The organism is Lachnobacterium bovis DSM 14045 (assembly GCF_900107245.1).
GTDB classification, from domain to species: Bacteria; Bacillota; Clostridia; order Lachnospirales; family Lachnospiraceae; genus Roseburia; species Roseburia bovis.
Window position 1 is genome coordinate 1 of record NZ_FNPG01000023.1, and the last position, 55,593, is coordinate 55,593.

60 protein-coding genes and 3 pseudogenes are annotated in these 55,593 nt (G+C 32.2%); 60 read left to right on the forward strand and 3 right to left on the reverse strand.

What is annotated here, in order from left to right; genetic code table 11:
• Nucleotides 1-198, reverse strand: a pseudogene (locus BLV79_RS09170) (helix-turn-helix domain-containing protein); the annotation flags it as partial.
• Between the two features lie 99 nt (nt 199-297).
• Here BLV79_RS09170 and BLV79_RS09175 point away from each other — a divergent pair.
• The 14 genes and pseudogenes from BLV79_RS09175 to BLV79_RS09240 all read left to right on the forward strand — a co-directional run bounded on the left by BLV79_RS09175 (nt 298) and on the right by BLV79_RS09240 (nt 14,508).
• Nucleotides 298-1,203 (forward strand): ParB/RepB/Spo0J family partition protein, encoded by a 906-nt coding sequence (locus BLV79_RS09175; protein WP_074718334.1) that lies wholly within the window; start codon nt 298-300, stop codon nt 1,201-1,203.
• 138 nt (nt 1,204-1,341) lie between these two features.
• Nucleotides 1,342-1,662 (forward strand): helix-turn-helix transcriptional regulator, encoded by a 321-nt coding sequence (locus BLV79_RS09180; protein ID WP_074718336.1) that lies wholly within the window; start codon nt 1,342-1,344, stop codon nt 1,660-1,662.
• Nucleotides 1,663-1,672: 10 nt separating this feature from the next.
• A complete protein-coding gene (locus BLV79_RS09185; RefSeq protein WP_074718338.1) occupies nt 1,673-1,987 on the forward strand; it encodes a hypothetical protein in 315 nt (104 codons plus the stop codon).
• Nucleotides 1,988-2,235: 248 nt separating this feature from the next.
• On the forward strand, nt 2,236-2,862 hold the full coding sequence (sfsA, locus tag BLV79_RS09190; RefSeq protein ID WP_074718340.1) for a DNA/RNA nuclease SfsA: 627 nt from the start codon (nt 2,236-2,238) through the stop codon (nt 2,860-2,862).
• A 218-nt stretch (nt 2,863-3,080) separates the two neighbouring features.
• Nucleotides 3,081-4,094 (forward strand): 3-oxoacyl-ACP synthase III family protein, encoded by a 1,014-nt coding sequence (locus BLV79_RS09195; RefSeq protein WP_074718342.1) that lies wholly within the window; start codon nt 3,081-3,083, stop codon nt 4,092-4,094.
• Nucleotides 4,095-4,103: 9 nt separating this feature from the next.
• Nucleotides 4,104-5,918, forward strand: a complete 1,815-nt coding sequence (locus tag BLV79_RS09200; RefSeq protein WP_074718344.1) for an AMP-binding protein — start codon at nt 4,104-4,106, stop codon at nt 5,916-5,918.
• 13 nt (nt 5,919-5,931) lie between these two features.
• On the forward strand, nt 5,932-6,168 hold the full coding sequence (locus BLV79_RS09205) for an acyl carrier protein (RefSeq protein ID WP_074718346.1): 237 nt from the start codon (nt 5,932-5,934) through the stop codon (nt 6,166-6,168).
• Nucleotides 6,155-7,117: a hypothetical protein gene (locus BLV79_RS09210; protein ID WP_074718348.1), complete on the forward strand. Its 963-nt coding sequence runs from the start codon at nt 6,155-6,157 to the stop codon at nt 7,115-7,117. Before BLV79_RS09205 ends, BLV79_RS09210 begins: the two co-directional genes overlap by 14 nt.
• Nucleotides 7,118-7,131: 14 nt before the next feature.
• Nucleotides 7,132-7,827, forward strand: coding sequence for an ABC transporter ATP-binding protein (locus BLV79_RS09215; RefSeq protein WP_074718350.1), 696 nt, complete (start codon nt 7,132-7,134; stop codon nt 7,825-7,827).
• Nucleotides 7,827-10,100: an FtsX-like permease family protein gene (locus tag BLV79_RS09220; protein WP_074718352.1), complete on the forward strand. Its 2,274-nt coding sequence runs from the start codon at nt 7,827-7,829 to the stop codon at nt 10,098-10,100. The genes BLV79_RS09215 and BLV79_RS09220 overlap by 1 nt, the downstream gene beginning before the upstream one ends.
• A 13-nt stretch (nt 10,101-10,113) precedes the next feature.
• Nucleotides 10,114-11,292, forward strand: a complete 1,179-nt coding sequence (locus BLV79_RS09225) for an aminoacyl--tRNA ligase-related protein (protein ID WP_083354528.1) — start codon at nt 10,114-10,116, stop codon at nt 11,290-11,292.
• Nucleotides 11,293-12,141, forward strand: coding sequence for a formyltransferase family protein (locus BLV79_RS09230; RefSeq protein ID WP_074718354.1), 849 nt, complete (start codon nt 11,293-11,295; stop codon nt 12,139-12,141).
• Between the two features lie 380 nt (nt 12,142-12,521).
• Nucleotides 12,522-13,097, forward strand: a pseudogene (locus BLV79_RS13300) (manganese efflux pump MntP); the annotation flags it as partial.
• Between the two features lie 1,042 nt (nt 13,098-14,139).
• Entirely contained in the window at nt 14,140-14,508 is a 369-nt protein-coding gene (locus BLV79_RS09240; RefSeq protein WP_074718358.1) for a PadR family transcriptional regulator, read from the forward strand.
• Here BLV79_RS09240 and BLV79_RS09245 read toward each other — a convergent pair.
• Nucleotides 14,494-14,700, reverse strand: coding sequence for an IS3 family transposase (locus BLV79_RS09245; protein WP_083354529.1), 207 nt, complete (start codon nt 14,698-14,700; stop codon nt 14,494-14,496). The genes BLV79_RS09240 and BLV79_RS09245 overlap by 15 nt on opposite strands.
• A gap of 534 nt (nt 14,701-15,234) precedes the next feature.
• Between BLV79_RS09245 and BLV79_RS09250 the strand changes: the two genes are divergently transcribed.
• From BLV79_RS09250 to BLV79_RS12595, 46 genes and pseudogenes are all read left to right on the forward strand, one after another.
• A complete protein-coding gene (locus BLV79_RS09250; protein WP_074718360.1) occupies nt 15,235-16,245 on the forward strand; it encodes an Abi family protein in 1,011 nt (336 codons plus the stop codon).
• A gap of 287 nt (nt 16,246-16,532) precedes the next feature.
• On the forward strand, nt 16,533-16,724 hold the full coding sequence (locus BLV79_RS12590) for a hypothetical protein (RefSeq protein ID WP_143470243.1): 192 nt from the start codon (nt 16,533-16,535) through the stop codon (nt 16,722-16,724).
• A 119-nt stretch (nt 16,725-16,843) separates the two neighbouring features.
• Nucleotides 16,844-17,659, forward strand: coding sequence for a GNAT family N-acetyltransferase (locus tag BLV79_RS09255; RefSeq protein ID WP_083354530.1), 816 nt, complete (start codon nt 16,844-16,846; stop codon nt 17,657-17,659).
• A gap of 206 nt (nt 17,660-17,865) precedes the next feature.
• Nucleotides 17,866-18,069, forward strand: a complete 204-nt coding sequence (locus BLV79_RS09260; protein WP_242871457.1) for a hypothetical protein — start codon at nt 17,866-17,868, stop codon at nt 18,067-18,069.
• Nucleotides 18,033-18,347: pseudogene (locus tag BLV79_RS09265) on the forward strand (GNAT family N-acetyltransferase); the annotation flags it as partial. The gene BLV79_RS09260 and the pseudogene BLV79_RS09265, both read left to right, overlap by 37 nt.
• Before the next feature lie 9 nt (nt 18,348-18,356).
• On the forward strand, nt 18,357-18,761 hold the full coding sequence (locus tag BLV79_RS09270; protein ID WP_027430934.1) for a GNAT family N-acetyltransferase: 405 nt from the start codon (nt 18,357-18,359) through the stop codon (nt 18,759-18,761).
• Nucleotides 18,762-18,864: 103 nt separating this feature from the next.
• The gene (locus BLV79_RS09275; protein ID WP_074718364.1) at nt 18,865-19,389 is read left to right on the forward strand and encodes a cysteine hydrolase family protein; all 525 of its coding nucleotides are present in this window, start codon (nt 18,865-18,867) and stop codon (nt 19,387-19,389) included.
• Between the two features lie 4 nt (nt 19,390-19,393).
• Nucleotides 19,394-19,942, forward strand: coding sequence for a GrpB family protein (locus BLV79_RS09280; protein ID WP_074718366.1), 549 nt, complete (start codon nt 19,394-19,396; stop codon nt 19,940-19,942).
• 128 nt (nt 19,943-20,070) lie between these two features.
• Nucleotides 20,071-20,799: a MerR family transcriptional regulator gene (locus tag BLV79_RS09285; RefSeq protein WP_074718368.1), complete on the forward strand. Its 729-nt coding sequence runs from the start codon at nt 20,071-20,073 to the stop codon at nt 20,797-20,799.
• Nucleotides 20,800-20,989: 190 nt separating this feature from the next.
• Nucleotides 20,990-21,541, forward strand: coding sequence for a GNAT family N-acetyltransferase (locus BLV79_RS09290; RefSeq protein WP_083354532.1), 552 nt, complete (start codon nt 20,990-20,992; stop codon nt 21,539-21,541).
• 22 nt (nt 21,542-21,563) lie between these two features.
• A complete protein-coding gene (locus tag BLV79_RS09295) occupies nt 21,564-22,052 on the forward strand; it encodes a DUF6630 family protein (RefSeq protein ID WP_074718370.1) in 489 nt (162 codons plus the stop codon).
• A gap of 42 nt (nt 22,053-22,094) precedes the next feature.
• A complete protein-coding gene (locus BLV79_RS09300) occupies nt 22,095-23,303 on the forward strand; it encodes a PucR family transcriptional regulator (RefSeq protein ID WP_074718372.1) in 1,209 nt (402 codons plus the stop codon).
• A 194-nt stretch (nt 23,304-23,497) separates the two neighbouring features.
• Nucleotides 23,498-24,949 (forward strand): aspartate aminotransferase family protein, encoded by a 1,452-nt coding sequence (locus BLV79_RS09305; RefSeq protein WP_330389979.1) that lies wholly within the window; start codon nt 23,498-23,500, stop codon nt 24,947-24,949.
• 14 nt (nt 24,950-24,963) lie between these two features.
• Nucleotides 24,964-27,057, forward strand: a complete 2,094-nt coding sequence (locus BLV79_RS09310; RefSeq protein ID WP_074718374.1) for an amino acid permease — start codon at nt 24,964-24,966, stop codon at nt 27,055-27,057.
• A gap of 2 nt (nt 27,058-27,059) precedes the next feature.
• Nucleotides 27,060-28,208, forward strand: coding sequence for an iron-containing alcohol dehydrogenase (locus BLV79_RS09315; RefSeq protein WP_074718376.1), 1,149 nt, complete (start codon nt 27,060-27,062; stop codon nt 28,206-28,208).
• 64 nt (nt 28,209-28,272) lie between these two features.
• A complete protein-coding gene (locus tag BLV79_RS09320; RefSeq protein ID WP_074718378.1) occupies nt 28,273-28,776 on the forward strand; it encodes a GNAT family N-acetyltransferase in 504 nt (167 codons plus the stop codon).
• Between the two features lie 16 nt (nt 28,777-28,792).
• Nucleotides 28,793-29,701, forward strand: coding sequence for a DMT family transporter (locus BLV79_RS09325; RefSeq protein WP_074718380.1), 909 nt, complete (start codon nt 28,793-28,795; stop codon nt 29,699-29,701).
• Between the two features lie 100 nt (nt 29,702-29,801).
• Nucleotides 29,802-30,113, forward strand: coding sequence for a YbjQ family protein (locus tag BLV79_RS09330; protein ID WP_074718382.1), 312 nt, complete (start codon nt 29,802-29,804; stop codon nt 30,111-30,113).
• Nucleotides 30,114-30,287: 174 nt separating this feature from the next.
• On the forward strand, nt 30,288-31,421 hold the full coding sequence (locus BLV79_RS09335) for an alpha/beta hydrolase (RefSeq protein ID WP_074718384.1): 1,134 nt from the start codon (nt 30,288-30,290) through the stop codon (nt 31,419-31,421).
• Nucleotides 31,422-31,725: 304 nt separating this feature from the next.
• Nucleotides 31,726-33,273 (forward strand): glutamate/gamma-aminobutyrate family transporter YjeM, encoded by a 1,548-nt coding sequence (gene yjeM, locus BLV79_RS09340; RefSeq protein WP_074718432.1) that lies wholly within the window; start codon nt 31,726-31,728, stop codon nt 33,271-33,273.
• 405 nt (nt 33,274-33,678) lie between these two features.
• Complete coding sequence (gene feoB, locus BLV79_RS09345; RefSeq protein ID WP_074718386.1) at nt 33,679-36,042, forward strand: ferrous iron transport protein B; 2,364 nt, start codon at nt 33,679-33,681, stop codon at nt 36,040-36,042.
• Between the two features lie 87 nt (nt 36,043-36,129).
• On the forward strand, nt 36,130-37,686 hold the full coding sequence (gene abc-f / locus BLV79_RS09350) for a ribosomal protection-like ABC-F family protein (protein WP_074718388.1): 1,557 nt from the start codon (nt 36,130-36,132) through the stop codon (nt 37,684-37,686).
• A 165-nt stretch (nt 37,687-37,851) separates the two neighbouring features.
• Nucleotides 37,852-38,676 (forward strand): ABC transporter ATP-binding protein, encoded by an 825-nt coding sequence (locus BLV79_RS09355; protein WP_334292639.1) that lies wholly within the window; start codon nt 37,852-37,854, stop codon nt 38,674-38,676.
• Entirely contained in the window at nt 38,669-39,472 is an 804-nt protein-coding gene (locus BLV79_RS09360) for an ABC transporter permease subunit (protein ID WP_074718390.1), read from the forward strand. Before BLV79_RS09355 ends, BLV79_RS09360 begins: the two co-directional genes overlap by 8 nt.
• Nucleotides 39,473-39,533: 61 nt before the next feature.
• A complete protein-coding gene (locus tag BLV79_RS09365; RefSeq protein WP_083354534.1) occupies nt 39,534-39,911 on the forward strand; it encodes a hypothetical protein in 378 nt (125 codons plus the stop codon).
• Between the two features lie 134 nt (nt 39,912-40,045).
• Entirely contained in the window at nt 40,046-40,279 is a 234-nt protein-coding gene (locus BLV79_RS09370) for a hypothetical protein (RefSeq protein ID WP_074718393.1), read from the forward strand.
• A 26-nt stretch (nt 40,280-40,305) separates the two neighbouring features.
• Nucleotides 40,306-40,593 carry a hypothetical protein gene (locus BLV79_RS09375; protein ID WP_022750034.1) on the forward strand — a complete coding sequence of 96 codons (288 nt, stop codon included), beginning with the start codon at nt 40,306-40,308 and terminating at the stop codon, nt 40,591-40,593.
• Nucleotides 40,594-40,768: 175 nt separating this feature from the next.
• Nucleotides 40,769-41,368, forward strand: a complete 600-nt coding sequence (locus BLV79_RS09380) for a cytidylate kinase-like family protein (protein WP_074718395.1) — start codon at nt 40,769-40,771, stop codon at nt 41,366-41,368.
• 59 nt (nt 41,369-41,427) lie between these two features.
• Nucleotides 41,428-42,792, forward strand: coding sequence for an ArsB/NhaD family transporter (locus tag BLV79_RS09385; protein ID WP_074718397.1), 1,365 nt, complete (start codon nt 41,428-41,430; stop codon nt 42,790-42,792).
• A 244-nt stretch (nt 42,793-43,036) separates the two neighbouring features.
• On the forward strand, nt 43,037-43,786 hold the full coding sequence (locus BLV79_RS09390; protein WP_143065819.1) for a hypothetical protein: 750 nt from the start codon (nt 43,037-43,039) through the stop codon (nt 43,784-43,786).
• On the forward strand, nt 43,773-44,633 hold the full coding sequence (locus BLV79_RS09395; protein ID WP_074718401.1) for a helix-turn-helix domain-containing protein: 861 nt from the start codon (nt 43,773-43,775) through the stop codon (nt 44,631-44,633). Before BLV79_RS09390 ends, BLV79_RS09395 begins: the two co-directional genes overlap by 14 nt.
• 218 nt (nt 44,634-44,851) lie before the next feature.
• On the forward strand, nt 44,852-45,250 hold the full coding sequence (locus BLV79_RS09400) for a hypothetical protein (RefSeq protein ID WP_074718403.1): 399 nt from the start codon (nt 44,852-44,854) through the stop codon (nt 45,248-45,250).
• A 68-nt stretch (nt 45,251-45,318) separates the two neighbouring features.
• Nucleotides 45,319-46,143, forward strand: coding sequence for a hypothetical protein (locus BLV79_RS09405; protein ID WP_074718404.1), 825 nt, complete (start codon nt 45,319-45,321; stop codon nt 46,141-46,143).
• Nucleotides 46,130-46,834 (forward strand): hypothetical protein, encoded by a 705-nt coding sequence (locus BLV79_RS12950; protein ID WP_074718406.1) that lies wholly within the window; start codon nt 46,130-46,132, stop codon nt 46,832-46,834. The genes BLV79_RS09405 and BLV79_RS12950 overlap by 14 nt, the downstream gene beginning before the upstream one ends.
• A complete protein-coding gene (locus BLV79_RS09415) occupies nt 46,834-47,571 on the forward strand; it encodes a DUF2705 family protein (RefSeq protein WP_029067233.1) in 738 nt (245 codons plus the stop codon). Before BLV79_RS12950 ends, BLV79_RS09415 begins: the two co-directional genes overlap by 1 nt.
• A 12-nt stretch (nt 47,572-47,583) precedes the next feature.
• Complete coding sequence (locus BLV79_RS09420) at nt 47,584-48,240, forward strand: ABC transporter ATP-binding protein (RefSeq protein ID WP_074718408.1); 657 nt, start codon at nt 47,584-47,586, stop codon at nt 48,238-48,240.
• A gap of 2 nt (nt 48,241-48,242) precedes the next feature.
• Entirely contained in the window at nt 48,243-48,947 is a 705-nt protein-coding gene (locus BLV79_RS09425; RefSeq protein ID WP_074718410.1) for a hypothetical protein, read from the forward strand.
• Nucleotides 48,948-49,159: 212 nt separating this feature from the next.
• On the forward strand, nt 49,160-49,975 hold the full coding sequence (locus BLV79_RS09430) for an AIM24 family protein (protein ID WP_074718412.1): 816 nt from the start codon (nt 49,160-49,162) through the stop codon (nt 49,973-49,975).
• 27 nt (nt 49,976-50,002) lie between these two features.
• Entirely contained in the window at nt 50,003-50,845 is an 843-nt protein-coding gene (locus BLV79_RS09435) for a DUF3737 family protein (protein WP_074718414.1), read from the forward strand.
• A 98-nt stretch (nt 50,846-50,943) separates the two neighbouring features.
• Nucleotides 50,944-51,618, forward strand: coding sequence for a hypothetical protein (locus BLV79_RS09440; RefSeq protein WP_143470245.1), 675 nt, complete (start codon nt 50,944-50,946; stop codon nt 51,616-51,618).
• 20 nt (nt 51,619-51,638) lie between these two features.
• Nucleotides 51,639-52,451 carry a YwqG family protein gene (locus BLV79_RS09445; RefSeq protein WP_074718418.1) on the forward strand — a complete coding sequence of 271 codons (813 nt, stop codon included), beginning with the start codon at nt 51,639-51,641 and terminating at the stop codon, nt 52,449-52,451.
• Between the two features lie 134 nt (nt 52,452-52,585).
• The gene (locus BLV79_RS09450) at nt 52,586-53,068 is read left to right on the forward strand and encodes a flavodoxin family protein (protein WP_074718420.1); all 483 of its coding nucleotides are present in this window, start codon (nt 52,586-52,588) and stop codon (nt 53,066-53,068) included.
• Between the two features lie 67 nt (nt 53,069-53,135).
• On the forward strand, nt 53,136-53,360 hold the full coding sequence (locus BLV79_RS13355) for a DUF7010 family protein (protein WP_074718422.1): 225 nt from the start codon (nt 53,136-53,138) through the stop codon (nt 53,358-53,360).
• A gap of 532 nt (nt 53,361-53,892) precedes the next feature.
• Nucleotides 53,893-54,969, forward strand: coding sequence for a Fic family protein (locus BLV79_RS09460; RefSeq protein ID WP_074718424.1), 1,077 nt, complete (start codon nt 53,893-53,895; stop codon nt 54,967-54,969).
• A 40-nt stretch (nt 54,970-55,009) separates the two neighbouring features.
• The gene (locus BLV79_RS09465) at nt 55,010-55,198 is read left to right on the forward strand and encodes a MerR family transcriptional regulator (RefSeq protein ID WP_074718426.1); all 189 of its coding nucleotides are present in this window, start codon (nt 55,010-55,012) and stop codon (nt 55,196-55,198) included.
• Complete coding sequence (locus BLV79_RS12595) at nt 55,195-55,332, forward strand: hypothetical protein (RefSeq protein WP_200795893.1); 138 nt, start codon at nt 55,195-55,197, stop codon at nt 55,330-55,332. Before BLV79_RS09465 ends, BLV79_RS12595 begins: the two co-directional genes overlap by 4 nt.
• A 44-nt stretch (nt 55,333-55,376) precedes the next feature.
• Here BLV79_RS12595 and BLV79_RS09470 read toward each other — a convergent pair.
• A partial coding sequence (locus BLV79_RS09470; protein ID WP_143470246.1) for an IS3 family transposase occupies nt 55,377-55,593 on the reverse strand: 217 nt, incomplete at its 5' end.

Genomic DNA, 55,593 nt, shown 5'->3' on the forward strand with positions numbered 1-55,593 from the left:
GTTATTACATTTACGGGTTTTTGATTTTTCAAATCCATTAATATATTTATCTACGGTTCTACGATCTATACCTAATTCTCTGCTTATTTGGCTTTTATTTACTTTCAAAATGCCTTCCTCCATAAATGGTTTTAATTTATATAAATCATTAACTGATTCAATCTTTAAATCTGATATGATATCTGATTTTATAATCATTGTGAGTTCCTCCTGTTTAACTCATATATCATATCATTTGTACATTTTTATTTAATATTTTTTGTACATAAATAAGTATAACTTTATAGGTTTTAGACTATGACGAGAAAAGGAAGTAATATCAGCTTAAAGAGCTATGATGATATTTTTACAACTGAAGAAAAAAGACAAGAGACTGGTGAACACATAGTTATGGTGCCGGTAAAGCAGATTCATGAGTTTAAAAATCATCCTTTTAAGGTCCTAGATGATGAAGATATGAAAAAAACAATTGATAGTATTAGAGAATATGGCGTGTTGGTTCCTGTCATTATTCGTCCAGATGGTAATGGAGAATATGAGATGATATCTGGCCATAGAAGAAGGTATGCATCAATTATGGCTGGCAAACAAGAAGTTCCAGCAATCATACGTGAAATGGATGATGATACAGCGACTATTTTGATGGTGGACTCTAATCTTCAACGAGAATATATTTTGCCAAGTGAAAGAGCAAAAGCCTATAAGATGAAGATGGAAGCACTAAAGCATCAGGGAAAGCGAACAGATCTTACTTCGTGCCAAGTTGGCACGAGGTTACGTGCAGATGAAGAATTAGCAAAGCAAACCGGTGAAAGTGCAAGAACAGTGCAGAGATTTGTGAGACTCAACAGTCTTATTCCAGAACTTTTGGAGCTTGTTGATGAAAGAAAAATAGTATTTAATCCTGCCGTAGAAATTTCTTATATGAAACCGGAAGAACAAAAAGATTTTTATGAAGCTATGGAGATTGCGCAAACAACTCCATCATTATCCCAGGCACAGCGTTTGAAAAAATCAAGCCAAGAAGGAACATGTACTGCAGAATTTATAGAAAGAATAATGGAAGAAGAAAAGAAGAATCCACTTAATAGAGTTGTATTTGATAGCAGTATTTTGAAAAAGTATTTTCCGCAACAAACAACAGCTAGAGAAATGGAGATGCAGATCCTTCAGCTTTTAGAGCAATGGTCTAAGAAAGCATAAGCATTTTGTTTTATCATGATTCTAGACTCATGATTTTCATGAGTCTGAATTATTTTTAAAAGTATGTCAGAAATACTGACATAATAAAATGGATGTGTTATAATGAAGATGTCAGAAAAGCTGACACGGAGGTGCAACATGGATAAAACAATTGCCGATAGATTAAAAGAAGCAAGAAATAAAGTAGGCATGTATCAAGAAGATGCTGCACGTTGTATGCAAATGTCTCGACCAACCCTTAGTGCGATTGAGTCAGGCAAAAGAGCAGTGACAGCAGAAGAAATTCGAGATTTTTCTTCTTTATATCATGTATCAAGTAACTGGTTGTTATATGGTGATAATCATGAGGAAACTGCCAAAATACAAAGATTAGGAAAGTATTATCAGCTTTTCTCAAAGTTAAACGGTTCAGAGCAAAATGAAGTAATTAGTTATATGGAGCAGATGTTGAGTAAATAAGGGGGCGCCTATGGTTGCATTAAAATTATTTAGAATCATTATCCATTTCATGTTAAAGATTATTTTTTTACCAATACAGATAGTATTAACTGTCCTTATATCTATGCTTGATTTCGCAAGTGGCGTCATCAGCGTAGTGTTTGGACTAGTTGGTGGAATTTTTGTATTGCTGGCTTTTAGCTTTTTGTTTACGTCACCAATTGACTGGAAAATGTTTATGGAGGCGTTAATCTTTGGATCATTAATAGGAGCACTTCCACATTTAGTACGTTATTGTGGAGACACTATTCTAATGTATATAAAAGTGTTATTAGATATGATTTAAAATAGGGCACTAAAGATACATCTAAAGGGCACTAAGAGTACACTTGCAATGCATTTTCAAAAGAAAATCCGTATGATATTATTACAATGGATCTACTGAAGTGAAGCAAATAACTTCCTCAGAGTCCAGTTTTTCTGCAGAAAAAAATAGATTTAGTAAAGAGCGTCAGCCCGTGATTTAAAAGTCACGTAGCCGGGCGCTTTTTTATTATCCAAATCAGTAAGCGCGCGCTGATATGGCTATTACAAATGTTGAAGAATAGACCAAACAGATTTATAGCAGAAGTAGATCTTGATGGAAAAAGAGAAATTGTTCACGTTAAAAATACAGGAAGATGCAGAGAAATTCTAATTCCTGGTTGTAGTGTTTATCTAACGGCACCAGACTCTCCTAATAGAAAGACTAAGTATGATTTAGTTGCTGCAAGAAAGAAAAATGGAATGTTATTTAATATAGATAGCCAGGCACCTAATAAAGTTGTTAAAGAGTGGTTAGAAAGCAAAGATTATACATATGTTAAACCGGAATATACCTATGGTGCTTCAAGAATAGATTTTTTTATGAAAAAAGGTGACGAAGAATATTTAATGGAAGTTAAAGGGTGCACTCTTGAAATCGATGGAGTGGGATATTTTCCTGATGCTCCAACAGCTAGAGGTGTTAAGCACGTAAGAGAACTTATAAAAGCCAAAAAGGAAGGCTATAGAGCTATACTTGCTTTTGTTATTCAGATGGAAGGCGTGGATATATGTCTACCCAATAAAGCAACAGATCCAGACTTTAGCGAAGTAATTGAGGAAGCGAAAAAAGAGGGAGTAGAGATTCTTTATCTTAGATGTAGAGTAAAAGAAGATGAATTGTATATAGATGAATAATAACAAAACTAAAGAGAACTAGGATACATAATAAAAGATATGTAAAGATATGTGTAAAGAACCGGAATGTGAGGTAACGTCTTATATTCTGGTTCCTTTTTTCTTTGATAAAAATTATCATAAATACACAAAAATATTGACATAGCTTCCTTTAAATGTTAAAATAACTTTTGTTAGTTGTATTTAACCGGAACAAAATAACATCAGGAGGAAACAAAATGAAGGTTCTAAGAATTGTTGGAGCAGGATATGAGTTACCAACAAAAGAAGTAACCTCTGAGGAATTAGAGGCTATGATGGATTTTGACAAATTCAAAATTAGAAAGGGTATGTCAAAATTATTAAGTGGTGTAAATAAGCGAGGTTTTGCAAACGATAATGAAGATGCATCAGATTATGCTGTAAGAGCGTCAAGAAAGGCACTAGAAATGGCAAAGTTAAAGCCGGAAGATATTGATATGGTGCTATTTTGTGCAATTTCATCCGATTTTATGGAACCAGCAACAGCTATGAAAGTAAGAGAGGATTTGGGTTGTATTAATGCAAATTGTTATGATATAAAAAATGCCTGCAATGCTTTTTTAAGCGGATTAGAGATTGCTAATATGTATATTGAGACAGGTAGAGCTAAAAATATCTTAATATGCTCAGGAGAAATATTAAGTAGGTATTTAAAGATGCATTACGACGATCCTAAGGAGATAGCTAATGCTAATGCTACTTTTTCACTAGGCGATGCAGGTGGTGCAATAGTGGTTACAGCAGTAGAAGGTAGTAAAGAGGATTGTATGCAGAATGAATTTAGGACATCATCAGAATATTGGGATGATGGTGTTTTATGGGGAAGTGGAACACATTTTGCCCATGATCCTAGTAAGGCTTATTTTCAAAATGAGTCTAAAGAAATGATAAAGACAAATTTTAATAGAGCAATGAACTTTTATTCAGAAATGTTTAAAAAGTACGATATTAATTTCGACAAAATCGGACTTTTTATACCTCATCAAATAACTAAGTATTTGACATTAAAGACAGTAGAAATTCTAAATCTCCCATCGGATAAAACTGTTGATTTAGTTGAAAATCACGGAAATATTGGATGTGCATCGATTCCATTAGCTATAGCTAAATCCATTGAAGAGGGTAGGTTGGTTCTTGGTAGTAACAAGCCTATTGTTATCCTTGGTTTTGGTAATGGAATAAGTATGGCATTTTTTACATTAAAAATATAGGAGGAAAAAATGGAATTTGTTACAGAAAATGATGTCATAGATCTACTAAAAAGAAATTTCCCAGATTTAGAAAAGATACCAGTTTCAAAATCATTTACACAGAGTGGAATATTATCATCACTTGATTTGGTTAATTTGGTGTTTGAATTAGAAAATGAATTTAATGTTGAATTTGATTTGGAAAATATCGATTTAACTGAATTCGATTCACCATTGAAGATAGCAGAGACTATTAATAAGTTAAAGGGCTCGGATAATAACACTATAAGAAAATTAATAGACAGTATTTGTAGTGAAAAGAAAGATGAAATAGCATTAATTTTTGACGACTATAAGATAACATATGGTGAAATTTACAAAAATATAAAGACTCTATCTTTTGGTTTTATAAAAGATGGTGTAAATAAAGGTACCCATGTGGCTATTATCCTAGAAAACTGTATGGAATATATAATGTCATATTTTTCATTGTTTTATATTGGCGCCATACCTATTCCTATTAATACTAGATGGAATACTAATGAAGCAATTAGAGTAATAAAAGATAGTGATAGCTGTTATTTTATTTCAAAAGAACATCAGGGAAAACTAAAGTTTAAGGATATATATAATGCGCTTGTTGAGGATAATATAAAAATAAATAAAGTGTATTATTGCCAGGAAAACTTAGATGAAGAGATAAAGGAAATTAAGAAATTTTCTGATATTTATTCGGATAAAGAAGAGAAACTTAACAATATAACAGGCGAAGATATTGCGATGATATCGTATACATCTGGAACAACAGGAGTACCAAAGGGAGTCGTACTAAAAAATAATAGCGTAACAAATATCTCTTTATATACCGCAAAGGTTTGGACAGATTGTGAAGATAGTCCATTTTCCATAGCTCCTCTTTATTCAGCACAAGGTTTTCTTAGTATGTTAATTGACTTTTCAGTAGGTTCTAAGTTTAAGATGATTAGTAGCTTTAATACTAATGATATTTTGCAAGAAATATCAAAAGGAGAAAACACTATTTTTCATACACAGCCTACTATGTGGACAATGCTACTTAATAGTAGGGCGATAAATTTTGCAAGATTTACAGGATTAAGAAAAATAGTTGTATCAGGGTCGCTTTGCAGTCCTGAATTAGCAAAAAGAATTGAAAAAAGATTAGGGCTTAGATTACTAAATGCATATGGACTTATAGAGGGCACTAGTGTTGCAACTATGACAAGATATGATGATTCTGAAGAAATTAGATATAACACAGTAGGAAGACCGATACCAGGTGTATCAATTAAGATAGTTGATAAGAATCATAAACCAGTAGAGCATGGTCAGATTGGAGAATTAGCAATTAAAGGCTATGTTATGGATGGTTATTATAAGAATCCTGAAAAAACAAAGGAAGTTATCGATGATGAAGGTTGGTTATATACTGGAGATTTGGCAAGATACTATGATGATGAAAATATAAGCATTGTAGGTAGATGTAAAGATATGGTCATTAGAGGTGGATTTAATGTTTATCCTAGTGATATTGAGGAAGTTATCTTACAAATTCCTGAAGTGCAGACGACAGCTGTAGTTGGAAAAGAACATGAAGTTCTAGGAGAAGAATTAATAGCTTTTGTTGTACTTAGACCCGGAGAAAATATCCGTGAAAACGACATAAGAAAATATGTATTTAAAAACCTAGCAAACTATAAGCAACCAGACAAGTTTTATTTAATAAGCGACATGCCAACTATTTTAGCTGGGAAAATAGATAAAAAGGTTCTTAAAAAGTGGGCTGTATCAGGAATACCAGATAATAAAAAAATGCTTTTCGCATAAGGGAGAGAGCTTGATGAAAGAAAAATTAATTAATTTTATAGCAGATAGATATGGATGGGATGAAAATGAAATGTTGAGTGTGGAATCCTTTGAAGAGTTGGGATTAGATTCATTAAGTCTATATTCATTAGTTACAGATACAGAGGACGAATTTAATGTAAAGTTTGATACTAATGACTTAACTTTAATCGATTCTCCAAAAAAATTTATTGAGTATGTTATAGGGTGTATTGAGAATGCAGACAATTAACGAGTTTAAAAATGAAATTGATAAATTGTATTTGGATAACACCTTGGCTATGAGAGTAATAAGAGGAGAAGTTAAGCGTGATGCTGATAAGGTATCAATTCTTGCTTATCAATGTAATATGGCAAGAATGAAAACAACCGATATTAAACTTCCAACATTTATTGAAATTATTGCTGATGCAAACGGTATTATAAAAGATATTTCTTTATACGATAACTTTAAAGGATCACAAGGTATGGTTTGCTCAGGCAAATATTTAGATAAAACATTAAAATCCTATTTGCTAAATAAAAATATAAACAGTGATTTTTCAATATTAAAATACACAAAAAACTATCATTGTAGACATACATATGAAGTGGTTGCAGCAGGTATCTCGTTTTATCATTTTTTAGTTGATGGAAAGCTAGATTATGGATCGTTTCTTAATAAAACTGTTGCCTATGAATGCGAAGCAGGACTTGAAATAAAAGATGAATTAGTAATTAATGATGATGAATATTTATTAAAAGAAAATGTTCATTTTAATGCTAAAGACCTGAAAATGCTTAGCAACGGAAAAATTGGTGCTATTGATGCCTTTAAATTAGATGGCAATTTTTTTCATAATGGATTGATGGTAGATGATTTTGTAAAGGAGATAACCCCATGTGATACAGCATCAAAGGTAACTTTAAATATGATGAGATTGTTTAATTGTCCATGGAAGATGTTAGGTAGAATTGTTGGTAAAAATAGGAACTTTTATTTTACCAATTTAGTACCTTCGTCTTTTTATGGAGTTTTGATTCAAGCTATTTCACTGATACTATTTCCTAATAACTATAATTACTTTCAGCATACTATGGCGGGGCTTCAAAGAGAGGATAATATTCCTCTTTGCTCTGGTATGGTAATTAATTTTGATGAAATAAATGAATTTTATCCTGATTTAATAAAATACATATAAAAAGGGAGAGAAAAATGATTGAGTTAAAAGATGTAAAAAAATATTACCAGATGGGAGATTCCGTAATTAAGGCTGTAGATGATATCAGTTTTAAGATAATGGACGGAAAGTGCACAGTTATCCTTGGACCATCAGGTTCAGGGAAATCCACAACTCTTAATTTGCTTGGAGGAATGGATACTGTAACAAGTGGAGAAATACTATTGGATTTAGAAGATATATCAAAGTATTCGGAAAAAGAATTAGAGAATTATAGACGAGAAAAGATAGGCTTTGTTTTTCAGTTCTATAATCTTATACCACAGCTTACTATTCGAGAAAATGTTGGTATAACAGCTGATATGGTAAGTGATAGCTTAGATGTTGATGAAGTAATAAATGCTGTAGGATTAGAAAAAAGAAAGAATCTGTTTCCACAGAATTTGTCTGGAGGTGAACTTCAACGAGTTGCAATTGCAAGAGCTCTTGTGAAAAATCCAAGAGTATTGCTTTGTGATGAACCTACGGGAGCACTTGATAGTGAGACTGGTAAAATGATTCTTAAACTACTAAAAGAAACGTCAAAAAAACACAGTATTTCATTGATAATAGTAACACACAATTCAGCCATTGAAAAAATTGCAGATCAGGTAATTAGAGTAAAGGACGGTAAGGTAGTTAGTGACACTGTAAACGAGAATCCATTAGAAATAGATGAGGTTGTTTGGTAATGAAATACTTGATTAAAAAAATGCTAAGAGATGTACAACAAAATTACACGCAGTTTATAGCTGTGTTTTTGATGGCAACTATTTCAGTTATGATATACTCCGGAATGGCATCAGTATGGACAGGCCTAAGTAGTACTGTTAAAGAAGAAGTTGATGAAACTAATATGGCAAATCTATATGTTTCTGCTACAAATATTACTGATGATGATGTTAGTGACATTAAGGACTTAGAGGAGGATTTAGAAATTTCTCTTATATGTAAGAGAAGCTTTAATACGGTTGATGGAGAGAGTGAAATCGAGGTAAATACCGTTAATAATTTTGACGTTAGTAAATTTACGCTTATTTCTGGAGAAACCTATAAAGAAGATAAAGAGGGAATTTATCTTGATAAGGATTATGCTGAAAAGCACAATTTAAATATAGGAGATGATGTATATTTATTAAACGCCTGGGGTGAAGAGGTGACACTTACACTTCTTGGAACCATTCATTCACCGGAATATATTTATTATACTGGAGCTATTACAGAAACTGTTCCTAATTATGAAAAATATGGATATGGTTTTGTTAGTAATAATACCTTTTTAAAATTAAATTCTAAAATAAATTATACGTTGGCAAAGATTACAACTAGTAGTGAGATAACTGACGATATGCTAAGTGAAATTCTTGGAGAGAGATTTGTATCAGTAACTAAAAGAGCTGATTATACGACATATTCTAGAGTAGAAAAAGAAGTAGAGCAGATGAAAAAGATGGCTACCCTATTTTCTCTAGTATTTATTTTGCTGTCTTTACTTACTATGTATACATCAATGGTTAGACTTGTTAACAGACAAACTCAAGTTATTGGTACATTAAAGGGGTTAGGCGTTAAGTCTAGACAGATTAAGTTTCACTATGCCCTTTATGGACTTATTACGCCATTATTAGGCGGTCTGCTAGGACTATTAATCGGCAGACTTACGGTTTCTAAGGTCTTATTAAATGTGAAAAAGACTACGCTTTATTTAACTGAGTGGAAATTAGTATTCTCAGCCTCTAGTTTTATACTTATAGCGATTATAATCATTTGCTGTAGTATGGCAGCAGTGCTGGCTGTAAGAAAAGTTTTAAAAAGCGAAACCACAGATATATTAAGAGGAAATATAAATCAAGGCAGAGTAAAAAAAGAGCTAAAGGATAAATATTTCTTGAGTAATTTCTCTTATGAATTTAGATTGGCTATTAGAAATATGTCTGAAAACAAAGTGCGATTTATAATGGGAATAGTTGGTGTACTTGGTGGAATGGTTTTAATGATAGCAGGTCTTGGCGTTAAAGATTCCATTAACGGCTCTAATGATTATGTTTTTTCTAAGCAATTTACATATGAAATAAAAGGTATATTAAAAATACCTGGTAGTGTGTTAGAAGGAGAAGATGGACTTCAATATCTATATGAGAATAGTGTTGAAATAAAGACAGACTTAAAGGATAAAAAGACTATCTTAACAGCCCTAGAGGATGGAAATTATTATCATTTTTATGATAATGATGACAATGAGATAAATATAAAGGATGCAGGTGTTGTAGTTTCTAGACATTTAGCAGATGAACTAGGTATTAAGGCAGGAAATACTATTAGTATTAAAGTTAATGGTGATGACTCTTTTAAAGAGATAAAGGTAAATGCTATAACTAAAACGCTAACGCCACAGGGAATATTTTTTTCAAAGGATGCTCTTGAGGATGCAGGAATTAAATTTATTCCAACCAGTTTTTTAACGGATCAAAAGGATGCAGAATATTATAGAAATCTTGATGAAGTTAAAAATTGCATAACTAGAGAAGAACAGTTAAATAATACTAAAACTGTGGCAGATTCTGTCATGTCTGTTGTTAAACTCTTACTTTTAGCCTCAGTTATGCTTAGCGTTGTAATTCTATACAATTTAGGAATTCTAAATTACGTTGAACGAATCAGGCAATATGCAACTATGAAGGTGCTTGGCTTTTATATGAAAGAAATAAGAAGTATATCCATATCAGAAAGTATTATAACAACGCTTATTGGCTGGATTTTTGGAATGTTAATAGGTGGAGCATTTTTAAAACTTTATGTAAAAATTATATCATTTGATACATTTGAATGGATAGCGATAGTCAACCTTAGGACATATATTATTGCAACTCTTGTGGTAGTTGGTGTTACTTTGGTTGTTAATATTTTGCTAAATAAAAAAATTAAGAAAATAGTGATGGTTGAGGCGTTAAAGTCTGTGGAATAAAAAGGAGTTAGACATGATTTTAGAGATAGATATATCTGATATTGAAAAAGCTGAAGTATCTACATTTGTGGATATGCTTACATATGTATCAGAATACATATACGAGATTAAGAAGGAAGAGAATAAAGTTTTGCTTAATATAGAAGGTGGCAAAAACGAAGAAGTATTAGACAAAATTAAAATTTTGCGAGGCTATCTTAATTTAGATGAGGTAAAGAAAAAAAGAGATGTTTCAACAAAGGTTTTAGAAAATCATACGGATAAAAAAACAATAAACAAAGAATCTATTTTTGAAAAGTTGATAGAGTGTGGAAGTATTGTAGAAATGTCTGATGGTGCATATGGTTATAGCGGGATTTTTCTTAAGGTTTTTAGATACTTTAATAGAAAAATAGAAGAATTTGGACATGAAATGTTTGAAGATATTATTGATCTTGAGGACTCAATTCTTTATCCAGTTGATGAATATGAAAGAGGCTTGTATTTTGAAAGTTTTCCGCATCACTTATGTTTTGAGACTAATATAAAAAGTAATGTAGAATTGTTAGACAGATTTTCTAAAAATGGTATTAGTGATCCAGAAATTTTTAGTATAACTAATTTTAAAAAGCCAGAAAACATACTTCGTCATGCAGCTTGTGTGCCTATTTATCCAATGCTTAAAAATAAAGTGATAAGCGAAGATAAACCTGTATTTTATTTGGTATCAGGGAAGTGTTTTAGAAATGAGGATAAAAATATTTCAGAGCTTGCAAGACTTAATGAGTTTTATATGAAGGAATATGTGTGTATAGGAACACTTAAGCAGACTCTAGATATGATAGAGAAAGCAAAAAAATTATGGAATTATTGGATTGAGAAGTTTGATTTAAATTGTACAATTCAGACAGCTAATGATTCTTTCTTTGCAAATAACTATAAGAAGCTTAAGATTTTTCAGATTATGGGAAATTCAAAACAGGAATTAAAGGTGAATCTTCCACATAATAATACAGAATGTGCAGTAAGTTCTGCAAATGTCCATAGAACACATTTTACAAAAACATATAATATACATTCAAATAACTCCTTATGTATGAGTTCATGTTTTGCTTTTGGTATAGAAAGACTAAGCTATGCGTTACTTTGTCAAAAAGGAATTGATATTGATAAGTGGGATGATATAACAAGAAAGGAAATATTAGGAGAATAAATGGATTGCTTATATCTAGTTATAGGAACTGGAGAATTAGCAGTACAAATAGCAGCCACATTAATGAAACAAGGCGTTAGTGTGGTTGTTTTTGAAGTAAAGTATTCAGATAATTCTTTAGTATCTAAGGGTTGTAAAGATAATAATATAGAATATAAATGTGTAAAAAAAGAAGAACTAACTGCTTATCTAGAAAGTAAAATCAATAAGTATAAATTGAAGGTGATAAGTGCGGTAAATACATATATCTTCCCTAAAGATATTGTTAATCACAAAAATTTTTTTGGAATTAATTATCATAATTCTTTGCTGCCACTTCATGCAGGTATGAATGTAGAAAGTCATACGATTTTTATGGGGGATAGAGTTACAGGCATTACGTGGCATATTATAAGTGATAAGATAGATAAAGGTAAAATTATATGTCAAAAAGAAATAAAGATCGATGATAATGAAACATCACTTACACTTCTTGGCAAGCAGATGAAACTGGGTTATGAGACATTTCTTGGGTTTATGAAGAATTTTATAGATAATAGTATAGATTCATTTGATAATTCAGGAACTGGATCATATCATAAAATTAGCGATAAACCTTGTGATGGAATGATTACATTAGATATGCCCGATGATCAGATAGATAGATTCTTAAGAGCATATGATTATGGTTTTTTATATACGCTTGGGAAACCTAAGGTGTTGTATCAAGGAAAATTATACGAATTTAGAGCATATAAGATATTAAAAGAAGATACTAAACCATATGCAAGAATTGATAAAGGAAATCTTTTATTTAAGGTAAAGAGTGATGGAAGAAGTTATGTGTTAAGAGGAATAAAAGAAATATAATCAGTCTTTATCCGCTATGCGAGTCGTTTTAGGTCGAAGGTAATATGCATTACATACATGTTAAATTAAATTTGTTGAAAAAATAATTCTAATTGATATAATAAGACTGCTTAATAATATTACTGAAATAGTGAAGGCTTTATGAGAATAATAAAATAAAAAACAAATACCTGCAGTAAATGCGCCAATTTTCTTTATTGACGAAAATAAAAGTAAATGATAAACCCTTATCAATATAAGGGAGTAGTTGGCGCTTATTGCGCGGTATTGTCAACATAATGGGTTTCCTTGGCAATGCCTTAATTAACGAGACTTATCCAAGTGCTGATTTGGATAGGGCTCTTTTTTTTACTCTGTTTAATAAAGATTGGAGAAAAGCTATGGGACTATTTGAATTGATACTGCTAGCGATAGGACTTGCAATGGATGCATTTGCAGTATCTATATGTAAGGGACTTGCAGTAAAAAAACTAACCATTAAGGAAGGCTTAATTTGTGGAATTTGGTTTGGCACATTTCAGGGTATTATGCCTTTTATAGGTTTTTTAATCGGATCACGTTTTGAAAGATGGATTAAGATAGTTGCTCCTTGGGTAGCCTTTATATTACTAACTATTATTGGAATTAATATGATTAAAGAGGCTTTCGAGGAGGAAGAAGAGGATGCAAGGGCTGACTTTGATTTTAAATCAATGTTTGTACTAGCTATTGCAACTAGTATTGATGCTTTAGCGGTTGGTATTACATTTGTTGCTGTTCCAGTTAATGTATTAGCAGCAAATGTACTTATTAACACAATCTTTGGAGTGTTAGTAATAGCAGTTATAACATTTTTTATTTCTGCAATTGGTGTAAAAATCGGTAATGCGTTTGGAACACGTTATAAATCTGGTTCTGAGGTTATGGGTGGAACAATCCTTATCTTTATTGGTCTTAAGACATTAATAGAGGCCCTTGATACAACAGGTGCAGTTAAGGATTCAGATACTGTTTTTGGAATGTTAATTCCTTTAATTGGTACAGTTTTAGGAGCGCTTTTCGTATATCAAAAAAAGGCAGAGCTTTCAGATAAAATGAGAATGATTCTAGGTGGATTAAGCTCAGGTATAATGTTATCAATAGCTGTATGGGGAATGATAGAACCTGCAACAAATGGATTTAAGGTAGTATTAAAGGGAGTAGCGCTTTCATTATTTGTCTGTTTTTTTGCAGGGGTATTAATGCAATCTGTTCTTGATATGTTAGTACCACATACTCATGCTTTTGTAGATATTACAGAGGGACCTAAGGTTAAATTAAAACCAGAAACTAAGATGATGCTATCTGAGATTATTCATCATGTTCCAGAAGGAATGGCTCTTGGTGCAGTTTTTGGTGCTCATTTTATTAAGACTGAATGGATTCCAATGCAGACACCAGTGCTTTTAGCACTTGCCATAGCTGTACAGAACTTCCCTGAAGCGTTATTTGTTTCATTACCAATAATGCAAAAGGGCATAGGTAAAGGAAAAGCCTTCTTAATGGGTATAATCTCAGGAGTCTCTGTTCCTTTGGTTGCTGTATTTACTCTTATTATTGTTACAATATTTCCTGTAACACTTGCATTTATAATGGCAATTGCAGGTGGAGCACTAATCTTTACAACAATAGAAGAGCTTCCAATAATTGTTAGCGATAAGGATAATGATAGTTGTACCTTTGCATTTATTATTGGATTTGTCATTTTTATGGTGCTTATTTTTAGATAGGAATTAAGAAAATATAAACCTCGTGAGGATATTAATAAGTATATCCTTGCGGGGTTTTTTATTGTTTTTAAGAGGTTATAAGTAGGATAGTTATGTATTAGTTTAGAAAAAATATTCTTAGGTTATTGACATCCTACGACAGACGTTGCATATTTACTTTATCAGATGAAGTACTTCGACAGACGTAGTACGATAGACATATTATGATTAACATAACATGATAAAGATAAGAAATAATAAAGGAGGGTATATGAGTGAGATAAGTAGTGATGTGATTCGCGGATATAACGATACTATAATACTTAGTATTCTGCTTAAAGAGCCATCCTATGGGTATGAGATATCCAAGCGGATTAAGCAAATATCCGAAGAAAAGTACGTTATCAAGGAGACAACTCTTTATTCTGCATTTACACGTATGGAAAAGAACGGATATATTGAATCCTTTGTCGCAGATCCAGATCCTTGGGGCAACGATAAGAAACGAACCTACTACCGTGTGACGGAAAGCGGGAAAGAATATTATAAAAGTAAATGCGAAGAATGGGAACTAACTAAAGAAGTGTACTGGTCAACATTTTTGGTAACAAGTCGGACGGATAAATTAGCTAAATCTTAATTCCATTGGTGTTAAATTGTTGTTATGAGTATGAGGTCTGACGTAGTTATACCAGTTAATATATTGCTTAGTCATCTTGTCTAACATTTCAACGCTATCAAATGTAAACCTATAATAAAAGCAATTTTTAAATGTATTATAATATGCATCTACTACTTCCTTTTTGAAATCTTCATTGTACTTTGCTGACATAATTGGTCCTCCTAGATAATATTATTTATAACATATTATCTGTCCAAGGTGTTACCAATTTAGTATACCAGTACAAGTCGTCTGAAAAAAATCAATAGCTCAAATGTTACATCATATGTAGAGACGGTATGCTTGCTTTCGAAGAAATGCCCAGTTTAAGCGGGTTTGAGGACTATATTTGCAAGAACATATTATGAAAATGAGCCTGTAAAATATGTGCATGAAATGAATAATAGAATACGGGTGTAGTGAAAATCAACCTTTTGGCGTAGTTCGCATAGAGTACGCTGAAAGGTTATTTTTATATGATTTTGTTCGCGAATGAATATAGGGCTGTACGTCGAAAGTTATGAAGGTTTAGATTGATTTTCGGCGCTTGTGCGCTTATAATATAACGAGGCAAAATTGTTGTAATTATAGACTTTTATGGAGTGAATATGTATGGAGTTTGAAAGAATACCAGTAACTGGTAGAATGATGAATTTTAAAGATTCTTCAGATGAAACAAATAGCTAAAAGAGGAAAGGTGGTTGCATGGCAGCAGATAAAGAGTTTTTAACTTACAATCAACAGATGAAGAAGTTGCGAGAAAAAAAGAAAATTGATTGTGGAAATACCAAGGATAAGACTACCCTGGTTAGAATGGGATACTTTAATCTGGTAAATGGCTATAAGGAGCCCTTTATTTGCGGGAAAGATACTAATGGTAATCACATTTATATTGCAAATACTTCACTTGAGGGGCTTTATGCACTTAAAAAATTTGATGATGGGCTTAGAATGCTGTTATTAAAATATATTACTCAAATTGAGGAGGAAGTACGCACATTAACAGGTTATAAATTTGATCAGTGCAATGACAATGGAAAAACACCATGGTATGACGCAAAAGCATATTCTGAAAAGAGTAAGTTGCAGAATAAAATGAACGCAATATCTTCGGCATATAGTGAGCTGAATCGTAGTAGATCAGAATACGTAAGATTCTATATGAATAATCATGAGACTATACCAACATGGATTATGATTAAGGTTGTAAATTTTTCTACGTTTATTGATGTGCTTAGCAATAGTAAAACAGATGTAACACATGCCTTATGTAAGTTATATGATCTTAAGGATGATGCGGGATATTATAATGTGAAGCTACTTATTGGTAGTTTGCATTGGCTAAGGAAGGTTAGAAATTCATGTGCGCATAATGAAAGAGTGTATTGCATAAAGCAGATTCCTGATCGCAATGCTAAAAATAGCGGAAGAATTCTTGAGGGATATTTTAGGAGCCTTCGTTCAACATATCTTAAGGACAAAGATAAGAAAATAATGGATTTATTGGTTTATTTCAAATACTACTTGACCGATAAGGATTTTAAGGATATGATGGGGGAACTTCAGAAGATGTTATTAAAGTTGCAGGCAGATGTTTCGACGAATGCATTTGATAATGTCAGAGGTAAGATGGGTATCAAAAATTTGAATGATTTAGAAACCTTGAAAAATCTTCCTAAAACTGATATATCGTACCACGAATTTGAAAATTATTGATGTAAATAATCCCATAAAATTTTCGAATTCTATTGTAATAAATTTGGAGATGTGGTAATATACTAATATAGAGATAACTAGATGTATTCTGGTTGAAAGGCACTTGCGGTAACGCAGGTGTTTTTTAATATTAGCTCATCTGCCATGTGTAGAAGGAGTTCCTGAAGACGCTATGCTTGTGCATGGCTTTTTTGCTTTATATAGTAAATTAATCGGCGAATGTATCAACCAACGCCAGAGCTAATTATAATGATCTAGGCAAGGGAATCATCGCTAATACAATATATTTGGAGCGATTTTTCGAAAATCTTCTGATGGGGTATCAGAATGAATTGAAGAATAGATTTGTTCATGTGGATTATAGGGAACAAGGTGCAATTCAAAGTGCCAATGTGCCAAGCTCAAAGAGCCAAAAGGGCACTTTGAAAATGTCGCTTGAGGAAATAGCAATAATAAAGGTTTTACATGAAGAACCTTAACCAACTCAAAAGAGAATAGCGGAGCTTACGGGAAAATCCGAGAGAACTATTAAAAGACGAACAGTTGAGATGCAGGAAAAAGGACTGATCCGCAGAGAGAACGGTAATCGTAACGACAGATGGGAGGTACTGATAAAACCGTGATGGATTCTTATGTTGATGAAAGAGACTACAAGCTTTTAGAAGCAGACAAATACATTTTCTTTGTTCTTAGGCGAATTATGGGCGGAGAATGTAAGCTGCTGCTGTCTGACCATGAGCGGATGATCCTTTGCTTTACGGGACATCCGTTCCCGGTTTGGATATGGACAGCAGATGATGCATCAGAAGAAGAAATGGAAAAGGCATATCAGCTAGCCAAAGAAAAAAAGTTACTCACCGGAGAATATCATTTTAACATTAAGTATTCTCTTGCAGAGTATTTCATAATACGAGCGGCGGAAGATGGATTAGAGTTGAAAATCTCCACAAATATGTTTGCATATGATTGTCTTAACCCTGTCAAACCGAAAACAGAGGCAGAGGGAGAGATTTACCATTGTGAGATGAAAGACTTAGAAGAGGTAGTAGAGTTTCTGGCAGTGTTCCACGATGAAATTGGCATTGATCAAAAGGATAATAATGGTTACAGGAAAGATGCAGAATTTTTTATCAATACAGGGAATATGTATCTTTGGAAGGATGAAAAGGGGCGGAGCGTAGCAAGCTGTAAGTATGCGCCAGCCGTAGATATGGCATCGATAAACCTTGTGTTCACACGCCCCGAGTATCGCAGAAAACATTATGCGGAAAACCTTGTTTATCAGGTTACGATGAAAGTGAAGGAAGCAGGATATGTACCGATGCTTTATACCGATGCTGATTATACGGCTTCAAATGCCTGTTATGAGAAGATAGGCTATGTCCTTCGTGGCAAGTTGTGTACGATTGGTTAATCTAACTCGCAGTGAATTCGATTTAAATTCCGCGTAGATTATGACGCTGAAGCTGGTGGTAAGGTGTTGCTCAACTAAGCGTACGTCGAGACGGTAGTTCTTCTGTCCAAACAAAAGCCAGATGATCATATTGAGATAGAGATTAATCTGGATGAGATTGATGCTACAAGTGCTGAGTAGAAGGCTACATACAAGGAAATTGAGGAATGGGTGCAGGAGCACTATGGATTTCATGTGACAAATCTGAATATAGCTCAGGTGAAGCAAAGCATGGGATTATAGAAAGAGAAAATTATAATAAGCCAAAATCTGGGGATAGCAGACAACCGGGATGTCCGGAGGAAAAAGTTAAGGTGATAGAGGATGCTTTGAGGCATTTTCAGATGGTACCCATTTTGCAATTCTCGTAATGGCAGATGGTGAATTTATAGGCGCAGGTGGTGTTAGTTTTTATAATGTTATGCCGACCTATCATAATACCAGTGGCAAGAAAGCTTACATTATGAATATGTATACAGATCCGAGCTATAGACGACAAGGGATTGCTTATAAAACCTTGGATACGCTTGTTAATGTTTCAAAAGAACGTGGAGTATATCAAATATCATTGGAGGCAACAGATATGGGGCGGCCTTTATATGAGAAATATGGTTTTGTAAAAATGGAATCAGAAATGAAATTAATTTAGGAGGCAGCGTTGGATATCAAATATACAGATAAACATGATTTTAATAAAAATGAACTGGAAGAATTATTTTTGTCGGTTAATTGGTCTTCAGGTCACTATCCAGAAAAACTATGCGTTGCAATGAAAAATTTCAACACAGTTTTTTCTGCCTACGATGGGGACAAATTAGTCGGAATGGTTTGTGCCATGGATGATGGAATAATGAATGCATATGTCCATTATTTGTTAGTTAATCCAGAATATCACAATCAGATGATTGGCAGAACACTAATCAATAAGATTAAAGATAAGTATCAGGATTATCTTAGAATAGCTGTAATTGCTTATGACAATGAAATGCATTTTTACCAGAACTGTGGTTTTGAAAAGAGCAATGATGCATCGCCAATGTTTATAACATCTTTATGGACATAAAAATGCGGTAAATACGCGCTAAAGAGGATGGATTGGTTAAAAAACATTGAATTATAGCTAAATGTATCATGGTTACTATAGATAAGATTTGGAGGGATATCAAGTGAAGCTTATTGTAATAGACATACAAAAAGGGATTACGGACGAAAGATTATATGATTTTGCTGGCTTCTTAAAGAATGTGACCAGTATCATTGATGCTGCAAGGAAGAATAGCATTGAGGTTATTTATGTTCAACACGATGATGGTCCGGGGACAGGATTTTCCATTGGTGATGTTGATTTTGAGATAGCTGACCAAGTTGCTCCAGAAGCAGGTGAGAAAATTTTTGTAAAAGAGATTAACAGTTGTTTTGGAAATAAAGAGCTTACCACGTATCTTGATAAACAGAAAGACAAGGTACTTATGATTGTGGGACTTCAGACTAACTTTTGTATTGATGCCTCTGTGAAATCAGCATTTGAAAGAGGATACAGAGTAATCATTCCAAAGGGAACAAACTCTACGTTTGATAATGATTACATGGATGGCGAAACGACTTATAAATATTACAATGAAATGATGTGGCCAAAGAGATTTGCTGACTGTATTTCTTTGGATGATGCAATTAAAATGATGGAGGAATAGCTTGATGAGAACAAAACATGTTGTTGTACTTCCATATGATAAAAAATGGAAGCAGGACTTTATTGATATAAAAAATGAGATTCAGCAGGCGCTAGAAGGCCTTGCTATTTCTATCGAACATGTCGGCAGCACTTCAGTGGAAGGATTGGCGGCTAAGCCAATAATAGATATTGATGTTGTTGTGAAAAAAGAGAAGATTAATGATGTTGTATTAGCTTTGAATAGTATTGGATATATTCATGAAGGGAATCTTGGAATACCTGGGAGAGAAGCTTTCACATATGAGGGCAAAGCGCATTTACAGCAACATCATTTATATGTGTGCCCAGAGGACTCATTGGAATTGAAGAGACATTTAGCATTCAGGGATTATCTCAGAATGCATCCTGAAGTTGTGAATGAATACGGAAAAGTAAAGACAGAAGCAGCAAAACTCTATCCGGAAGATATTGATAAATATATTGAATATAAAACACCGCTGATAGAAAAAATATACTCGGTTATTGTATTTCGCACAGAGGGCAATTATATATGTGAACATAAGCATAGTTGATTAGGATAAGAAATTTTTGAGAAGAGTCGAGAGATCGGCTCTTTTTTTGAAAAAAAATTATTTTTTAACTTGACTATAACGTAACGTAATAGATTACAATGTAATCAAACGTTAAGGAGATGATAGTCATGAAGACAGTAAATGAAGTAAGTAAGCTGACAGGAGTGAGTAGACGCACTTTGCAGTATTATGACAAAATAGGGCTCTTGCGGCCGACAGAGTATACGGAGTCAGGGTACAGGCTGTATGACGATGCAGCGCTAGAAAGATTGCAGCAGATTTTATTGTTTAGAGAGCTGGAGTTTCCGCTTAAAGATATCAAGGATATCGTAACCAGATCTGATTTTGACAAGAAAAAGGCACTTGATCAGCAGATGGAACTTCTTGAATTAAAGAAGGAACACATAGAGAATCTGATCAATATGTGCCGGGGTTTAAAAATGAGAGGAGTGAAGAATTTGGAGTTTAAAGCATTTGATACAAGGAAGATTGAGGAGTATTCCCAGAAGGCCAAGGAGCAGTGGAAATCCACACCGGAGTATAAGGAATATGAAGAAAAGAGTAAGAGTAGGACGAAGGCTGATGAAAAGGAGATTATGAAAGATCTCATGAAGGTCTTTGAAGAGTTCGGGACAATGAAAGAGAAGAACCCTGCTTCACAAGAGGTGCAGGACCAGGTAAAGAAATTGCAGAACTTTATAACGGATTATTTTTATAATTGTACCGATGAAACCCTCTTCGGTCTTGGCAAAATGTATGCCGGTGGCGGTGAGTTCACAGAGAACATTGACAAGATGGGTGGAACTGGAACAGCTGAATTTACCTATCAGGCAATCAAGATTTATTGCAACCGATAATCCGATTGTTTTAATTATCATTAATATGATAGCTCCATCAATGTATATATTTAGGTCATTTATTGACACACAAAAAAATATGATTATACTTATAAATAAAAAAAATATGAGTGCAAAAAGAGGTGAATTATAGAATTATATATTCTACAATAATTCTAGTACACCTTTATAATATACGGAGGAATTTGTTATGGAATTAGTAAGAGTGCAGGATTCAAATTATCGAAAAACATATGAGCTTTATATGTCTTTTTCGGAAAATGAAAACGGGTATATGAATAATGTTTACGGTTATAGTTATGAACAGTTTCTTGAATGGATTGAAAAAAAGAGAAAATGGTCAATGGGGAAAGAGTTGCCGGAAGGATTTGTTCCAGATACTACATATGTGCTCGTTGACAAAGGAGTTTACGTCGGAGTTTTTAATTTAAGGCATTGTCTGAATGATTTTTTAAGAGAGGGGCCTGGTCATATAGGTTATTGTATTTCAAAGGAATATCGTGGAAAAGGATATGCAACTAAAGGACTTGAGCTTACTCTTACAAAAGCAAGACAAATGTGCATTCATGAAATATATATGAGCGTAAATAAGGATAATCCGGCAAGCCTTCGTGTACAGATAAAAAATGGAGCATACATTCATCATGAAAATGATAAAGAGTATTTTACAAGGATAAACGAGATTGAGAAAGAAGAAGTTAATAAGGCGACAGATGAAGCTATTGGAGTGGCCAAAAACTGAACATGGGGAGGATACATTGACTATGAAAAAAGAAATATATAAAAAAATTGCTGATTTGCTGGAAATTCCAGAGGATAAGCAGTGGTTTTTAGAAGAACCCGTTAGATATTATAAAGAGAATTTAGAGACAGAGTGGGATATAATTGATGATGAATTTTACGAGGACGAAGATAGTGTTATCTGGTTCTGTATAGTATATGAGATGATTGGGGAAAACAAGGCTTGGGAATTAGACTGGAAGGAAGAATTAGGAGAGTTTATGTATGCTTTAGAACAAATTCTTCCAGACGGATTAGAGGTTGAGGTTGAATCATTAAATGAGGATGATAGTATTCCTGATTGGGCAGAGTCTATCAACTCGGTGTGGACAAAATTTGGTTACGTGCTTGCTTGCTTTGACATAGATAGTGATAGTTACGTAATCTTTGTATGTAAAAAGGGCACTTTCGAACAGCTTCAGTTCGAAGCAAATAAAGTAGATAAAAGGATTGATTTAACACAGAATTTATAGTGTGGAAAAAATATTTGTGGGAAAACTTGGTGGTGAGAAAAAGTGAATTGTAAAGATATGATGAATTTAAAAAAATTGAATAATGTTTTAAGTCTAAAAGCTGGAGAAAAAGGATTAAATCATGTTATACGATGGATTTATTTTGCAGATTGTCTAGAGTGTGTGCAGAGAGAATATAAGATAACCAATTACATACACGGTGGAGAATTTGTGATTTTGACAAATAGAAGTGTGACAGATAATAATACAAAGCTCATGACTTTAGTTAGTACCATGCAGGAAAATGATATTGCAGCGTTAGGAATTAATGAAGGGCAGATTTCAGACGAGTTGATTGAATATTGTAATAATAATAATCTTCCATTATTCGAATTACCAGAGGAGTTTCCACTGATTGATCTCTCCCAGATTTTGTGTCAAGAGTTGGTAAAAGAAGAAAGTAATAGAAGTTCTATGGAACAGCTTTTTTCATCAATTTTAAATTCGGAGTATATTAATAAAGATAATATTTTGTCGCAAGCTAAGTCGTTAAATGTTTGTATGACAGGAAAATTATCTATTGTTGAGATAGCTTTTAAAAAAAATGAAAACAGCACAAATGATGAAAGCATGCTTGATTTAGGTCAAAAAATAAAAAGAATTATAAATATGGAGTTGTCTTCTTTTGAAAAAATATTGATTTTACCCCAAATGGATAGTGTTTTATTACTATATCCGATTGAAAAAATAGGCGAAAAAAAAACAAAAAAAATATTGTTACGTATTTTAGATATAATAGAAAAGAATTTTCAAGTGATTGTTGAAATAGGAGTTGGAAATGAAACAGAGTATTTAGAAGATATAAAAATAAGTCGAAAAGAAGCAGCGGCTGCAATTAGAATTGCAAGGCAATCTAAAAACTCAAGTAATCATATACATTTTTATAAAGATCAGGGTGTGTATACTTTGATTTCAAGTGTTACAGATGTAAGATTATTGGATCAATTTGTTGAAAACCATATTGGAGCATTGATTCGTGCTGATGAATTAAATGAAAGTAATTTATGTGAGACTTTAGAAAATTATATACATCATAATTGCAATGTTAAAGAAACTGCTGCGGATATGTACATTCATAGAAACACAATGAATTATCGTTTGAAAAAGATTCATGAAGTTTTAGGCTATGATTTCGATACAGTTGAAAATTGTATTTCGATAAAACTTGCATTCATAATTCGAGATTACAGAAAATGGCGAAAATTAAGTTAGACCATTGTAATTATAAAAAAGCGAATATTCGAACGATTGTGCACCGTGCACAACAAATATAGTTGATGTAATACATTGTATGATATAATATAGATGGGTATAATGCAATTAAATAAAAGAAACGAAATGAAAAAGGCAAAGACGTCAGATAACTTTATCTGCGTCTTTTTTTTTACTAGTAGGAGGTTAGTATTATGGTAAATGAAAAAACAATGAAGGATGTAAATATTATAATTGGAAAGAATCAAATGACAGATAAAAGTGTCATTATTGAAACTGAAAGAGAAAAGCTTGCAGAAGCTTTACCTGAAATAATAACAGAGCATGTTCCGGGTCAAAAATCACAGGAATTACTTGATAGAAGAAATGCAGCAATTCCGAAGGCATTATGTGGGAAAACATATCCAATATGTATCAAACAGGGAGCTGGTGCTATGTTTGAGGACTTAGATGGCAATAAATTTCTTGATTGGGTTGGAGGTGTAGGTGTACTTAACATAGGCTACTCCCACCCAGAAGTTATAAAAGCTGTAAAAAAACAAACAGAAAAATATTTTCACACAATTTTTAATGTATATGTTCATGATGGATATGTAGCATTAGCTGAAAAGTTGAATGAGATTATGCCATGTAAAGGTGATGTCAAAAAAACATATTTTGCAAATTCAGGAGCAGAATGTGATGAAAATGCAATTAAAATAGCGAAAGCATATACAAAAAGAAGTGGTGTTATTTGTTTTACAGGTGCATTTCATGGAAGAACTAATCTTACAATGGCATTGACAGCTAAAAAGTGTTATGCAGTTGGAATGGGACCTTTCCCATCAGATATATATCGTGCTCCATATCCTTATTTATATAGAGCACCTAAGGGATTTACTAATGAGGAAGCAATACAGTATTACATAGATGAATTAAATAAAGTCTTTGATGAAGGTGCGCCAGCAAATGAAATTGCTTGTATGTTGGTAGAACCATTACAAGGTGAAGGTGGATTTATTCCAGCACCAATAGAATGGGTGAAGGCAGTTCGTAAAATTTGTGATGATAATGGAATTTTAATGATTGCGGATGAAGTTCAGTGTGGTAACTGCAGAACAGGAAAATATTTTGCATCAGAATACTGGAAAGAAGCCGGTGCAGCACCAGATATTATTACTACAGCAAAATCAGTTGGAGGTGGACTCCCAATTTCTGCAATTACAGCAAGAGCAGAAGTAATGGATGCCGCGCCAGCAGGAACAATTGGTGGAACATTTTGTGGAAATCCACTTTCATGTGCATCAGGACTTGCAGTTATGGACGTTATGAAAAAAGAAAAGTTTGATGAAAAAGCAATGCATATAGGAAAGGTTATAACAGAAAAATATAAAGAACTTCAGAAAAAATATACAGTAATTGGAGATATAAGAGGTCTTGGAGCGATGATAGGTATAGAATTTGTAAAAGATCAAGAAACTAAAGAACCTGCAACTGAATTGGTTGCAAAACTAATTGATAATGCAATACAAAAAGGTTTGCTTCTTGAAAGTTGCGGTACTGCAAGCAATACAATCCGTTTTCTTGCACCTCTTACGATTACAGATAAGCAAATAGAAAAGGGAATAGAAATATTTGAAGAGTCATTAAAAGAAGCACTTGAATAATAAGGAGGGATTATATGGAGCAAAAAGCAAAATTTGATAAAGTAATGGGAGGATGGGACATCCTCGTTATAGCCTTTGGTGCTATGATTGGTTGGGGTTGGGTTATCAACTCAGGAGATTGGATAACTACAGCTGGATTTATGGGATCAATTCTTGCAATGCTAATAGGCGGTTTAATGGTTATATTTGTAGGACTTACATATGCGGAACTTACTGCAGCAATGCCACAGTGTGGAGGAGAACATAATTTTAGTTACAGGGCAATGGGAACAACAGGATCATTTATTTGTACGTGGATGATAATTTTAGGTTATGTAGCAACGTCTGCATTTGAAGCGACCGCATTGCCTACAGTAATTACATATCTTTTTCCAAATTTTAATCAGGTATATTTATATAGTATTGCAGGAAAAGATATTTACCTTACAACCATACTTTTAGGTGTTACAGTAGCTATTTTTATCACGTATATAAACATAAAAGGTGCCAAAACAGCTGCAATTTTACAAACGGTGCTTACTGCTATTATTGCACTTGCAGGTATATTATTAGTGGTTGGCTCTGCAATTCATGGAGATATATCAAATGTTTCAGGACAGATGTGGGAAGCAAAAAATGGAAGTACATTAAGTAGTATGTTCAATGTGGCTTGCATGACACCGTTCCTTTTTATTGGATTTGATGTAATTCCACAGGCAGCAGAAGAAATCAACGTTGAATATAAAAAAATTGGTCGTATTATGATTTTTTCAATTTTTTTGGCAGTAGCATGGTATTTGTCAATTATTTTTGCAGTATGTTATATAATGCCACAAAGCGCAATAGCTCATGAGATGACAGCTCAAAACGGATTAGTTTCTGTAAAAGCTATTGAAATCGCATTTAGATCGCCTCTTATGGGAAAAGTTTTGATTATAGGTGGCTTATGTGGAATCGTGACATCATGGAATTCATTTTTGATGGGGGGAAGTAGAGCACTTTATTCAATGGGTGAATCACTTATGATTCCAGAGAGTTTTGGCAAACTCGGAAAAAATAAAACACCAGTTCATGCAATTATTCTTTGTGGAATAGCATGTTGTATTGCTCCATTTTTTGGTAGAGGCGTTTTAGTTTGGCTTGTTGATGCAGCTTCGTTTGGATGTGTTATAGCATATTTATTTGTTTCAATTTCATTTTGTATACTTAGAAAAAAAGAACCTGAAATGAAACGACCATATAAGGTAAAAGCAGGAAAAATAGCAGGTTGTTTAGCAGTTATAATGTCAGGCTTTATGACTCTTTTATATATCGTGCCGGTATCTTTTTCAGCAGCTCTTATTTGGCAAGAATGGGTAGTTGTTGGAACTTGGGTAGTATTGGGAATGTTTTTCTATTTATATTCTAAAAACAAATATGGTACAGAATTCGGGCGTGATATTTTTACAAATGATTATTCCGATATTGTAGAAGAAGTTGTAGTTAGCGATAAAGTAAGCGCAAATACATCACACTTTGTTGTTACAGTTGGTTGTGAATATGGAAGTGGCGGTCCTGAAATAGCAAAAATGATAGCTGATTATTTTGGAATAGAATATTATGATAGAGATTTGGTTGACAAAGTTGTAGATAGACTTGGGGTTGATAAAGGACTAGTTGAAGCAGCAGATACAAAATTAGGTGTGAGATATGGCTTCGATACAAGTTATGGTGTACGTTATGCTAATCTTTCAAATAGAGTAATAAGTGCACAGTTCCAGGCAATAAATGATTTTGCAGATAAATCATCTTGTGTTATTGTCGGAAGGAGCAGTAATTATATTTTGAAAGGAAGAGAAGATGTATTGAATATATTTATTTATGCTCCAAGAGAAAAAGAGATTGAAGCTATAATGAAGAAGAAGGGTATCAGTAAGAAACAGGCAAATGAAGAGTGGGAAGCATTTGAAAAAGCTCAACATGCAAGACATGAATATATAACTGGTACAAAACGTGGAGATCGTCATAATAGAGATATTTTAATTGATAGTAGTTTGCTTGGTTGGGAGAAGACTTCTAGATACATCATAGAAATGATAGAATACAAATTTCAACAAAATGAAACAAAACTTATACAGGAGGCAGTTTAAAAATGACAGGATTTTCCATTCCAACAGATATACTAGAATTTGACAGATTTTCTCAGTTTGTTTCACAGGAAAAAGTTAACAAAGACGATTTAATCATAACTAGTGAGAGAACGTATAAACATTTTATTGAACCAATGAAACTAGATGCTCAAGTAATATATAGAGAAAAGTATGGTAAGGGTGAACCAACAGATGAGATGGTTGATGCAATACTATCCGATTTGAAAACAAAAACTTTTGAAAGAGTTATAGCAATTGGTGGGGGAACAATTATTGATATTTCAAAAGTTATTGCAGTATCAAAAGCGGATGATTGTGTGGATGATTTATATGATTGCTCGGAAAAATTAAAAAAAATACATCCTCTTATAATAATACCAACAACTTGTGGTACAGGTAGTGAAGTAACTAATATTTCTGTTATTAACAGGGTGAGAAAAGGCGTAAAAATGGGGCTTGCATCAGAGGCAATGTATGCTGATAAGGCAGTTCTAATAATGGAAATGTTAGATTCATTACCATACAAAATATTTGCAACATCATCAATTGATGCCATGGTTCATAGCGTAGAATCTTTTCTAAGTCCAAATGGTTGTAGTATTTCATATATGTTTTCTAAAGAAGCGTTAAAGAAAATTATAATAGCTTGGAAAAAAACGATGGATTGTGGAAATAAATCAGAAGCAAACGAAATGTATACAAATGAAAATTGGAAGAAATATGCATCAGATTTTTTGATTGGTTCAAACTGGGCTGGAATAGGATTTGGATATGCAGGATGTGCAGCGGTACATGCATGTGCATATCCCCTGGGCTCGGTTTATCATATACCACATGGTCAATCTAATCAGTTAATGTTCGAGGCCGTTATGAGAAAATACAAAGAAATACAACCTTATGGAAGAATAAATGAGTTAGAGAAGGTAATTGCAGATTGCTTAGAATCAAAAGTTGATGATGCAATGGAAGCATTATATTCCTTAATGAATCAGGTCTTATGTTGTGAACCCCTCCATAAGTTTGGAATTAAAGAAGATGAACTGAGTGTTTTTTCTAAAAATGTTATAAATACACAACAGCGTTTATTAAAAAATAATTATGTGAATCTTACGGAAGAGCAAATACTAGAGATATATAAATTTGCTTATTAAGTACTCGATAATTATGATGCATAATGGTATAATAACCAAAACAGAAAGCATCGAGGTAGAACGAATGAAATTAGAATTAATTAGAGTACAGGATTCCAATTATAAGAAGACATACGAATTATATATGTCGTTTAAAGAAAGAGAGAACGGATATTTAAATAATGTATATGGATATGATTATGAACAATTCCTAGACTGGATAGAGAAGAAGCGTGATTGGTCAGAAGGAAAAAATCTTCCAGAGGGTTTTGTGGCGGATACAACATATGTGCTTGCTGACGAAGGTAACTACGTAGGAGTATTTAACCTTCGTCATTATCTAAATGAATTTTTGAGAGAGGGGCCGGGACATATAGGATACTGCATTTCTAATAAATATAGAGGAAAAAACTATGCAACAAAAGGATTAAAATTAACACTTGAAAAAGCAAGAGAATTTAATATAAAAGAAGCATATTTGGCTGTTAATAAGGATAATCCTGCAAGTCTTAAAGTCCAGTTGAAAAATGGTGCGTACATACATCACGAAAACAAGAGCGAATATTTTACCAGAATAAAAATACAATAAAAAAGATAGGAAAGATATGAACAAATTATATTTAAAAGGTGTATTACTTACAGTTTTAGGGGCATCATGTTGGGGACTGTCGGGTTCAATGGGACAGTATTTATTTACAGTACAGAAAATGGATAGCAGATGGCTAGTACCAATAAGACTAGGATTAGCTGGAGTGATTTTGTTAGTGTATTCCTTTATAAAAAATAGAAAAGAAGTTATGCTTCCATGGGCTAACTTAAAAAGCTCAATTATAATGCTCTTGTATGGATTAATAGGAGTAAGTTTTTGTCAATTTTTTTATTTTTTGACAATAGAGCTATCATCAGCAGCAGTAGGTACAATACTTCAAGATTTGGCACCAGTTTTTATTCTGATTTTTACATGCGTTATTGGAAAAAGATTTCCAAAAGTTACAGAAATAGGATCAATTGCTATGGCATTAATTGGAGTTTTTTTGATTACAACACATGGAAATATAAAGACAATGTCAATTTCATCAATGGCGTTAATTACAGGAATAATAAGTGGAATCTGTGTTGCAATCTATAATATTTTAGCTCCAAAATTAAGTCACATAAAGGTCATCATAATTCAGGGCTGGTCGTTTTTGCTAGGTGGAGTTTTGGGTGCATTGATTTTTAAAATATGGGAAATCAAATATGTTCCAAACTTGTATGGTTTATTTGGAATAGTTTTTGTTATAGTTGTAGGAAATGTTTTAGCTTTTAATTTATATATAAGCGGTGTTCAAAAAATAGGTCCGGATAAAGCAAGTTTATATAGTTTTGCAGAACCAATTACAGCCACAGTCATTTCTACGACAATGCTTCATTCGAAATTTACACTATACGATGTAGCAGGGTTTATAATGATTTTTGCAATGCTGTGGTTAATTACTTTAGATGCAAAAAAGGAGAAATCAATTCAAAAGTAGATAAAAAAATTTATTATTTGTTGATAATAAATAATAGGTAGTGTAGAATCATAAGTGTGAATGTGAATTATAAATTATATATTTTGTGGAGGAGAAGGAAATGATTATTGTAAATACTGATTATATTAGTGGGAAAGAACTTCAAATGATTGGACTTGTAAAAGGTAGTACAATTCAGTCAAAAAATATTGGACGTGATTTTACACAAGGTTTGAAAACTATTGTAGGTGGAGAACTTAAAGCATATACTAGCATGATGAATGAAGCTAGAGATTTAGCAACAAGTAGAATGGTTGACGAAGCAATGGCATTAGGTGCAGATGCTATCGTAAATGTTCGTTATTCATCATCAGCAATTATGCAAGGCGCAGCAGAGGTAATGGCTTATGGAACTGCTGTAAAATTTGTTTAGTGAAAATAATATAGATGTTAATACCCTTTTACTGAAAAAGTATGTCGATAATTGAATGAAAGTGATTATCGTAACACATGTTGAATCAGTAAAAGGGTTTTTTAGCTTGAAAAGTCAGGTTAATAGCAAAAGTTGAGCGAATCATTTTTGAAATGAAAGTAATTTGGAGGAAATATGAAAAAGATTTCAAAAAGAAAATCATCAAATTTTAAAATTGGTGTTGGAATAACAAGTGTAACTATAATAAGTTTTTTAGTGTTTGCTTTTTTCAAAGTCGCAAAAATATTAAAAAGACGAACAGGCATGGTAGCTGACTATGATAAAAGAAACGAAATTTGGGAAAAGGTAGCAGGTAATTCTAAAAACTTAAAAATAGAAAAAATGAATGTAAAAAGAGTTGGAAATAAACTTTTTCAACACGCCAAATTTGATTACGCAATTGCAAATAAAAAGTATAAAGATGCTGAAAAAATAATTGATACTTTCACATATATGCACGAAATTGCAGGCGGCTACGAAGAAGAAACATTTGAAGATGAGCCATATATTATTCCATATTTAGCATCCCAAACAGGTGCAGTCGTTGAAACATCCGAAGTGTGCGCATCAGATATGGCTGTAGTGATTCTTCCAGGTGGAGGCTTTGGATATAAATCTATGGATGGAAGAAATGATGAGGGAAAGGATGTTGCAATTAAGCTTCAAAAAAACGGTATAAATGCATTTGTTTTACATTATAGAAGTAATCCATATGAGTATCCTATTCCTCAACTTGATCTCCAAAGGGCGATAAAATATATTAAATATCATGCTAAGGATTATAAAATCAATCCTCAAAAAATTGTTATTATGGGATTTTCCGCCGGAGGATTTATGGTTGGTTGCCATATAAATAAATTTAAAGGCAATGATTTTTTCCCAGAAAATTATAAACTAGATAAAATTGATAAAGTGGACGATAGTGTTGCAGCAGCAGCAATGATTTATCCAGCAGTAACTTTAAAACATAATGTGCCAATGCTTTTTGCAATGTTTGATGCAGATGAAGTAAGAGATAAAGAAAAAAGAGAAAAAATCCTAGAACAATACGATTTGAAAAAATACCTTTTACGTTCGAAGGAAGTGCCACAGTTTATTGCGTGGGGAACTAGAGACGTGATGGTCGGAAAAAAAGGCATACAGGATTACATTAAAGAAGCAAAGGGTATTGGAGTAGAAGTGAAAGAAGTAATCGCAAAAGGCCAAGAACACGGATTTGAGCAGAAGTATTATATGGACGATTTAATTAAATGGTTAAAATATTTATAGCATGATGCCATAATTACACTTAATATTGTATAAAATATATTGTCTCAAAACAATCCTATTTTCCAATTCATGTATAAAAATACATAAAAAATGTAAACTCTTTCATTCATGGACACTTGAAAAAAATTATGGTATAATCTACTTTCGTGGCACCTTGAAAAAAGTTAACCAATGTATATATGATTTTTAAAAAATTGTGTGTTAATTTTCTGGCACAATTTGGTCATCAGATACATTGATTTTCAAGACAGAAAGAAGGAAGGAGAAGTGATGTATAAGTATTTTTTTGCATCACACAAGAAAAATGAAAGAAAAAAAACTTGGTTTAATGTCCTTAATTCTGATGATTTTTACATCGGTTTATGGATTTAATAACATTCCAAGATCATATTACTTAATGGGATATGCAGCTATTCCTTGGTTTGTTATTGCGGCTCTCTTATTTTTTATTCCTTTTGCATTTATGGTAGCAGAATTTGGTTCTGCTTTTCGCCATGAAACAGGCGGTATGTACTCATGGATGTGTAAATCCGTTGGACCTAAATATGCATTTATCGGTACATTTATGTGGTACACATCGTATGTTTTATGGATGGTAAATGCTTCATCAGGAATTTGGGTACCAGTATCAAATGTAATATTTGGTGAGGATTGTACATCAAAATGGTCATTATTTGGCTGGAGCTTTTTATCAGGAACTAGACTCCTTGGAGTTATGGCAGTAATATTCTTTATTGTGATTACATACTTTGACACAAAAGGTATTGACAAAATAAGTAAAGTAACTTCTATTGGTGGTTCAGCTGTTCTTACAATTAATATTTTAGTTGTAATTGGTTCTATTGTAATGATTATTGCTCGTCATGGTCAATTAAGACAGCCATTTGAGGGCTTAGAATCATTAAAAGTTCCATTAAATGCAGAGTATCAGGGTAGCCCAATTATGCTTTTATCATTTATCGTATTTGCTCTTTTTGCATACGGTGGAATTGAAGCAGTAGGTGGACTTGTAGATAAGACAGAAAACCCTAAGAAGAATTTCCCTAAAGGAATCATAACAGCAGCACTTGTTATCGTTGTTGGTTATGCGTCACTTATTATGTTAGTAGGTTCATTTACTAATTATAATGAATTATTCAAAGGAAAAAAAGTTAATTTTGGAAACGTTTCATACGTAATCATGTCAAATTTTGCAGCAGAGTTTGGAAAAGCTTTTGGATTATCTAAAGCTACTCAAGTTGCATTAGCTCATGGATTCGCTAGAGTATTTGCTTTTATCATGTTATTAACACTTATGGGAGCATTATTTACTCTTGTATATTCACCACTTAAACAGATAATTGATGGTACACCAAAAGAGTTATGGCCTGGTAAAATTAGTGAAATTGCAGAAGATGGTTTGCCTAAAAACGCTATGTGGATTCAGTGTGCAATTGTTTGCGTAATGGTAATCTTAATATCATTTGGTGGTAGCACAATGAAAAAATTCTTCGATATTTTAACAGCAATGGTTAATGTAGGTATGACAGTACCTTATATGTTTATTTCATTTGCATTCCCTAAATTCAAGAAACTTGAAGGAATCGACAGAAGTTTCGTTGTTTATAAGAGTCAAAAATCAGCTAATTTCTGGGGTTATGTTGTAACATTAACACTTTTATTAGCAAATGTTTTTGCAATTATTGAACCTGCTTTATTAAAAAAAGATTATATGAAAACATTCTGGTCATTAATTGATCCTGTAATTTTTGGTGCTGTTGCATGGATAATGTATTCTTGTTATGAATATAAAGTATCTTCAGGAAAGGTTATAAATCAAAACAAAGGATTAAAAATCGAAACAGAAAATTAAAAATCGAAACAGAAAATTAAGCATAGATAATAAAACAAGTTTTTTAAAGAAGATAATATTAAATTATAAATAAAAATAATAACTATAATACCCTACCTTAGACCGTTTCGTTGATATGCAGCTAGGAAACTAGAAGCATATTTGATGAAACGGTTTTTTTTATAAAAAATAATTATTTGAAAGTCATTTATTTAAGACTACTTGTTTTAGTATAAGTATTGTTAAAGACAATCTTATTTTTTTTCGAAAAATAGATTAATAGACGAGAAACTATAATTGTGATAAAATCAAAAGGATTGTGTTAACTAGATGATTTGTTAAAATCCTTTAGGGATTTTCCGAAGGATTTGATATAAAAATAAATAGAAAATGAAACCAATATGTCATCATAGAAAGGTGAAATAAATGAATTTAAGAGAACTTGAAATTGGAAAATCAGCTACTATAAAAAGTGTTGGTGGAAGTGGTGCATTAAGACAGCATTTCCTTGACATGGGAATTATTCCAGGAAGCGATGTGTCATTGATTAAGTATGCTCCATTAGGAGATCCGATGGAACTTACGGTTTCAGGCTATTCGCTTACGATTAGACTTGCTGATGCCGAAAAAATTGAAATTGAAAATGTAAGAAATACCAGTGAAGTTATTGAAAAAAGGAAAAAGGATTTAAAGAAAGATATTCCACATCCTTTGATAGGAGAAGATGTCAATACAAACGAACATCGTAAAGAACATAAAGAAAAAAAAGCAATAAAAGGAAAGCTTACTTTTGCATTAGTTGGTAATCAAAACTGTGGCAAAACAACTCTGTTTAATCAATTAACAGGTGCTAATCAGCATGTTGGTAATTTCCCGGGAGTTACAGTAGATAGAAAAAGTGGTGCAATAAAGGGACATCCTGATACTGAAGTGGTAGATTTGCCAGGTATTTATTCGATGTCACCGTATACAAGTGAAGAAGTTGTGTCAAGAAGATTCGTTTTAGAAGAAAAGCCATCCGCTATTATAAATATTGTTGATGCAACTAACATAGAAAGAAACCTTTACCTTACTATGCAGTTGTTAGAACTAAATATTCCAGTGGTAATCGCACTAAATATGATGGATGAAATGAAGGGAAATGGTGGTTCTGTAAATATTAATTTATTGGAAAAATTAATACAGGTTCCAGTTGTTCCAATTTCAGCAGCCAAAAATCAAGGCGTCGATGAATTAATAACACATGCCTTACACATTGCTAAATATAATGAGAAACCAGGACGTGAAGATTTCTGCGTAAAAGAGGATCATGGTGGGGCGGTTCACCGAGCAAGACATGCAATCATGAGTATAATAGAAGATCATGTCGAAAAAGAGGATATTCCTATTCAGTTTGCTGCAAGCAAGATAATAGAAGGTGATTCGTTGGTAAGAGAAAGCATTAATCTTCATAAAAGTGATGCTCAGACGATAGAAAATATTATAAGTCAGATGGAAGAAGAAAGAGGGCTTGATAGAGCGGCGGCTATTGCGGACATGCGTTTTAAATTTATATATCGTATATGTAGTCAGACTGTTATCAAGCCTAAAGAAAGTAAAGAACAAGCCAGAAGTCGAAAACTAGATAAGTTCTTTACAGGTAAATGGACAGCAATTCCAGCTTTTATTGGAATAATGATGATTGTTTTTTATCTCACGTTTAACGTTATTGGAGCATTTTTCCAGGGAATTTTAGAAACAGTAATCTCATTTTTAACAGAAAAAATAGACGAGTTACTTACAGCAGCAGATGTTGCAAAACCAATTCATTCACTAATAACAGATGGAATATGCACAGGTGTTGGTTCTGTACTTAGTTTCGTTCCAATTATTGTAATTTTGTATTTCTTTTTATCCTTATTGGAAGACAGTGGATATATGGCAAGAGTGGCATTTGTCATGGATAAATTACTCAGAAAAATTGGACTTTCAGGAAGAAGTATTGTTCCTATGTTAATTGGATTTGGATGTAGTGTACCAGCAATTATGGCAACAAGAACACTTCCATCAGATAGAGACAGAAAAATGACTCGTATTTTGATTCCATTTATGAGTTGTAGTGCTAAAATGCCGATTTATTCGTTTTTTGCTGCAGCATTTTTCCCAGAATATGCACCGCTGGTAATGATTTTCCTTTATATTACAGGAATAGTAGTTGCAATAATTGTTGCTATTGCAGGAAAAAATTCATTCTTTAAAGGTGAGGCTGTACCATTTGTTATGGAACTCCCAAATTACAGACTCCCAGGCGTAAAAAATGTAATTATGCTTATGTGGGATAAAGCAAAAGACTTCATTCAGAGAGCATTTACAGTTATTTTTATCGGAACAATAATTGTATGGTTTTTACAGAACTTTAATTTATCATTTAAGATGGTAACAGATTCGGAAGAGAGTATTTTAGCATTAATAGCAGGTGTGGTTGCTCCAATATTTGCACCATTAGGTTTCGGAAATTGGAAAGCGGTTACATCTCTTATCTCAGGATTTTTAGCAAAAGAAAGCGTTGTTTCAACACTTACTGTCCTTTTTGGAGGAACAAATGGAATTAAAACAGGGATGACAGGACTAGAGGCTCTTACGTTTTTAGTATTCTGCTTGCTTTATACTCCTTGTGTGGCAGCAATTGCAACTGTAAAAAAAGAATCAGGAAGATTGTCAGCTTTAAAGATGGTTGTGTTTCAATGTGTGATAGCTTGGATTATTGCATATTTGATTCATACTTTAGGAATGGTGATATTAGCTATATAGTTTTTTAAAATTGCTAATAATAATATAAAATTCTTTAATGAAATGCTGGTTTCAGTGATATAGGTTTTTGAAAGGAATAAGTAATAAATGAGCGTTTTAAATGTAGAACACTTAACACATGGTTTTGGAGATCGTCAGATTTTTGATGATGTTAGTTTTCGCCTGTTAAAAGGAGAACATATAGGTCTTGTTGGGGCTAATGGAGAAGGTAAATCCACTTTTATGAGCATTATAACAGGGAAAATGCAACCAGATGAGGGCAAAATTGAATGGAATAAAAATGTTCGAGTTGGATATTTAGATCAGCATGCTGTGTTAAATCCGGGAATGACAATTGAGGATGTTTTAAAATCAGCATTTGATTCATTATTTCAACTTGAGGCTCGTGCCAATGAACTCTATGGTTTGATGGCTGAAGCCTCAGATGAAGAGATGATGGCATACATGGAAGAAACAGGTGAAATACAGGAGCTTCTTGAAGCGCATGATTTTTATATGATAGATTCAAAAGTTTCAGAGGTAGCAAGAGCCTTAGGACTTATGGATTTAGGATTAGATCATGATGTTGCTGAGTTATCCGGAGGACAACGTACAAAGGTATTACTGGCTAAACTTCTTTTGGAAAAACCAGAGATTTTATTATTAGATGAGCCAACTAACTATTTAGATGAGGAACATATTGTATGGTTAAAGAGATATTTAGAGGAATATGAGAATGCGTTTATTTTGATTTCTCATGATGTACCTTTTATGGATAGTGTAATAAATATTATATATCATATGTATGATCGTAAGTTAAATAGATATCCAGGAAGTTATGCTCATTTTGAGGAAGTATTTGCTATGCAAAAAGCACAGCAGGAAGCTGCATATAAACGCCAACAGAAAGAAATAGCAGAACTTGAAGAATTTGTTGCGAGAAATAAAGCCAGAATTTCCACTAGAAATATGGCTATGTCTCGCCAGAAAAAATTAGATAAGATGGAAAGAATAGAAAAGGTAACTGAAAAACCAAAGCCAGAATTTCATTTCCTTTATTCTAAAGCTCCAGGAAAGTTTATGATAACAGCTAAAAATCTTGTTATAGGTTATGATGAACCATTATCTTCTCCTCTAAATTTTGAAATAGAACGTGGATGCAGAATTGTTTTAACAGGAGCGAATGGTATAGGAAAGTCGACGCTTCTTAAAAGCCTGCTTAGCATAATTAAACCGATTTCAGGTAGGGTTGAATTAGGTGAAAATTTAGATATTGGTTATTTTGAGCAGGAAGCAGGAAATAATAATTCATCAACGTGTATAGATGAGGTTTGGGATGAGTTTCCATCGATGAATCAGGCAGAAGTCCGCGCAGCTTTAGCAAAATGCGGTCTTACAGCAAAACATATTGATAGTCAGATTAGAGTTTTATCTGGAGGAGAACAGGCTAAAGTTCGTTTGTGCAAAATTTTAAACAGACCTTCAAATCTTTTGGTACTTGATGAGCCCACTAATCATTTGGATGTTGATGCAAAAGAGGAATTAAAGCGTGCATTAAATGAATACAAGGGCAGTATAATTATGGTTTGTCACGAGCCGGAGTTTTATAATGACGTGGCAACAGACATATGGGATTGCTCAAAATGGACAACAAAAGTTATATAAAAAAATAAAGATAATACATTGAAAAACGGAATACTTCGTTTATAATATAATTATAAGATACAATTAGGGCGTATAATTAGAGCGTATAAGTTAGAACATATTATATTATGAATGGTAGGTTCCGTTTTTTTGACACTTTTATACCAGCACTTAGTGAGAGGAGTGATGGATTTGAACGTTATCGAATTAGAACATCTTACTAGAGATTACGGATGCGGAAAGGGAATTTTTGATTTATCTTTAAATGTTAAACAAGGTGAGGTATTTGGTTTTCTTGGACCAAACGGCGCAGGTAAAACTACAACAATTAGACATTTGATGGGATTTATTAAGGCTAAGTCGGGTAAATGCATGATTGATGGAATGGATTGTATGAAAGATAGAAAGGCAATTCAGAGAAAAACAGGATATCTCTCAGGTGAGATTTCATTATTTGATGAAATGACGGGTGATGAATATCTTAGTTTTGTTGAAAAATATCGTGGTGAAGATTCGAATAAGAAAAAAAGGGATTTAATTGAAAGATTTGAACTTGATACTAGTGTAAAAATAAGAAAAATGAGTAAGGGAATGAAACAAAAAACAGGGATTGTCGCAGCATTTATGTCAGATCCGGAAATATTGATTTTAGATGAACCTACGAGTGGACTAGATCCACTTATGCAACAAAGATTTACATCATTAATTAATGAAGAGAAAAAACGACAAAAGACGATACTGATGTCGTCGCATATTTTTGAAGAAGTAGAAAAAACGTGTGATAGAATTGGACTTATTCGCGGAGGAAGATTATCAGAAGTTAAGAATATTGAGGAATTGAGAACACAGCATTCGCATAAATATACAGTATTTTTAGAAAGTGTGGAAGAAGCAAAAAAATTCGCAGAAGATTTTAAAGGCGAAGTGGATGGCAAAATGGTTACAGTAAGGAAAATGCAGACTTTAGAAAAAATCTTCATGAATTATTATGAGGAGGATGAAAATGAATAAGACATTATATTTATACGAAATGAAAAAAAGTGGAATAATGCTTCTTGTTTTTTCAGCAATAATATTGATGTATGTTGTGTGTGTAATTTGGATGTATGATCCGGAAATGATGAAAAGTCTTAAGCAGATGCATGATAGCATGCCACAGGTCATGTCGGCAGCAGGAATGGATGTGACATCAACGACTCTGATAGGATTTTTGATTTCGTACCTGTATGGTTTTATTTTGCTAGTGTTTCCGATGATTTTTATTATTTTACGGAGTAGAAACTTATTAGCAGGAAAAGTAGAGAAAAAAAATATGGCATCGCTTCTTGCGGCACCCGTCTCAAGGCGAATAATAGTACAAACGCAAATATTAGTAATTATTACATGTACAGCAATTTTAATAATTGCTACAACAGTGTTTGAGATGGTGTTTTGTCATTTGTGGGAACCAGGAGAGCTTAATATAAGTCAGCTTTGCGCAATAAATATAAGCTTGTTTATTTTACATTTTTTTATTGGAGGATTTTGTATGGCAATTTCTGCGGTCTGCAACGAAGCAAGTCTTGCAACAGGAATTAGTGGCGGAATTGGTGCAGTTATGTTTTTGGTTCAAATGATTAGAAACACTCAAATATCCGATACGGTGGAAAAATTTAAATATTTTACTTTTTTTACTTTATACAATCCTGGTAAAATAGCTGATAATGTAGAGTCAGGTATTATAGGAATTGCAGTTCTTGGTGTGTTAGGATTATTATTCTATTTTTTTACAGTTATATTATTCGAAAAGAAAGATTTACCTATTTGATTGAAGAAGCAAGAAAATAACCGTACAATATTAAAAAGACGAAAACACGGAGGAAAAGCTTATGAAAGAAATAAGAAACTATGATGCGTTCAAATATCATGATAATCCACAATACATAAAAATAGAAGATGGAATTTATAAAAAAGATGATGATTATGTGACCTCTCTTAGTTTTGTGCAAGAGCCTGAATTTGAAGAAGGCATTAATGCTAGCGATATTTCGCAATTTCCATTGGAAGATATTTTAGATAGATATTTTTGCTTTATTTCTGATTTTTATGAAAGCATAAATGTTGAAAGCTCAACGATCTGTTATTTAGAGTTTGCTGCGCGTGAGCTTGACGATATCAGAAGTTTGCGAGAAATTATTGGCAAACATGTTTATAACAAAGAAGTAAAACATGGGGAACAAACATATGTAGATTTAATAATTTCATAAAGAATATTTTGAGGTTATACGAGAATTAGCATACAATAGCATCAATGTTGACAAATATATATATAATGAGTAAGTGAAGGGGGGTAGTTATTAAAGAGATTACTTCGGTAAAGGTTGTTAATGAGCAACAGAATATGGCGATTAATGGTGAGTCAGCATATGAGGTTTGGCTAACGAGAGCCATTATCTTTGAAGTGAGTGGGCGAGAGATATCTTTTGAAAAGGATACGATTCCGTTTTCTGAGGAAATTATAATTCAGAGAGGTCATGATTTAATTGATAAAATCTCTGATAATGATGACTTCTTGCAAGAGTGGGATGAAGAATATTCACCGGAATATAAAAGAGATGTGCTTGTAATCAAATAAATGTAGAAACAGATGGAGAACTATATATGACATACGATGAACTATTAAAGATTTTTGAAAAAGGCGACGATTGTGATGAGACAGTATTTTACTTTAAAACCGATCCAAAACAAAAAGAGCATTATCTTGGATTTATACCCAAATATGATAAGCCATATTGGATTGGATATTGTGATATAGAAGATGGTTGTGAATTTACAACTGCCAAAGAGATGTTTGAGGCAAAAGTATTTGATGGCAAATCCATAAAATCTAGATGGGATGAGGTTGTATTGTGTTCGATAAATGGAAGAAATGTAGAGGATTTTTTTTGAAAATGATTATATGACTTCTGGTCCACTGGACCAGAAGTTTTTTTGTTATAAAGTACTAAAAAAAAATAGAAATAATCGCAAAAAATGTATAAAAGAGTTAAAATATATAATAAAGATAATGAAAAATTTTAATAAAGGATAATTCTTACGAGAATAATAGGGAGAGGGTGTATTTATGGAGAAACAATTAATCATTACGATAGCTAGAGAGTTTGGTAGTGGAGGGCATGAGATTGGTAAAATACTAGCAGAAAGATTTCACATTACATTTTATGACAGGAACATTTTAGAGACAATGTTTGAGGGAAAAGAAAAAACACAAGAAGTATTGAAACAATATGAAGAAAAGCCGGTTAATATATTATTTAGTAGAAGAGTAAGAGGACATACTAATTCACTTGAAGAAAATTTAGCACAGATGCAATTTGATTTTATTAAGGAAAAAGCATTATCCGGGGAATCCTTTGTGATTATAGGACGCTGCGCCGAATCTGTTTTATATGATAATGAAAATGCGATAAAAGTGTTCATTAGAGGAAATCAAAAAAATAAATTAGATAGGATTATGAAAAAATACAACTTAGATGAGAAAGAAGCTAATAGCAAAATAAAAAGACATGACCAAAGTAGAGCACGTTATCACAATAAATATTCTATTGAAAAATGGGGAGATGCTAAGGGTTATGATATTTGTTTAAATTCTAGTTGCTTAGGAATTCAAAAAACAGCAGAAGTTATAGAAAATTACATAAAAATGAGAAATGAAGATAAGTAGAAAAATAGAGATTAAGTAGAAAAACAAAGTAAATAAAAAAGATTAAGAGGGGACAAGATATGTTAACAACAGAACAAGTTATGGCACTTATCATTTTTGTTTGTATGTTTATCTTTATTATTTTTGACAAAATAGAAAGACAGTATGTTACTCTTTTTGCAGCTCTATTAACAATAATAGTAACATTTGGAATATGTATGAGAAGTTCGTCTGCGATTATGCGTGCATTAAATATACAACATTTCAATGAAGTGAGTTTTTGGTTTTCTAAAAAAGGGTCGGAATCGAAAATGTCTGGAATTAATTGGGAAACTATTATATTTATTACAGGAATGATGATAATGGTTGAAAAAATGGGAAAATCAGGTTTTTTTAAATGGTTATGCATGAAAATTGCAAAACTAGTAAAATATAAACCAATTTCACTTATGGTGTCTTTCATGATTATGTCTTTTGGCTTAGCAATGTTTATAGATAGTATTACGGTTATTTTATTTTTGGCGGCTGTAACGGTTGAACTTGCACAATTGTTAAAATTAGATCCAGTTCCTATGATTTTATCGGAAATATTTTGTGCAAATCTAGGTGGCTCAGCTACTATGTGTGGTGATCCACCTAACATAATTATAGGAACAACATTGCATTATTCATTTAAAGATTTTATAAAAAATACCGGAATAATTGCACTTATGAGTTTAGTTGCGATAGTAATTTATTTTTTACTAGTTTATCGTAAGGAACTTGTTAATGAACAGGTTACGCAGGAAGATATCGAAGCAATGCCAGAGGCGAAAGAAGTAATTAATTCCCAAAAAGATTTTTTGGTAAGTTGTGTAATTTTTTTACTAGCAGTTATTTTATTGATTACACATGAACGTACAGGAGTAACAGTTGGTTTTATAGGAGTTTTTATAGCAATATTAACATTAATAACAGATTTGAAAGATTCATTAGATGTTTTAAAAAAAATAGATTATAAAACACTGTTATTTTTCATAGGATTATTCGTTGTAGTAAGTGGTTTAGAGGAAACAGGATTATTAAAGTTGCTGGCAAAACAGATAGAAGTGGTTAGTAGAGGAAATACTATAGTTATTGTGGCTATAATAATTTGGGTGTCAGGAATTGCTAGTGCAGTTGTAGATAATATTCCTTTTGCGGCAACAATGATCCCAGTTATTCATTCATTAGCAGTCGCATCTGGGGTGGATTTGGCAGTTCTCGTGTGGGCATTAGCTTTAGGAACAGATGTTGGAGGCTCAGCCACTCCTATTGGTGCATCAGCTAATGTAGTTGGAACATCTGTAGCTATAAAAAACGGTTATATAATTACGTGGGGAAAGTATTGTAAAACCTCTATTCCGGCAACTGTAATTGTAATGTTTATTTCCATGGGAATGATTATTATTAGATATTGTTTATAAAAAAATGACGGGTAGATAGAATGATATCTACCTGTCATGTGAAAAAGTTGATTATATAAAATGATTGATTAGGAGAGACCGCGCATTTTGCGTGTTTTTTTATAGTGTATATATCTAATTAGTAGTATCTTGAAATAATTTTTGTTATAGGGTAGTATAAATAACGAGTTACACTAAGATATTGGTGGCAATGTGTTAAAAATATAACTTTGAAAAATTGGCTGAACTAAAAAGGAGGACATCGGTGATGGACAATTTAGGTGAAATAATAAGACAAGCTAGAAAAGAACAATCTGTTAGTTTTGCTAAAATAGCAAAGGGTATTTGTGATAGAAGAATGCTAGCAAAGTATGAAAATTTGGAATGTTATCCAACAAAGATGGTTGGGATAGCTTTGTTACAAAGGTTAGGAGTAGATACGCTTGAAACTGAAATTATATATGGAGCAGATGAAAAATATTGTTATGAAAGTAGGTTGGTTAGACAGTTAAATGAATTAAAAAAAATAAATAGGGCTGAAGAATGTAGTAACAATGTCTTAAATGATTTATTTAAGATTTCTAAAGAAAAAACGATAGAGGAGTGCTGGAAAAATTTAGATAATGAATTATTCACAGATGTAGAATTAAAAATAATAATACTCTACATTAGCAATAGTATTGACTTGACAAAAATATCAGAAAACAATATTAATTCTCTTATAAAGAAGCTAGAAAGTATAATTGAGAGAAAAAGGATTACCAAAAATCAGGTAATTATGTGTGTAGATTATCTAATAGAAATATACCAATATATATTTGAAAAAAATCATGAAAAAAAAGTGATAAAGAATTTAAAAAAAATTCAAGGATGCATTTCGAAGAAAGATATTTTTTATCTAAAATTGGATATGTATATAAAAAAATTCAAACTTGAATTTAGTGAAAATCAGCAATCTTTAAAAAAAATAGAAATATGCGAGGTTATGAGGGAAATAGAAAATGCCGGAATATAATAAAAGTGAATTTATAAAAAGAGAAAGAAACTATGTTAAAGTATCTCAAAAAAAATTGGCTGATGGAATTTGTGAAATTGAAACAATTTCAAGATATGAAACAGGAAAAGTCATACCGTCAGATACAAAATTTTTTGAAATTATGAGAAAACTTGGAAAAGACGTAAGGCGGTTTTACATTCCAAATGGAGGGAATGAATTTATAAATATGAGAGTCCAAAAAATAAATGATAGTATTTATTTAGAAAACTTAGATTATGTAAAAAAAAATATGGAAGAATTTTTAAAGAAGTCAGAATTTACAATAGATGAGTTACAAATGATTGAAAGATGTAAGTTATTTATTGAATATGAGACAAATGAAATAAACCTTAAAGAGTACGCCAGTAGACTTGAAAAAATTATTCAGCTATCATCACCAAATTATTTTTTTGGAAAAAAACTCGAAGTAAAATATCATTCGAAAATAGAAATATATTTATTAGATGATCTTGCTAGAATAATGTATGAATTAAGAGATTATGAAAACACAAAGCAATTAATTATAGATTTGGATGACTATTATAAGTGTGGATTCCTTCAAAATGAAAGAAGAAATATGTGCTTGAGTTTCCATTTGAGAGGAAAACTTTTTAGAAAATTACGTGAATATGAAATGAGTGAATCTGTTTTGCGTAAGGGGATTACAATGTGTAATGAAATATATAGAGATGATTATTTGCATTATTTTATGGCTGAATTGGGTAAGTTATATTGTGAAATGGGGAAAGAAAATAGTGAAGTTCTTAAGTGTAAAGGAAAACTTTATGAGAAAATCGCAGAATTTTTAAAAAGAGAATATTGTTAATTCTTGGTCTTGTGTCCACTAAATCATACTAACAGCATCTTTTATTGTACAAAGTTAAAAAAACAAGAAACTAAAACGATGATTCTTCTTAAAAAGCGTGAAATATACAGATCTATTAAAAACTGAAAAAGAACAAAAATGTACATAATAAGTCATTGTAAATTCTATTATTTAGTGTTTTAATAAATTATATTAATTAAATAAAGAGAGGTTATCAAATGAGAAGAAAGAGTTTAAAAAAATTAATTTTAGCAGGAGCAATTACAACAGCTTTATGCGGAACAAATGTTTTGGCGGCAAGTTATACAGGATACGTTTTACCACCAATGCAAGGAAATAATTATACATCAGCACATACAAAAAAGACAGGTGCTAGCTATATTACAAACCATGTTTATAATTTAGAAAACACAGATACTGTAACATTTTGGGCAGCAAATAGATCACATAAACAGATATCGCCTGATTATAAACAAAAAAAGGGTAGTACAGTAAATATACAATTTACAACAAGTGGTTATGCAAAAAAGGGTACACAAGTGGTTTTAGGAATGGAAAATTCACATTTTTATATCAAAGAGAGAGCATTTGTTGCAGGAGAAGTGAATTATAGATAAAAAATATTTTTATAAAAATAGGGGTAGGTGACATAGTGTTACCTACCCTTTGAGAGGTTAATAGAAAAATGAAAACTTTAAAATTTCATATAAAAAATCAAATCAATCAAAGGGAATTTAAAATAAGTGTAGCATTATTGTATGCTTTAGTTATTCTTGCTTTTCTGCAAGCATGCATGGTAAATTATAAGTTTCCATATGTTATGGTTAGAAATTCAGCAGAAAATTCGTTAATAATTGGAATAAGTTCTAGAGTGGCTAAAATGATGTTTATACCAGTTATACCATTGATTGCAACAACAATGTGTGCTGGATGTAGAAAAAACTCGGATTTAAACGGTAATGGACTTTTTTCGTTATTAAGGATGAACAAAAGAAAATATATAACAGGAAATGCAGCAGCGGTTGTTTTAATTACTATAATAACAGTTTTTGCTGCATTATTAATTAATCAAGTGCTATGTTGTATAGCTTTTCCAATGAATTATAGTAGCAATTCATATGGCTTCGCAAGATATAGGCTTCTGCAAACTGATTATTCGAATTGTTTATTTTGGTTTTGGTATGTTCAAAATCCATATATATATAACATATTTTATATGATAATTATCAGTTTGTTATCTGGAGGGTTCGCTTTATTATCGTATGGTTTATGCATGTTACCATGTACAAGAAAATTGAAGGGCGCTCATGTTTCGGTACTTTCATATGGATTAATAATGGTGGTATCTATATTAGGACAAGTTTTGAAAGTAAAATCAATTAATGTTTTTTTGTTTTTAGAAGAAGGACATATAGCTAGTTTAAGAGACGGAATTATTTTGCTGGTGATATTATATGCAGCAGGAATTTTTATGACAGAAATAGGGGCAAAATATTATGGGAAAATTTAAAAAAACAAATTTATTATGGGTATTAACTGTTTGCATTGAAGTTATGTTATTGATTTTAGAATTTAAATATATTAGAAGAAACGTAAAAGAAATGACATGTATTATTTTTATGCAAGTATATAATCAATTGATGATTTGTTCAGTTTTATTGCCTTTATATGCTATTCTGATATGCATAAATATCAAAAATAATATGTATTTTTCAAAGTTATTAAATTATGGAAGTAGATCTAGGTGGCTTTCAAATATTTATAAAGAGAATCTTATTGTGACTATAAAATATATACTATTATTGCTTGTGCCTTTTAGCATATTGTCATTTGTAGGGTGCATAAAATATAGAAGTATAATAGATGTGATATATATTATATTTACAACTATTTCATATATTGTAGCTTTTTATGCATTGAGTTTTGTTATTTTAGCAATAAAACTTAAATTTAATAATGATATTTTAGCTATAATATCCATAATTTTGATATGTATTCTTCCATTTAGTATTATCGATAGATTTATATTAAGTGATATATCGATTTTTTTAAATGCAGGAAATTTTTTTGTTAATTATCATTATATATGGAGCTATCATGAAATAGCTATTGTAATTATGTTAATAGTCACTTTTTTGCTATTTAAGAGGACTACCTATTTGACTAAAAAATTAGATCTGTTATGGAGAGATAAGGAATAATGAATACGAAGATAAATAAGCAATTTTTGGGTAGAATTTTTTTGTTGGCAGTTATGAATGTCCTTTTTTCAGGATATTTATTTTCAGATTTAAATTCATTCAAAAATGATAGAATAATACACTTTTTATTTGGATCAATCAGTGTAGAATGCAGTTCTAATATAATCCTTGTGATGTTTAAAGTTATTCCTATAATTTTATTTCTTTCATGGGTTGTAAATAAATATATAAGTGAGTTAAAAGACAATTTTTTATATATTTTTTTAAGGACTAATAATCGAGAATTGTGTTTGAAAAAAAATATGGTAAAGATATTTATCAGTATTTTTTTGTATGAATTATTTGTTATGCTTATTATGCTGATTTTTTTTATAGCACCTAGAGAGAGTAAAGAAATATCTGTAATTAATCTTGTGGTGTTATTGATTATTAATACACTTCAGTTATTTATGTTAGCGATGATTTCAAATATGCTAGTATTATTCAAATCAGAAGTTGTTTGCAATTTAGGAAATATAATATTAACAACGGCACCTTTAGTTATAGTTGGAGCATTGTATGAAGAAAGAAAACAATGGATTATTTTTGCAAAATGGTTTCCGTTAAATTTAGGTAATTACGTTTACTTAAATTCTATGAAAGAAAATATTATTAGCATCTTGCTGATGATTGTAATTAATTTTGTATTGTATTATGCGACGGCTTACAGACTGAAGAAATATGAGCTTTTAGAGTAGTAGGAGAAAAAAATGAAGATTAAAGTAGAAAATATAGAAAAACAGATTAAAGGTAATGAAGTTTTAAAAAATGTATCGTTTGAGTTTGAAAGTGGAAAAGTCTACGGAATATACGGACGAAATGGTTCAGGAAAGACCATGCTTATGAGATGTATATTAGGATTGATAAATTTAGACTCAGGAAAAATTATGATAGATGAGGACGAAATTGGAAAGGATATTGATTTTCCACAAAGTGTTGGGGCAATGATTGAAAATCCTGGTTTTTTCCCATATTCAACAGGATATGAAAATCTAAAGTTGCTTGCAGAAATAAAAAATATTATTGGCGAACAAGAAATCCGTGAAATGATTAACAAGGTAGGGTTAGATGACAAGGATAAAAGAACTGTATCAAAATATTCACTAGGAATGAGACAAAGGTTAGCGATAGCTCAGGCTGTTATGGAAAAACCAAAGTTACTTGTTTTAGATGAGCCTACTAATGCGTTGGATGAAGAAGGCGTCGAAATGTTTAGAAAAATAATAAAAGAAGAGGTAAAAAGAGACACTTTAATAATTATTTCTAGTCATAACAAAGAAGATATTGATATTCTTTCTGATGTGAAAATTAAAATGGAATCAGGAAAAATAGTCGATGTTGTTGAGAATGATTCGAAAGGAGAATAGTAATGGCACGAGGAACTAAAAGATTTTTTGGAATTATTGTTGTACTAATACTTCTTTCAATGGTTGCAGGTGTAGTAGTCAGAAATAGTTATACTGGATTTAAAAATATAAAGGAATTATCAAAAGTTAAGAATATTAACGAGTTTAGAATGTCATGCGGAGATAATGATGAAGAATTATTAAACTCTAATGTGAAAACAATAGACGATGTAGCTAACAAATCAGATTTGATAGTTAAGGTTAAGATAAGTGATGAAAAGATTATAGAAGATGCTGATATAAAAACAAAAGTAAAAGTAGAGAAGATCATAAAATCAGATGGAAGGAATATTAAAAAAGGTGATGATATTTACATTTATGAAATGATTGATATCTCTAAGGTAGATGATAGTTTTATGACAAGTGCCAAATATAATTATTTAGACACTGGCAAGGAATATTATTTATGCTTAAATAGTCTAAAAACTATAAAAGGTTACAAAAAATCAGAAGAAGAAAAGAAGACTTATATGTATAGTACGAATTATTATTCAGTATATTCTGCCTCAAAAGAACAAAAAGTCGTTAAATTGAGTAAGAAAAAAATATATAATGTGGAATATAAATATAGGGATTTAAAAGATCAAGTTATACTTACTTCAGATAAGAATGTAGTTGATGATTACAATAAAATGAGTGAGAGTTTCGCGCAAAAATATATGGATTAACGTATGATTACGATAAATGTGATTGAGTAAAGTAAAAGCCCATGTGGTAGCTTCTTATACATGTGAAAAACATAGTTGAAAGTAGCATATCATATGGGCTATTTAAAACATATTTTACTGAAAGTTATTAATTAAAGATTTATAATCAAAAGAAAATAGTTTATAATATTATTGATTGAAACGTTAGATAATAATTTTTTCGGAGGGATAAGATGAATATATGTAATTTAGAGAATGATACAAGAAAATTTGTAGAAAATAAGGGAAGTTTTCATGTGCTAGAGTATGAAAAAGATTGTAGTGTATCGATGATGAATGCTCAGGTAGAATACTTTATGGGACAGATGAGTGTTCGCAGAAGACAACTTGTTATTGAGATTAATAATAATCATTCAGCAATGATTCAGGCTGGAGCAATGCAATGGATTGGCGGAAATGTAAATGTTACTACAGGGGTTAAAGGAGTTGGTGACTTTTTCGGAAAAATGATGAAAGGTGCTGTTACAGGTGAGGCAGCTATCAAACCGTTATATACAGGTGATGGATTGCTTGTATTAGAGCCAACGTATAAACACATTATTTTAGTAGATATGGCAGATTGGAGTACAGGCATAACGGTTGAAGATGGAATGTTTTATGCTTGCTCAGGGACAATAAACACGAATGTTGTATCAAGAAAAAATCTTTCATCAGCAGCACTTGGTGGAGAGGGTTTATTTAATTTAAGTTTATCAGGTTCAGGTGTGGCGGCATTAGAAAGCAATGTTCCATATGAGGAACTAATTGAAGTTGAACTTCAAAATGACACATTAAAAATTGATGGAAATCTTGCAGTGTGCTGGTCATCAAATCTTGATTTTACAGTAGAAAGAACTACAAAAACACTAATTGGCTCAGCAGCAAGTGGAGAAGGTCTTGTAAATGTTTACAGAGGAACAGGTAGAGTATTAATGAGCCCAGTTGCACCAACAGACTCTTTTTTTAGTGCAGCAAATACAATGAATGCAAATCCAAATAATAACAGATAGATTTTTAAAAAAGTGAGGATATTTTAAATGACGTATATAAAAGATAAACAATTTGATGAAGAAAGAGCTCTTTATGGAAGCAAAGACATCACAGTGGATAACTGTAAATTTGATGGACCTGCTGATGGAGAAAGTGCTTTTAAAGAGAGCTCTAATGTAGAAGTAAGGGATAGTTTTTTTAATTTAAGATATCCTTTTTGGCATGATAATGTATTAAAAATAGATGGATGCGAGATGACAGAAAACTGTAGAGCGGCACTATGGTATACAAATGATGCAGGAATCTCTAATTCAAAATTACACGGAATTAAGGCACTTAGGGAATGCTCAGATGTAAAAATTCAAAATTGCGATATTGTATCACCGGAATTTGGTTGGTCTGTAAAAAACATAGACATGAAGGATACAGATGTTGTCAGTGAATATTTTATGATGAGATCGGACAGATTAAATTTTGACAATGTAACCTTAAAAGGAAAATATTCTTTCCAATACATAACAGACTCTGTATTTGACAATTGTAATTTTGACACAAAAGATGCTTTTTGGCATGCTAACAATGTCGTTATAAAAAACAGCGTAATTAAGGGAGAATATCTTGCGTGGTATTGCGAAAATGTTACATTTGAAAACTGTACGCTTATTGGGACTCAGCCTTTGTGTTATTGCAAGAATCTTAAACTGATAAATTGCAAAATGGTAGATACAGATCTTGCTTTTGAAAAATCTGAAGTCGAGGCTACAATAACATCTTCGGTAATAAGCATAAAGAATCCTATGAAAGGAAAGATTGTTGTGCAGGATGTTTCGGAGATAATTATGGATGATGAAAATGCCAAGGGTGTAGTTGTGATATCTGATGAGAAATAATACATAGAAAAAAACAATGAAATAAAGTGGCTAAAAAACACAAAAGAAAAGATACAAAAGAAAAAAAGAAGAGAAAAAGAAAGATAAAAAGGGGAAAAATGAAAAAATATTTATGGTATGTGCCAATCGCTTTGGTATATTATTTGGTTTTGTTTGCTATGATTTTTTCAGTAAAAATAGATGATCTTTTTACAAAAAAAGGTCCAGTAAAGTTTGGAAGTATATTTTTTGATGGTTGCTTAATACTTTTTGTAGTTTGTTACATTATTGGAATCATTAAACTATTTGCAGATAAAAGGTTTGATGCGAATGCTGCAAGTAAGGTTGCTGTTTTTGTAAAGGTACCACAATTGTTGCCAGCATTTTTACTTACAATATATTCGCTTATTATCTTAGTTGTGCCTATTGGGATTGTAATGAGCATTGCTGTTTGGTTTTTTATGGCTATAGTGAGCTTCCTTTCGTCAGTAATCGTTATGCTTGCATGTATAAAAGCGGGAATAGAAAAAAGAATAGGGATAGTTTTGACAATAATTCTAGGAATAGTTTGTTATTTCCCAGTAATTCAGTATATTGTACCATTTATTCTTTTGACAAGTACAAAGAGAACTACAGATTATTATATGAATAATTCTCAAAATCAATATAATCAGTACAACCTTAATAACCAGTATAACCCAAATAATCAGTATGCCCCAAATGATCAGTATGCCCTCAATAATCAGTATAACTTAAGTAACCAATATAACTCAAATGACCAATATAAGTATTAAAGATAGGAGACAAGCAATAAATGAATATAACAGCAGATGATATTATAGAAATTCTTGAAAAAGTGGGAAAGAAAAAAAGCATTGCGATGGATTTTGAAGAGGCTTCAACAGAGCTTACAGACAGCAAGTTATCAGGAATTCCCTATATACCTGAAGGCGGAGAATGGCCTGTTGATAAAGGAACAGGTGATAAATTGTATCTAATGTTACAGATTAATTTTGAGCAGGTTCCTAAAATGGAAAGCTATCCTGAAAAAGGTCTGTTACAGATATATGTTGCAGATGATGATTTGAGTGGATTGGATTTTGATAATCCGAAAGATCAGGTGGCATGGAGAATCATCTACCATGAAAACACAGATAATGCAATGGATATTGATGAAATTAAGAAATTAATGCCAAATCCTGATGAAGCAGAAGATACGGTAATGTTGCCGTTTGATCCAAAGAAAGAGTATAAAGTAATATTCGTTGAAGAAGAGCAATTTCCAAATGTAGATACAATGGAAATGGATAAAATTTTCGAGGAATTTATAGAACCAAAATTAGGAATTGAATCGTACTCAGATTTGGAAGATGAAGTCGCTGAAGAATTCTATGAAAAAATATGCAGCGGTGGATCAAGAATAGGTGGGTATCCGTTTTTTACCCAGTGGGAAATTAGAGATAAGGATGATGAAAATAAGTTGTTTATACAACTAGATAGTTTATATGATAGCAAAGAGGATATTCTTATGTGGGGAGATTCGGGTGTTGCTAACTTTTTTATTACAGATGAGGATTTAAAAAATCGAAACTTTGAAGATGTAATTTACAACTGGGATTGTTATTAAAATATAGGTATATAATCTGCTATTGTCCTTCCATAATAGGATGAGATTTATAACTTTTTATAATTTTTGAACTAAAGTGCGGTATAATATATTATAATAGTTTATAATTTGAGATTTTTAGGGAGGCTTTTGGAATGAATACACTTATTGTTTATTATTCTCTTGAGGGAAATACAGATTTTGTTGCAAAAAAGATTGCGGATAAACTTCAAGCAGATCTTTTAAGACTGGTTCCAGTAAAAAAATACCCTGAAAAGGGATTTGCAAAGTTCTTCTGGGGTGGCAAAAGTGCGATGATGGCAGAAACTCCAGAATTAGAACCATATTCTGTAGATTGGAATTCTTATGAACAGGTTATTTTCGGTTTTCCGGTTTGGGCTAGTAATATTACGCCACCACTTAGAACGTTTATAAGGGATAATCACGAATTAAAAGAAAAAAGGCTTGCAGCCTTTGCATGTCAAAGTGGAAAAGGAGCCGAACAGGCATTTAAAAAACTTACAGATACTTTAGAGGGTAATACATTGACCGCAACGCTTATTTTGTTTGATCCAAAGGTTAAACCAAAGGATGAAAATGAAGTAAGCATCCAGGAATTTTGTGATAGCTTGTCATGAAAAAAAATTTGTTTGCAACAATTGGAGTTTCAGGAGGATAAATATTTGAATTTAGATGAATTAAGAAATGATATTATTATTAAACAGAAAAAGGGGCTACCATTTATTACCATATTCATGGCTGTATAAATCGAAATCTTATAAGATTTTTTCCATATTTATTCCAGTATTCGCACTTATTTTAGGGAGTGTTTTTAATGGATTTATTTTATCTGCAACATTAACAATTGTGGAGATTATATTCGTTATAAGCATACATAATGAGCTTAGATTTTTTGAATCGTATCAATGATGAGTTTTGTTGAGATGTTGTTAGAAAAAAATAATTTTAATGACGAAGACACAACGGTGAGAGGGATTAAAGTATGATAAAAATACTATTTATCTGCCACGGCAACTGATTCCACGATTCTCTTAAAGCCAGTAATAGCAAGGCTTGTGAGGATTTTTAGGTGAATTTGTACCCCATTTTTAACCCAGGCAGTTTTTGTACAAATGTGACAAAACAGCAAAATAACAGTGATTTTGGAGATGTGACATACAATTACATATGGCGAAGCGCACTTAATCTTAAGTGTACTTGACTACCAACAAACAACCCCATCGGGTCGTGTCAAAAGCAGTGAAGATGTGCTGTAGATTGACACGGTCTGGTGGGGTTGTTAGTTGTTTGAACTTATAATTTTTTATCTTAGATTGTGCCGACAGTGTTGGCACAATTATAAAGAGCAAATCATGAAAATGGTAAGGTATTACATTGAAAGTGTTCGCATCATAGAATATAATAAAATAGATGAGTTTTGATTAGCTTATGGAGGTTTGATATGAAAGATATAAAAAAAGATCCATTTGAGGAATATATAAAAAATCTTCCTCCTACAAGAAAAGAACTTGGACAAGCTTGGCAGGCTGCGATTGGGTTGCAGGATGTTGATGGATTAAAACCATCTGAATACTTGTACGAGACTGCAAAAAAGAACATTGACGGTGAAATCTCTGTAGATGAGGCCGGAGACTTAATCAATAGTTATTACGAGAGTAAAGACGGTCGTTCTGAGGTTGAGACGCGTACAGAAGAGGCAGATAAGGTGTCTGCAAGAATTGCAAAAATCTTATCTGAGAAGGCATTTACGTTTTCGCCTACACAATATTTATCTATTCATCGCGAGCTGTTCCTTGGTATTTATTCCCATGCAGGAAAAATCAGAGATTATAATATCACGAAAAAGGAATGGGTTCTTGATGGAGATACAGTATCTTATGGTGGAGCTACTGAACTTCGAGAAACGCTAGATTATGATTTTTCGCAGGAAAGGGATTTTCGCTATAACGGTTTAACAATGGATGAGGTGATTCATCATTTAGCGGTTTTTATTTCCAGACTTTGGCAAATCCATGTGTTCGAGGAAGGCAATACCAGAACAACAGCTGTGTTTTTAATAAAGTATCTTCGCATGCTTGGATTTGATGCCGAAAATGATTTGTTTGCGGAACACTCTTGGTATTTTCGAAATGCTTTGGTTAGGGCAAATTATAATAGCATAAAGAATGGTATCTATGAGACGACAGAGTTCCTTGAAATGTTTTTAAGGAATCTTTTGCTGAATGAGAAATATGAGCTTCACAATAGAGAAATGCATGTTAGTGGTAAATTTTTCTTGGGTCACGATGACCCGATAAATGACCCAATAAATGACCCGATAAAATTAGATGGACGTGAGCTTAAAATTATAGAGTTGTTACGAGAAGAAACTGGCTTAACACGAAAAGAGATGGCAGCTCGTTTAGACTGCTCGGATTCAACAATTAAGCGGTGCCTGCAGTCTATGGTTGAAAAAGGCGTACTGAAACGAATTGGCTCAAATAAAAAAGGTGAATGGATCATATTAGAAAAGAAGTAATATAAACAAATGAATTTAACCGGATTATGGAGGATAAAGCATGGATTATCTAACATCGGCAGAATGTGCAAAGAAATGGAATGTGTCTCAAAGAAGAGTAGCAATATATTGTAAGGAAGGACGAATTGAAGGAGCTTTTCTTATGGGAAGAATGTGGCTGATTCCGAAAGATGCAAAAAAACCGGAAGATCCGAGAAGAGTTCGTAAAATGGGGCAGGATAAGAAATGATTGTGGACTCAGTGAGTCCACAATCCAAGTTGGCGTTAATGAAGAATCTATTCGGTTTCGAACTCGCGGGTATCATTGTAAATGACAGTGTTACTAGAGAAGCAATTAGAAGAGACCAGATGAAAAAATTCTGAAATTGTCAATAACAGTTTACACTTTTTTCTCAAGGATGTTTGAACTATGCTGCTTCATGTAACGATAAATAATATTGTTGTCGTTTAACTATCGGAGGTAATCCGCCATTGGCAGAACATATTCTCCGGTTATTCCAATAGCTGATAAAGTATCTCCAGATAAGTGTTTTTAATTCTTCAATCGTCATGATAGTGGTATCGTAACGTCCATAAAGCAGTTCTTCTTTAAATCTCGCCCACATGCTTTCACATCTGGCATTA

Excerpts from the sequence above, each read along its gene's own strand:
- BLV79_RS09175 (WP_074718334.1), top strand. The coding sequence starts at position 298 with ATGACGAGAAAAGGAAGTAATATCAGCTTAAAGAGCTATGATGATATT.
- BLV79_RS09180 (WP_074718336.1), top strand. The coding sequence starts at position 1,342 with ATGGATAAAACAATTGCCGATAGATTAAAAGAAGCAAGAAATAAAGTA.
- BLV79_RS09185 (WP_074718338.1), top strand. The coding sequence starts at position 1,673 with ATGGTTGCATTAAAATTATTTAGAATCATTATCCATTTCATGTTAAAG.
- sfsA (WP_074718340.1), top strand. The coding sequence starts at position 2,236 with ATGTTGAAGAATAGACCAAACAGATTTATAGCAGAAGTAGATCTTGAT.
- BLV79_RS09195 (WP_074718342.1), top strand. The coding sequence starts at position 3,081 with ATGAAGGTTCTAAGAATTGTTGGAGCAGGATATGAGTTACCAACAAAA.
- BLV79_RS09200 (WP_074718344.1), top strand. The coding sequence starts at position 4,104 with ATGGAATTTGTTACAGAAAATGATGTCATAGATCTACTAAAAAGAAAT.
- BLV79_RS09205 (WP_074718346.1), top strand. The coding sequence starts at position 5,932 with ATGAAAGAAAAATTAATTAATTTTATAGCAGATAGATATGGATGGGAT.
- BLV79_RS09210 (WP_074718348.1), top strand. The coding sequence starts at position 6,155 with ATGCAGACAATTAACGAGTTTAAAAATGAAATTGATAAATTGTATTTG.
- BLV79_RS09215 (WP_074718350.1), top strand. The coding sequence starts at position 7,132 with ATGATTGAGTTAAAAGATGTAAAAAAATATTACCAGATGGGAGATTCC.
- BLV79_RS09220 (WP_074718352.1), top strand. The coding sequence starts at position 7,827 with ATGAAATACTTGATTAAAAAAATGCTAAGAGATGTACAACAAAATTAC.
- BLV79_RS09225 (WP_083354528.1), top strand. The coding sequence starts at position 10,114 with ATGATTTTAGAGATAGATATATCTGATATTGAAAAAGCTGAAGTATCT.
- BLV79_RS09230 (WP_074718354.1), top strand. The coding sequence starts at position 11,293 with ATGGATTGCTTATATCTAGTTATAGGAACTGGAGAATTAGCAGTACAA.
- BLV79_RS09240 (WP_074718358.1), top strand. The coding sequence starts at position 14,140 with ATGAGTGAGATAAGTAGTGATGTGATTCGCGGATATAACGATACTATA.
- BLV79_RS09245 (WP_083354529.1), bottom strand. The coding sequence starts at position 14,700 with ATGTCAGCAAAGTACAATGAAGATTTCAAAAAGGAAGTAGTAGATGCA.
- BLV79_RS09250 (WP_074718360.1), top strand. The coding sequence starts at position 15,235 with ATGGCAGCAGATAAAGAGTTTTTAACTTACAATCAACAGATGAAGAAG.
- BLV79_RS09255 (WP_083354530.1), top strand. The coding sequence starts at position 16,844 with ATGGGAGGTACTGATAAAACCGTGATGGATTCTTATGTTGATGAAAGA.
- BLV79_RS09260 (WP_242871457.1), top strand. The coding sequence starts at position 17,866 with ATGGGTGCAGGAGCACTATGGATTTCATGTGACAAATCTGAATATAGC.
- BLV79_RS09280 (WP_074718366.1), top strand. The coding sequence starts at position 19,394 with ATGAGAACAAAACATGTTGTTGTACTTCCATATGATAAAAAATGGAAG.
- BLV79_RS09285 (WP_074718368.1), top strand. The coding sequence starts at position 20,071 with ATGAAGACAGTAAATGAAGTAAGTAAGCTGACAGGAGTGAGTAGACGC.
- BLV79_RS09290 (WP_083354532.1), top strand. The coding sequence starts at position 20,990 with ATGGAATTAGTAAGAGTGCAGGATTCAAATTATCGAAAAACATATGAG.
- BLV79_RS09295 (WP_074718370.1), top strand. The coding sequence starts at position 21,564 with ATGAAAAAAGAAATATATAAAAAAATTGCTGATTTGCTGGAAATTCCA.
- BLV79_RS09305 (WP_330389979.1), top strand. The coding sequence starts at position 23,498 with ATGGTAAATGAAAAAACAATGAAGGATGTAAATATTATAATTGGAAAG.
- BLV79_RS09310 (WP_074718374.1), top strand. The coding sequence starts at position 24,964 with ATGGAGCAAAAAGCAAAATTTGATAAAGTAATGGGAGGATGGGACATC.
- BLV79_RS09315 (WP_074718376.1), top strand. The coding sequence starts at position 27,060 with ATGACAGGATTTTCCATTCCAACAGATATACTAGAATTTGACAGATTT.
- BLV79_RS09320 (WP_074718378.1), top strand. The coding sequence starts at position 28,273 with ATGAAATTAGAATTAATTAGAGTACAGGATTCCAATTATAAGAAGACA.
- BLV79_RS09325 (WP_074718380.1), top strand. The coding sequence starts at position 28,793 with ATGAACAAATTATATTTAAAAGGTGTATTACTTACAGTTTTAGGGGCA.
- BLV79_RS09330 (WP_074718382.1), top strand. The coding sequence starts at position 29,802 with ATGATTATTGTAAATACTGATTATATTAGTGGGAAAGAACTTCAAATG.
- BLV79_RS09335 (WP_074718384.1), top strand. The coding sequence starts at position 30,288 with ATGAAAAAGATTTCAAAAAGAAAATCATCAAATTTTAAAATTGGTGTT.
- yjeM (WP_074718432.1), top strand. The coding sequence starts at position 31,726 with ATGAAAGAAAAAAAACTTGGTTTAATGTCCTTAATTCTGATGATTTTT.
- feoB (WP_074718386.1), top strand. The coding sequence starts at position 33,679 with ATGAATTTAAGAGAACTTGAAATTGGAAAATCAGCTACTATAAAAAGT.
- abc-f (WP_074718388.1), top strand. The coding sequence starts at position 36,130 with ATGAGCGTTTTAAATGTAGAACACTTAACACATGGTTTTGGAGATCGT.
- BLV79_RS09355 (WP_334292639.1), top strand. The coding sequence starts at position 37,852 with ATGGATTTGAACGTTATCGAATTAGAACATCTTACTAGAGATTACGGA.
- BLV79_RS09360 (WP_074718390.1), top strand. The coding sequence starts at position 38,669 with ATGAATAAGACATTATATTTATACGAAATGAAAAAAAGTGGAATAATG.
- BLV79_RS09365 (WP_083354534.1), top strand. The coding sequence starts at position 39,534 with ATGAAAGAAATAAGAAACTATGATGCGTTCAAATATCATGATAATCCA.
- BLV79_RS09370 (WP_074718393.1), top strand. The coding sequence starts at position 40,046 with ATGGCGATTAATGGTGAGTCAGCATATGAGGTTTGGCTAACGAGAGCC.
- BLV79_RS09375 (WP_022750034.1), top strand. The coding sequence starts at position 40,306 with ATGACATACGATGAACTATTAAAGATTTTTGAAAAAGGCGACGATTGT.
- BLV79_RS09380 (WP_074718395.1), top strand. The coding sequence starts at position 40,769 with ATGGAGAAACAATTAATCATTACGATAGCTAGAGAGTTTGGTAGTGGA.
- BLV79_RS09385 (WP_074718397.1), top strand. The coding sequence starts at position 41,428 with ATGTTAACAACAGAACAAGTTATGGCACTTATCATTTTTGTTTGTATG.
- BLV79_RS09395 (WP_074718401.1), top strand. The coding sequence starts at position 43,773 with ATGCCGGAATATAATAAAAGTGAATTTATAAAAAGAGAAAGAAACTAT.
- BLV79_RS09400 (WP_074718403.1), top strand. The coding sequence starts at position 44,852 with ATGAGAAGAAAGAGTTTAAAAAAATTAATTTTAGCAGGAGCAATTACA.
- BLV79_RS09405 (WP_074718404.1), top strand. The coding sequence starts at position 45,319 with ATGAAAACTTTAAAATTTCATATAAAAAATCAAATCAATCAAAGGGAA.
- BLV79_RS12950 (WP_074718406.1), top strand. The coding sequence starts at position 46,130 with ATGGGAAAATTTAAAAAAACAAATTTATTATGGGTATTAACTGTTTGC.
- BLV79_RS09415 (WP_029067233.1), top strand. The coding sequence starts at position 46,834 with ATGAATACGAAGATAAATAAGCAATTTTTGGGTAGAATTTTTTTGTTG.
- BLV79_RS09420 (WP_074718408.1), top strand. The coding sequence starts at position 47,584 with ATGAAGATTAAAGTAGAAAATATAGAAAAACAGATTAAAGGTAATGAA.
- BLV79_RS09425 (WP_074718410.1), top strand. The coding sequence starts at position 48,243 with ATGGCACGAGGAACTAAAAGATTTTTTGGAATTATTGTTGTACTAATA.
- BLV79_RS09430 (WP_074718412.1), top strand. The coding sequence starts at position 49,160 with ATGAATATATGTAATTTAGAGAATGATACAAGAAAATTTGTAGAAAAT.
- BLV79_RS09435 (WP_074718414.1), top strand. The coding sequence starts at position 50,003 with ATGACGTATATAAAAGATAAACAATTTGATGAAGAAAGAGCTCTTTAT.
- BLV79_RS09440 (WP_143470245.1), top strand. The coding sequence starts at position 50,944 with ATGAAAAAATATTTATGGTATGTGCCAATCGCTTTGGTATATTATTTG.
- BLV79_RS09445 (WP_074718418.1), top strand. The coding sequence starts at position 51,639 with ATGAATATAACAGCAGATGATATTATAGAAATTCTTGAAAAAGTGGGA.
- BLV79_RS09450 (WP_074718420.1), top strand. The coding sequence starts at position 52,586 with ATGAATACACTTATTGTTTATTATTCTCTTGAGGGAAATACAGATTTT.
- BLV79_RS13355 (WP_074718422.1), top strand. The coding sequence starts at position 53,136 with ATGATATTATTATTAAACAGAAAAAGGGGCTACCATTTATTACCATAT.
- BLV79_RS09460 (WP_074718424.1), top strand. The coding sequence starts at position 53,893 with ATGAAAGATATAAAAAAAGATCCATTTGAGGAATATATAAAAAATCTT.
- BLV79_RS09465 (WP_074718426.1), top strand. The coding sequence starts at position 55,010 with ATGGATTATCTAACATCGGCAGAATGTGCAAAGAAATGGAATGTGTCT.
- BLV79_RS12595 (WP_200795893.1), top strand. The coding sequence starts at position 55,195 with ATGATTGTGGACTCAGTGAGTCCACAATCCAAGTTGGCGTTAATGAAG.